Genomic DNA, 57,671 nt, shown 5'->3' with positions numbered 1-57,671 from the left:
TCTCTCCGGCCGTGCGGGACCGTTCGACTGGCCGGTCAACAGCGAGCAGCGCGGCCATTTCGACCGCTTGCTCGCCGCGGCGGGAGAGGTCCCGGTCCTGCGCATCCCGCTCGCCGCTGGCAGGGCCCTGCAGGTGTGTGCCGACGCCGGCCTCGACCCGACGCAGGCGCTGCTGATGAACTTCGATGAGCTCGCTGCGCGTCTCGGTGTCCACATCTTCCAGGCCACGGCCTGCGCCACCGAGATCGCGGTTTGGTGGCAGCGGGTCGGCGGAGAGCTGCGCAAGTTGCTCGGAGCCGCCCGTGTACCCGTCACCGCGTAGGCTCAACGAACGCGTAAACTACTTGGTACGCCTGCGGCGGCTCCTTGCCGTCCAGGCGGCAGCCTTCACGCTGGCCTACTATCGCCGCCACCGCCGGATGCCTCCCGGTTATGTGCTGCGCCTCTTTTCGTCCGCCACCGTCCACCGGATCCGGCTCCGGGCAGAACTGGAAATTTTGCTGGGAATCCCGTCTCTCTACAGGTTTTCCCGCCTCTTGTACGACTGCGTCATTGACCGTTGCCATGGCTCGCGTGACGTTCGGAGCCGGCGCTAGTCGATGAGCGATTAGAAAAGCCATAGATATGGTAAACAAAGGAGTCCGGCCTATCATGATCGACCTCAATAATTGCAGCCCCTATCTGTTGCTCTCGACCAAGGAGGTTGCGGCGGTCCTCGGCCTTAGCAAGGGCGCCGTGCGAAAGTTAGCCCGGAGCGGTCGCCTGCGCACGATCGACGGCTTCCGGGTCTTGTATTTTTCGGCCCAAGCGGTGCGCGAGTTCGCGGCCGGCGCTGGTGTCTGATGCGGTACACGAGCGTCCATTCGATCGGTGAGTTCGAGCTGTGCAAGGCAAGCAACAGCCCGAATTACTACGTCGCGACCTACGTCCGCGAAACGCAGCAGATGGTGTACCGCTCGTTGCGCACGAGCGATCTAGAGAATGCGATCGCCCAAGTGAAAAGCCTTGTCGCCCGCGGTATCGCGGGCGACCCCGGCGACGCGCTGGTTCAAAAGCCGATTCAGACGGTCGCTGAGGTCCTTGAGCTCTACAAGCCGCACGCTGCCGAGCTCAAGTCGGCGGAATTCACCAACATCGCTATTGAACGCATCAATCGCCTCATCGGCACTTCGATCTTGTCGACCATGGTCAAAAGCGATTTCGACGACTTTCGTAAGGCTGCAGAAGCAGAAGGTCTTGCCCTTTCAACGGTGGCTCGGACCCTCACCGTTTTGCGGAGCGCGTGCAAGATAGCGGTCGGAGAGCGCCGGCTGGCCGAAGAGAGCGTTCCGCATATCCCCTATATCATGAGCAAGAATGACGCCCGTTCGGCGCCGGCGAAGGGCCGCGTCATGACGGCGCCTGAGATCGCTGCGGCAATTGATCAATTGGACTATCTGCACCTCCTTGTGGCCAACGTTTTCCTCCTCAATACGGCAAGCCGCATTGGCGCAATCCTCGAAGCGCAAGCTGATCAGATCGATGGCACCTGTAATATTATTCACCTGAATGCGAAGGGCCGTATCCAGACTGACAAGTACCGCCCTGACTTGCCAATCACCAATACGCTCATGCCGTGGACGATCAACTTGCCGCCCGGCCCGTTGGTCGTATGGCGCGGAGTCGCGGTCGAAGAAATCGACACCGGCTTCGGTGCTGCATGCAAGCGTGCAGGTCTCCCTGGCGGCGAAAACACCTACTCAATCAGGCATTCCGTCGCCCGCTATATGCTGCAGAAGGGCGTCGACCGTGCCGAAATCGGGCAGTGGCTGGGCCACATCAAGCCCGCCGACTCGCCCGAAACGACCCTGATCTATTCACCGTACGCGCCCGATTATCTGCGCGCAGCCAAGGCAGCGGTGGAGGATTTCGTGCGCGAGATCGCTTCACGCTGCCGCCGACACGACATCCTGACCCCGCCCTGGCTCAACTGACTGAGGTGCATGATGACCACCCGGACCGAGAAAACCAAAATTTCATACCGCAACCGTGCAAAGCAGATAGCGACGGCGGGCGCCAAGAAAGCAGGACGCCGGCTGTCGCCGAGGGAACTCGCCCAAAGCCTCGTCGACCGCCGCGCCGAGCTTGCCCCGTCGAGCTTCCGCCAAAATCGCGCTGCCCTCCGCTTCATGATGAACGAGGTTGCGGAGGATCAGCCGAGCTTGGTACCGGAAATGCGCGCGGCGATTGCCCTCCTGGAGGATGTCGAATCGCGCGAAAGGTCCGACGATGGACTGTTGCGCACCTCTCAGCAGAAGTTGAAGCGCCTCGACGACGATTTGGATCGCATCTGCCACGGTGCACTGGCCACCACGAGCCCGAATGCTGGTATCCTGGTAGACTGTCTGACCGCTGGATCGCTGACCGGTGCTAGACTGGAGGAGTGGCCAAGCGCCAAACTCCGCCCCTCCAGCGATCCCGACTACGCATGGGAACTGGAGTTCGCGAACGGCAAGTCCGGAAATGGCCGGGCTCACGGCGAAACGCGCGTGTTACGCTGGGCTTGGCTCCCTGAAGAACTTGTCGACCAGACGAAAGCATGGATCTTCGCGGCTCGCGAAGCGGCCTGCAATGGACACTATGAGACTCTCATTTCAACGCTGAGATCGCTGATGCGTCGGGTCACGAAGCAGCTCTTCCCGACGCGGAAGCGCCGCCCCACCCTTTCGTCAGCCCGGCACGCCGCGGCGGCGAGATGGAAAGCGATCTACGTGGCTCCCGCTCGCACGCCGGAGGAGAAGGAGCTCGGACTTGCGATCGTGGCGGCGTTGTTGGGCCACGCCAGCGACGAAACCGCGACCAGACACTACGCACGCCCGCGCGAGGCGGACGGCAGGTTTCCTGTCCCGACGCCCGACCCCACCGAAGTCGCGCGCGTCCGCAAGCGCTACTCGGCACCGAGCAAGAAGCGCGATAGCCTTAAGCCCTAAATAGTAGTCGAGCACACCTGGTAGCGGGGGAGCGCTACCGCCTTTCCCCACACCGACCAGACCTACGATATTTCATCCAATCCAGCGCATGAGCCTATTGGGCCCCGCCCCGCTCTTACCCTCTTGCGAAGGGCAATTCGCAATGGCGCACGGCCCGGATCGGAGAAGCTGCCACCATCTTAACTGGCGCCGAGATAAGCAGCTTCCTTTGTTCCGCGGCGAACGCATAGTTTTTTGCAGTGTTGGTGCAAGCTTATCATTCCTCGCCGCGCAGAAGCCCATTCAATCACCACGGAAGTTTGGCATCAGCATAGCCACCCTGCACTGAATACTGCGACTTCCGCGGCTGACTGGAACATTCTTATCGCGTACGCCGGCATCTGAGATCACTTGTTTTGTGAAAGGATCGGAGACATGAATGCGCATGAAGGGACCGGCAATTGCCGTCCAACATGCAAGCACGCCCGGCACTTGGCGCAATCATACGAACGGCCCACCCAAGCAGCCGATTCAGCGCAGAACAGGCGAGAGTGCTGCTCGCGCACCAAAGGCCGCGCCGAAAAGCCTGCCGATAACCTGTTGCACCAACGGATCGTTCCGCGGCAGGTCGGCAACCGCGTGGGTAAAGGTACGGGTTCGCGCCTTAATCCACTCCGTCCTGTCGCTACCGGCGCGCCGCGCAATTCCGGCGAGGATCAAGCAGGACCAGCTGAACATAGGCCGTTCCAAAGACCCGGCCTTCCGTTCCATATCCGGTCCTCGGGGATCGCATTCCCGAAATCAACTGTACCGCTCGCCGTAAGTCTCTGGCCGGAGCCATCCCATCGCCCTGGATGCTGACGCCGGGCTGCTTGGTATCGACAAGTACGGCGATCCGCTTGCCGCTCTGGTCAGCCGCTACGATCAAGTGATCGGCGTACAGGGTGCCAGTCGCGTAATATTCGTGCCATTGAGCTGTAGTCCGCCTCCGTCCGACGTCACCGCCGTTCGGTAGCAATCGGCGGCTCCGACACCCATCTCGGTGTCGCGACCACGATCGGGGTGTGGTTGGAGGTTATGTAGCCCTTAGCTCTTCCTCTGCGGCCGCAATCTCATCTGCAGCGCAGCCTGTGCCGACATCCCGTCCGTTGTCTCTAATAATTCAGGTTGCCTGGTGGCTGATCTGTCCGCTCCTGTTTCGGCGGGCGCTTTTGGCCTGAAGTCTGGCTCTCTTGCGTCTTCGCAGCATAACTCTCGCATCCGTTCGATATGAGCCAGCGTTGTAAATTCTTTGCTGGCAATCTTGTCGATAACCAACCGGTTGCGATCGCGCTCACGGCGTAGACCGGCAACCGTCATTCCTCCGAAAGGAAATGCGATCTTCACGGCATCAGCAAGGCGAAGCGGCGTGTCAGGCGACATTTCAGGTTGCGCTCGATTCAGCATCGACGCTTTTCGGACCTGTAAACCGTGTGCGGTGTGGCGAGCCCTTGCAAACGACTGCCTCGAAATGAAGCCGTCACAATCGCGCAATCTGCAAGTACCTGGACGGGATCAGCGAGAGTCGCGTTGCCAGTTAGGCGCACTAAGCATCGATTACCTGCTCCGGTGGGAATGGGTCTTTCCCATTCGACTACTCATGGCAGGAGGCTGCAGGCCGCTCGTACGGCGGGACCAGGTTCCGGCACTCGAATTCAGCGCGTCGACATATGGAAGGCTCTGCCGAAAAGAAGCGTCGTTTGCCTGACGAACATATCGTCATTTGGTCGAGCAGGCGGCCCGCCTGTATCGCGATGACGCGGCGGAATGTGTGGTTTCCGCCTCCTCACCGCTCATAAACCAATGCCATCGTTTGTCGCCCAGGCTCGCCCTCAATCTCAGTCTCAGCGTCGTGAGGCGTGCGCCGAAATGCTTTCTTACTTGGTCGCGCCCTCGATGATCCACGCTTCGACCCGAGCTGGCGCGACCGAATATGACCAACACTCGCACCTGCAACGCGCGGTGTGAGGCGTCTACTCGTAAGTTCCATCCAGAATAGACGAGGCTGATCAGAGGAGCAGCCGGTGATTTTCTAGTAGAGTTGAAAGAAAGCAGGCATTGGCCCCAGCGCATTCAACCCTATCCGAGCGGCGATCGAGACACGCACTTCCCACCTATTGCGGATTACAGAGAGGGATTGATACAGCCTTAGTATAAGACCCCTTAATGCGCTAAATATACGCGGCACCGAAGACAAGTTACTTTTGGACCCATCGCGCCCTCCGCCGCTAGGCGTTGTATATGCCTCCTGAACAAGCTCCTTGGCACGCGAGCTGCGAAGAGAGGTGGTCGCCCTTGCGTCGACACGGGCCGCGATGGCGGCGCTATTTTCTTCAATTGATGTAATCCTTGCTGCAACTGTCGTATAGATGTCCAATTTAGTGGTGTAACTTTCGGGAGCGAGGATGATGGCCAACGCGCTCGAGATCTATAAGGCTCATCCGGTACCATCGCGGCTCGGCATGAGAGCGGCACAATATGTACGCATGTCGACACAAAGGCAGCAATACTCGATTCAGAATCAGGCTGCTGTGATTGCGGCATACGCGCACGCCCATAGCCTGACCATTGTACGAACCTATCGCGACGAGGGAGAGAGCGGCCTGCTCATCAAGAACAGGGCCGGCCTTATACAGCTGATCAAGGATGTCCAAACAGGAGAAGCGGATTTCGGTCATATTCTGGTCTATGACGTAAGCCGGTGGGGCCGCTTTCAGGACGTCGATGAGAGCGCGTATTACGAATTTGTATGCAAACAGGCAGGCATTAACATCGTGTATTGTGCTGAGCAGTTTGACAATGACGGCAGCGTGCTCTCCAGCATCATCAAAAACATCAAGCGCGTAATGGCAGCCGAGTACAGTCGTGAGCTTTCGGCAAAGGTTCACGCTGCGCAGTGCCGGTTCGCCCGACTTGGCTTCAAGCTCGGCGGTCGCCCTGGCTATGCTCTCTTGCGAGAACTTGTCGATCAGAGCCAGCGATCGCGAGGCGTGCTGAAGAATGGTGACCAAAAGTACCTCATGACTGACCACGTCCGAGTGCGACCCGGCATTCCCGAGGAAGTCGCCGTGGTGAAGTGGATCTTCGAGCGCTTTCTGCAGGTAAAGTCCGAAGCGACTATCGCCCGGGAGCTAAACCGGCGGCCCATACTCACGAGCACGGGAGTTCGGTGGACGCGCGCAGCGGTTAACACGGTGCTTAGAAACGAGAACTACATTGGGAACCTGACCTTCAACCGCCGATCACGTAAGTTGCGGCAGCACTGCACCTACAATCCTCCCGAGCTTTGGATCACCAGCGAGAGATGTATCGAGCCGATCATCGAACGCGAAGTCTTCCTGAAAGTAGACAAGATCATTGAGGAACGGCGTGTCGATCTAACTGAAGAGGAGATGCTTGCCCGTCTACGCAAAACGCTACTCAAGGAAGGACGCCTGAGCTCTGCCATCATTGCCAGCACGGTCGGCCTTCCCTGCGCTTCCACCTATCAAACTCACTTCGGCAGCATGATGAACGTGTATCGGTTAATCGGCTACACTCCCAAGCGAAACTATGCATTTCTTGAGTCGCGCCCGCGCTGGGCGGAGGAAGAGGCCAAGCTCGGCTCTCACATCGCCATGGCCATCAGGAAAGCTGGTTGCCGCATCACCTCTAGCAACAGGACCGATTACTTGCGCGTGCGTGGATCGGTCAACATCTCAATTCGATCAGCCCTCTGCTGCGGAAGGCAAAATCGAGCAATGTACTGGTCGATCAAACGCAGGGCACGCCTGCCTCAGGGCTGGATTGCCGCCATCAGGCTGTCTGAGCATAACGAGTCAGTGCTCGATTACGTACTGCTGTCGGTCGACGGGAAAGTAAAACGAACCATAAACTTTTCTGAGAGGGCTCGCGTTCGCCGTGGAATCGCTCGCTTCGATACCCCTGACGCTTTGGTTCGAGCTATCGCCAAGCTAGTGACACGAAAAGACCGTTCTGCGCCAGCATCACATGAGAAGCGATCGAGACCAAAGCAGCTCAACACCAAGAACGCCGGCGCGCGCCGCTGATCAGACGCAGGCACAAAACCCCGCAAAGCAGTGCTTCATAATCTTTTGAATCTTGTCCAGATTTCACGCGCCTTCACTCCTGCCGCGGTTCGCTGTTTCGGAGCATGCCGTTCGCTTCTCCGACCATCTTTGCCAAACTACTTTTCGGCAAGCGGGTGCTAGGCGGCCCAGGGAACTTGTGGTCTGGTCAAGTTCGCCAGCCGTCAGCCGAAAGCGGGAGCAGAAGCGACGGCAACGGTAGAGCGAGCGCATCTGTTGCCGGCTGGCGCGGAGCGCCAACTTGTTTCAAGAAGCGCCGCTTACTTCTGACGGCCTTCGGATATCTCTCCAGAACATGCCGACCGCGATTGTCAGAATCCTCGACCGTCAGAACATCGTCAGCGGCGGTGGCGGACGACTGCCCGATGGATATTCCTCCGACGATCGGACGCGTGGCGCATCCGGATCGCGGTGGCTGGGATGTCGCATGGCGTAACGGTTGCCAGTTCTCGAATTGACATAAGTTCCGCCACGGTGTGATGAGCCGGATCCGCCCAAATAGCTGCCCCCATGACCGGTAGTGTGATGTCCGCCTCCGTAGCTGACGCGCCCTCCATGCCCCCGCGCGCGTCTGCTTGCCTGATCGCGCCGAGCAGCAACAGACCGGCAACTATTGCAATCAACCTCATTTTCGCCCGCCCCTTGGAATGCGGACGCGTATGCAAGCGCATCCACTGCGAGATAATAACTTCTGATATGGGCAAAATATGCAGCTTTACATCGGGAACAGCTAGAGCGGAGTCGTTTTCCGGCGAGTAAGGCTCGCGCAGTCGTCCGCGAAACTTCTCGACCTCCAAATGGAGCCGGTGACCTCGTCTGAATGTCAAGCCGATCGAGCAGAAATACCGCAGATGAAGGCCCTCTACGCTGGTTATCCTCATGGCCACGATGCTAACGTAGGCCTGCTACTTACTTGGGGCCAACATTGCCATTGCAGGAAATTTCCCCCCAGTCGACTGCTGCAGCCGATCGGGATCTAATCTTCGTAGTGATCGAGCGTCATCGCGAGCTGTTGGCGCATTACGATGCGGCCCTGTCCGTATCGGCGAAGCTCGATTCGGGGCCCGAGTTTGATGCCGCCGACGAAATTAGCTGTCAAAGGAACCATGCTCTCGCGGAGCATGGGAACGTGCTCATCCGTTCAACGCCAACCACGATCGCGGGCGTGATTGCTCTGACGCGTTACGTCGGCAGCCTACGAGAGTGGGACCTTCCCGACGATGACGCGTGGTATCGGACTTTCTTGGAAGGGCTGGCAGACGCGATCGATGGAATCGCCATGGCGCAGCGGCTTGGGCAAGATGGCGATTAAAATGGCGCTCGCTTTCATCTTCCGCGGCATACTTTTCTGGGTGGCAATCGCTGCGCTTCTCTATTTCATGTGGAAGTTGCCCTTCTGAAGTCTGACGATTGGGGGCTCGCCCGAGCCAGCATCGAGGCAATGAGGAGGGGCGGCTCTTGAACCACGGTACTCGCCGGATCCCTGGAAGATGGATGCGATTTCAGTTTCCTGGCCTTGCCCGAAGCTGATCCGTCTTAGAATCGTCGACCACGAACGCCTTTGCCAGCGCAGCGCGGCAGGCGCGCCTGCTCTACTGCTGCAGAAGGGCATCGCTTGAGAAGGATCAAGAGAACTGGCGAGCAAGTGAGGTAGCTTTGGGCCCAGTGTGCCAAGGGGGCCGTGCCCATAGCCTCACGAAAAGCTGCACGGTCGTTCCGCTATCAGCGCTTAAGTGCGCGAGAAAGCATCCGTTTCCTGGAAATTGGGATACTTCCGGACATTGCGGAACAAACGACCGCACGAGCCGCTGTAGACCAGCCCTACCGCCGGTGCCACGACGTTCCGCGCCATGGCGGCGGCTCGGTCTATTGTCCAGGAGACAGAGACGCTGGGCAAGCCGCCGGCGAAGTGAACTTAGCAATCCGCAATCGCGCATTGCCCAATCGGACCGCTCTGGCGATCTTTACTGGCGCAGAGGCTTGCGAGACGCCATCCTGCTCCCAGCAAGCCACAAGCCGAACATATGGTGCCGACAGGGAATTTACATCGCGGTCCACGCCCATGGGCCGATTGAATTCTTCGAGAGTCTGAATCGCCTGCTTCAGATCGTGACGCGGCTGACGAATCTCCATGAGACGTGACGTGCGATGCCGTGGGCGGTCAGCGATGCTCCCGCGGATTTCGTCGCGATCACATTGTGGAAGGCAAGCGCAAGATGAGCCACCCCCCGTGCCTGATCGCATTCTTCTCCACCGGTCTAGCGGCGAGCAAACTGGCACAGGACCAGGAAATTGCAGCTTTTATCCTACTTCAGGACCGAGACGATAATGTGCATAACTGCCGCCAAGAGCGCCGCTCGACAGAGAGCGATCTTACATCTGCAACTCTCACAGGCTCCAACGGCAATTAGGGAGATTAACTCGGGCCGTCAACTAACTCGCGAGTCTGCCAATGGAACAGTCAGCTTGAGCTTACTAAAGGATGTGGAGAGTTGTCGGTATTCTGACAGAGGCCCAAATCCCATGTCAGGTCGAGTACAGTGGGCATAGTACGCGAACTCTCAAAAAGCCCATTCGGCGTTGTGGCTTGCCCAGCGTCGCCTGGCATGGCCATTGCCTAAAACAAATCTATCAAGAAACAGAACCATAAAGCAGCAAATGCTCACGCTTCACTCGCATCTCACCCTTGAGGAACGGTCAGCTGATTCACAATGCGGACATACCCGCTATGACCATCCGAGGCATGTAGACCAGCAAATACTCTCGAACACGTTGATATGGCACGATGGCGTTCGATGACTCGCGGCAAAGACCACGACTCGTTCAGCGCCTACTGTCGAGGACATGCTGGTCTTTCGATTGGCACGATGCTTGCTGAAGATCATTCGCTCCAAGGGGGTGGGGGAGACCTGCCAGGGCCTGGAAAAGCGAGATCAGCGCAATGACTTTGATCGGTGGCGTCATTCCGAGCGCGGATATTGTGAAACGTGCAGCGCGCATCGGTGCCGAAGTCAAAAATATCAAGCTATCAGGCGATCTACCGGATCACGCGATAGCTGCGATCAACAGCTTATTGCTAGAGCACAAGGTGATCTTCTTCCGCAATCAAGGACATCTCAATGACGCCGAGCAGGAGCGCTTTTCCGCTCGTCTGGGAAAGCTAGTGCCACATCCGATACTCGGCGCTACCAAGGGGGCGTCGCTCCTCGAACTGGACTCCACTCGCGGTGGCGGTCGCGCCGACGTTTGGCATGCGGATGGGACCTTTGCCGACGCCTATCCCAAGATCTTGGTCCTGCGGGCCGTGGTAATGCCAACGTTCGGAGGCGACACCGTGTGGTCTAACACAGCTGCCGCTTATCTTGGTTTGCCGTCGCCACTACAACGGCTCGCCGAGGGCCTATGGGCCGTTCACAGCAACGTTTTCGATTACGCTGGGATCGCGCGTCTCCGCGAGGTCGACAAGAAGCACTTTGACGAGGTGTTCACCAAAGCGGTTTTTGAGACGGAGCATCCCGTCGTACGCGTCCACCCCGAAACAGGCGAGCGGACGCTAGTGCTCGGCGCCTTGGTGAAGCAGTTTGTTGATGTCCCCAAATACGACGGACAAAAGCTGTTCGACCTGTTTCAGTCTCACATCACCGCGCCCGAAAACACTGTGCGCTGGAACTGGTTAGAGGGGGATATTGCGATATGGGATAACCGCGCAACGCAGCATTACGCGGTCAACGATTACGGGGACCAGCATCGCGTCGTACGTCGGGCCACGATCGAGGGTGAGGTGCCCGTCAGCGTCGATGGCCGGAGCAGTGTAACGCGCCTGAAGGTGACCGAATGACTGCGCGACGACGCCCAGCGCTCTCGCGTCTGAAAATCGAGAAAATCTGGCAATCGGAGTTGTTTAGGGTAAACGCGAAAACACACTTTCCGACCCGATATCTCAGCTCTTAAGGCCAACTCGGCAGCGCCTAGCTTGATGCGTGCAAACTATTTAGCGTCGACCGACGGCTTCGAGGAAACTGGAGCATCACTGTCCTTCGCCAGCGGCTTCACGTTTCAGCTTAGAAAATCCTCGATCAGTGGCCATAAAGCGCGCCAACATGGGGGCGATGAGTTTAGTCGGATCGACCACTTGACCACCCTGACGCGTAAGCGCTTCTGCATATGCAATGAGATCACGATGCACCGCCGCAGGCAGCTCCGCACTTACTTTGACCGGCTTGTCGTCCGGAAGCTCTCCTATTTTGAGTTTTGGCATTTTGTTACCCTCTATTTACCGAACGTTTCAAAAAGTCTTTCGGTTTCGGAACGACGGTGCGCAGGAATGCTCTTTAGAAGGAATTCCATCATGCTGGTGTTGTCGCGCTTTTCGCCAGCTGTGTCCCATAAGATGGCTCCCTTGTCGCCCTCGCTAAGGTATGCGCCGCTCGAATATGGACTGCCGCAGTGATGCTTAAGAAGCCCGTTAAAATGCTGCAGGTACTCCCGCGGTTCAGGGTACAGCCACCTCAACAAAGGACACATCGTGAATGCGGTTGTTAGGATCGCAAGGACTCTCGAGTGGTCCTGAAGATCGATAGTCTTGATCGATGGTGCATCCCCATCGCCGGATTGCATAGTGCCTCCTTGCGCTGCCAGTGCCGAACTGTGGCCCTACCGATCTAGCGCTTTGAATGCACCGACCGCGTGGCCAAAAAACCTGCGGTAGCAAAAGCCAGGCCAAAGAATTGTGCGGCTCGTCTTGCTTCTTGGAGTGGAATGTCGTCTTCGCGACAGGACGGGACGCGGTTGATGTCGGGGAGCTAGCGGTTGCGAAAGCGCTAGCCCGAGCTGGCTGATGCGCAACAGCCACCCGAAGGTAAATATCCGCACAACGTTGAGTGAGATGGTTCACTCTTCCGACGCTCGGCATTTACCCCGGGGAGGCTTTCAACGATCCTTCGCTGTCCTGCCGCCCCGGAGCCCCGCGAACTGCCGGTGAGGTGCGGGAGCCGCGCCGCGGGATGATCCTGTTGAGCTGGGCGGATCGCTGGCCGGGCAGAAAAGCCCCCGAAGCCGGCGATCCCTACGAATCTCTCCGAGCCTTCGCGGCCACAGGAACGCTCGGCCCATACCGTGTCAAAAATCTTACGGCAGGCGATTCCCGAAGACGTGAAGCCACCTCGCGGGCGATTGCAGAGGGCGCTTAGCGATTCCACCGGACGTTGGTATGGAATTCGCTGCCTCCGCTCGCATCGCCGCAAGCAATTGCGCCATCGCCACTGATGCCTACGCAAACGCGCGCGATCGCAGTGCTCTGCATCAATTAAAGCGTAAGGTTTCTAACATGAAGGCGCTCGTCAAGGCTAAGTCTGAGCCCGGACTCTGTCTACGCGACGAACCCGTGCCCATGATCGGACCGACTAATCTCTTGATCAGGGTCAAGAAGACCGGGATTTGCGGTACGGATATTCATATTTTCCGCTGGGACGAGTGGGCTCGTAAAACGGTGGCCTGTGCCCATGGTGGTGGGCCACGAGTTCGCGGGCGAAAGAGTTGATCTCGGCTCGGCCGTTCAAGGCCTTGCATGCGGCCAGCGTGTGACGGGAGAAAGCCATGTAATCGCAATGCACGGTCTGGCCTAGGCCACCCGGACCGCATTTCTGAAGGCACGTAAATTGCTGGATAACGAGCAGGAGCTGGCGCAAAGAACGCAGGCCGCAGCGACTATCTCAATTCTAATGAGGCTGATCCGATTTATCTTGTTCCACTTGACTTTGATGCTGCTTGCACCTGAACTTTCAGACGCAACGAGTGCTGCCGCTGGCGCAAGTCCTTCGAGCGTCAAAGCTGTGGCGACATTCAAGCAGAATGGTCCCCGAGAGGTGCCACCAAGCTTCAGGAATGGCGGCCCCTACGACAGCTAAACGACGCTAGCCGCACCCGGTCAACCGGCGGACAACTTCCGGCCGGTCAAGCTGCCTGGCAATTCCGCGGGGCTGGAACCCAGCCTTATATGTATGATCCGCACGCCCCAACGCCCGACAGTCAATATCCTCGATGGCGCTGAGAGGCTTAACGCCCCCTTGTGACGTACGGGATGTGCAATCCTGCCGCCCCGCGTTTTAATCTCCTAGCTGCAGAGACGCCGCGCTCAAGCAATACAGCTATCCTCGGCGGGGTTCTGATTGTCGCCTTTCTGACTGTTCTTGTCGTTATTTTTGTAGAAGTAAACGGCCCAGGTGCGGGCACGTGAGGGAGCAGAGCTGGGTTATATCGCAGTCGCCGTTCAGCTGATCTCCCGCAACTGTTCGCTGGTTTCGATTCAGCGTTCACGCAAGGGACTCACGGGAATTTGTCCGTCCTCCAGGGTGCGGCAAGACCACACTCCTACGCTGCATTACCCGGATGCAGCGTCTGACGAGTGGAGTCTGCTGGGTCGACGGCGAGATTAGGCAGGATGAGACGATGTTTCAGCCGCACTCATCTACGTCCGATCGCGGGTGTATTTCAGCGGCCGATTTTTTCTCATTTGTCTATTAAAGCGTACTCTCCTGTAGAGCTGCGGATTCCGATCGATGTCGCCCAGGATTCCGAGATGATCTCGCCCACCATTCCGATTTGAAGTCGCCCACCCGTTCCGAGATGATGTCGCCCACCATTCCGGGATGATGTCGCCCGGGTGACGAGACCTCTTCTGGCTCCCATAGGGTCAACCTTTCGGTTTTGCGAAGGGGGACCCTGGATGCCGACGGAGAGGCTTGCGATGCGCCGTGTGCGCGATGTGATCAGGATGAAGGCGGCTGGGCTGCCGAGCCGCGAGATTGCTCGGCGGATGGGCGCGGCGCCCTCGACAGTGCGGCTGACCATCCGGCGATTCGAGGCCGCAGGCCTGAGCTGGCCGTTGCCCGACGAACTCACGGACGCGGCCCTGGAGGCCCGCCTGTTCGCCAAGACCGGCAACGGTAACCGGCAGGGTCATCGCCGCATCGCCGAGCCCGACTGGGCGGCGGTGCACCGCGAGCTCAAGCGCAAGCATGTGACGCTGTCGATCCTGTGGGAGGAGTACATCGGCGCCGAGCCCGGCGGATACCGGTACTCGCGCTTCTGCGAGCTTTACCGCGCCTGGGAGGGACGCCTGTCGGTGACGATGCGCCAGGCGCACGCGGCCGGCGACAAGCTGTTCGTCGACTACGCGGGCGACGGCGTGCCGGTGGTGGTCGACCGCCTCACCGGCGAGCGGAGGACGGCGCAGATCTTCGTCGCCGTGCTCGGCGCCTCAAGCTTCACCTACGCGCAGGCGACGTGGACGCAGGGGCTCGCCGACTGGATCAGCGCCCATGTTGGCGCCTTCGCGGCGATCGGCGGCGTCCCGGCGCTCTTGGTGCCTGACAACACCAAAGTCGCAGTCATCAAGGCGAGCCTCTACGACCCGCAGATCAATCGCACCTATGCGGAGATGGCCGCGCATTACGGCACGGCCGTCTTGCCGGCGCGACCTCGCAAGCCGCGCGACAAGGCCAAGGTCGAGCAGGCCGTCCTCGTCATCGAGCGCTGGCTGCTCGGCCGCCTGCGCCACCGCGTCTTCTACAGCCTCGCCGAGGTCAACGCAGCGATCGGCGAGTTGCTCACCAGGCTCAACGAGGAGCGGCCGATCCGGCGGCTCGGCGTGACGCGCCGCCGGCTGCTCGAGGAGATCGACCGGCCGGCGCTCAAGCCGTTGCCGGCGAGCCCCTACGTGCTCGCCGAGTGGCGGATCCGCCGCGTCAGCCTCGACTACCACGTCGAGGTGGAGAAGCATTATTACAGCGTTCCGCATCGCTTCGCGCGTGCCGAGGTCGAGGTGCGGTTCACCGCCCGCACCGTCGAGATCTTCCACAAGGGCGAGCGGATTGCCGCGCATCAGCGCATGAGTGGCAATCACAAGCACACCACCGTGCCGGAGCACATGGCCTCCAGCCATCGGCGCTACGCCGGCTGGACTATCGGGCGTATCCGTCAGGACGCCGCCGCGATCGGGCCGGCAACCAGCGCATTGTGCGACCTCATTCTCGACGAGCGCTCGCACCCCGAACAAGGCTTCCGCGCCTGCCTCGGCATCCTCAGGCTCGCCGCCTCCTATGGGCGCGAACGGCTGGACGCGGCGGCTGCGCGGGCGATCGACATCGGCGCGCGCACCTATGGCTCGGTCAAGTCGATCCTCGCCAACAATCTCGATCGGCGTCCCGCTCACCAGCGCTCCGCGGACGATGCGCCGATCCTGCATGCCAACATCCGCGGACCGCGCTACTACAATTAGGAGACCGTCCCTTGCTCACCCATCCGACCCTCGACCGCCTCAACGCCCTCGGCCTCCACGGCATGGCCAAGGCCTTCGCCGACATTGAAGCCGCCGGTGAGGCTGGCAGCCTCAGTCACGCCGAATGGCTTGCTCTGCTGCTCGAACGTGAAGCCTCGCTGCGGCACGACAAACGGCTCGCCACTCGCCTGCGCTACGCCAAGCTGCGCCAGCAGGCATGCGTCGAGGACATCGACTATCGCACCCCGCGCGGTCTCGACCGCCCGCTGTTCGCCAAGCTTGTCGAGGGCCGTTGGATCGACGACCACGTCAATCTCCTGATCTGCGGCCCGGCAGGCGTCGGCAAGAGTTGGCTCGCCTCGGCGCTCGGCCACAAGGCCTGTCGCGACAATCGCTCCGTGCTCTATCAGCGCGTCCCGCGCCTGTTCGACGATCTGGCGCTCGCCCGCGGCGACGGTCGTCACCCACGCCTGTTGCGCAGCCTTGGCCGTGTCGATCTGCTGATCCTCGATGATTGGGGGCTCGAGCCGCTCGATGCCGGCGCCCGTCACGACCTCCTGCAAATCCTCGAAGATCGCTACGGTCATCGCTCCACCATCGTCACCAGCCAGCTCCCCGTGGACCAGTGGCATCTGCTCATTGGAGATCCCACCTATGCCGACGCCGTGCTCGATCGCCTCGTCCACAATGCCCATCGGCTCGACCTCACCGGTGAGAGCCTGCGCCGAACCCGGCAATCCGCCCGAAAGACCTGAGCGCTGTGGACATGCCGCTGCGCTTGGACAACGCAATCGCGTTGCCCACATGCCCACAGCAACCGCAGAAGAAGAAAAAAGGTTGAAGTCGCGATTCCAGATTGACCGCGCGGCTTGACCGATGCCAGAGAACCAGCCGGCCAGAACGCCTCGCCGCTGGGCGAGATCAAATCGGAAAGGTGGGCGACATCGTCTCGGAATCCACGGGCGACTTCATATCGGTACGCCTGGGCGACTTCGTCGGAATCCGCAGTAGAGCCCGTCAAAACCGAAGACGGCACTGATTGACATTGACGGTGTGGTCGAACCGCTAGTCTTGTGGCACTGCCTGACGGTGGGCCCGTCACATCTTTCTGGGGCGGAGCAATGTAGCGCGCTGTTGATCCCAGCTCGGCTACTTTTAGTGGCGACCCGCTCATTTGGATTCAACTGCACCGCCAAGAGCAAGCTCTGCCATGTTTTTAAGACTTGGCTAGCTTGGTACGATTTTCCTCAAGCTCGACGGCACCCATCAGGACAGCCGCGGAGACGTCGCTCAAGGCGATCAATCAGAAGGACAGGGGCGAGACGACCCTTCAACTCACCGGAGAGATCGCGTTCTACGACGGTCCGGTCCTAGCGCGCGTGCGTCACTCACGCTGCTTGATCGCAAATCGGCTATCCAGCGAAGGTGGCCTCACCGGGGGCCCTCACCGGAGGAGTACTTTCTTACGGCCTTCCCTAAAGTTCTTTGGCCTTTCGCGTGATGCGCTCACCCGTTCGAAGCCGATAAAGGCAAGATCATTGTTGCAGCCTTTGTACGCGCGCATCCCAAGATATGCAGGGGCGGTTCTGCGCGATACCCTCATGCGGCGCTTGAGGGACAATCCTTTACGCTTCGCGAAATAGACTGCGCAGCATTTCTCGCTCTCATGAATCCAGGACCAAAAGTGATTGGCCCCTCTTCGCCGGCAGGGAATTCAGAGCGCCGCGCGGGGCGCGTCCTGCTCTTCGGCTTCGCCCCACTGGACAAATATTCCCCTTTTGCCTTCCTTCTTGAAAAAATCGAGCACATCTTACCTGCGTCGCACCGAAGCAATCGCAATTGCGGCCACAGAGCAGTTGGCAGCAGATCTCATCAGCTCCCCACGGTTCTTAACGAGAGACGCGCCCTTCACATGGCTGCGAGAGGAATGAGGCATAGAACTGTCAACACAAGCTAGATGATCTCGAAGTATCTCCGACGTTCAAAGTCGGTCACTCGATTTTGAACGGCGTCCCATTCCCAACGGCGCGAGCAAGAAAATGCTTCAACAAACCTTTCGCCGAAAACCTCGTTCGCTGCTGCTGACTGTGCAAAACGAGAAGTTGCCTCTGATAGGCCTTGAGGTAGTCTCGCAGTCATTTCCACGCTTGCATCGCCGGCGATCGACGCGGGTAGTGCCACACCTGTCTCGACTCCCAATATTCCGGAACCAATGGCACATGCGAGCGCAAGATAGGGGTTCACGTCTGCGCCAGCCAGCCGATATTCCAGACGATGGACGGATGGCTCTCCCGAGATAGCGCGAACCGCGCAGGAGCGGTTGTCAACTCCCCAGCTTGGACAGATTGGTGCCCAGCAGCCAGGCACAAACCTCTTGTAGCTATTGAAGTTCGGCGCAGCGAGCACACAAAACTCGTTCATGTAGTTTAATTGTCCGGCGATGAATTGCCTCATAAGCTTTGAGAAGTTGCCGACCGCATTGCTGTCGTGAAACGCATTCTGACCATCCGAGGACATCGAAATGTGAATATGGCCGGACTGGCCCGGCCAATCCTCGGAAACCTTGGCCATAAATGTAGCCATCATGCCTCGCCTTTGCGCCCAGGCCTTTATCATCGATTTGAATATGGTTGCTCGATCGGCCGCTTCCAACGCATCACAATGACGAAGTGACGCTTCGACCACGCCCGGTCCGGTTTCGAAGTGCAGTCCGCTGAGAGGTATTCTAGCTTTCTCACAAAGCGCCAAGATCTCATCGAACAGCTCATGTTGAGCAACGGAGCGCATAATCGAGTAGCCGAACGGGCCCCGTGTTAAAGGAACCCATTCGCTGAACGGCTTATCCTCAATTGTATCGGCGTTCTCCTTGAACAACATGAATTCAAACTCGAACCCGACAGCGCATCTGTATCCGAGGTCAGCAGCCCTTCTCAGGACTTTACGCAGAACACCCCGCGGGCAGATGTTCTCATGTGCGCCTGTGAACTCGGCAAGGTAGAGATATTGATTGCCGACGTCAGACACCGAACGGCCGGTGGCAGACAGAATACGCAGATCAGCATCCCCAAATGCTGATAACGGCTGCTGCGTGAAACTGATCGGAATGACCCGATCCGAACAATCCCACGCCAGCACTGCTTCAGAGAACTTGATGACTTTGTCTTGACCAGAGAGATCTTCACCTAAGAGGTGTTTGCCTCGCAGCACACCGTCGAAGTCGCTTACGCCGATCATCGCCGCGCGGGCTGGATTCGCTCCGGTCAAGGTTGCTTCAGTTGCCATCACTGGCTATCCCGCGCCACCAATTCGAACACCTGATCCATTCGCATTGCTCGCAACTTGTGATAGTCATCATTAAGCTGATTCATGTCGCTATTCACGAGATAGACGATGCCTGGTGTCGACGCCAAATCGATGGTCGGAACCAGCTCTTCACCCATTGGAACGAATGCGATGGCATCCGCAAAGCTCGGGAGTTTGCGGATTGCTTGGAGTCCCGGGTAGCCGGCAACGACGCCGCCCCTGTCGGAGATCAGGGAGACACAGAGTGCGTGCGCGTTCCGCTTGTACGGCCCGCGCATCCTCATGTACTCACCAAAGCCCTCGGGATCTGCGTAGCGCCAAGCGGTCAGTGTGATATGGTTATGCCCCAACGCCATCGTTCGTGCTTTTGCCGACATAGTCCCTTGAAGCCTCGCCCCGAAGTCCACCAGAACGGGCCCCCGATGATCGACAATAATCTCGGCATGAGCCGGTCCCTCGAGGATCTGAAGTGCCTGCAACGCACGTTTCAGGTAGTCGGAGAGCTCCTGAACGATTGGTTCGCTGCCGTCCAACAATCTCTCGAGTGAGCAGACCGATGATGCCCCCTCGATAGGAACGGTGTCATAGGTCCAGGCCTCCGTAACGAAGGCATCTCCGTGGATCGAGATGGCGTTTACTGTGTATTGTTGACCGTTTATTTTTTCCTGTCCGAGAGCAAAACGATTCAATGCTCCGACACGGTTCGTCTTCCCGACAATCGCGCTTAGAGCACGCTGAATATCGGAATCTGTCGAGCAAAAGAATACATCCTCGGTGCCCGTACTATTCAGAGGTTTGATCACGATCTCGTCGAAGTTCGCTTCGCGCCTCCAGCTTGCGATCTCTACAGCATTGTCCGACACGACTTGTCTGATCGATCGCACACCGGCATAGGTCAGCGCGCAAGACAATCGCGCTTTGTCACGCCGAGCAGCCGATAGAGCGGTCCCGTTTGAAGGTAAGCCCAGCCGCTCTGACAACGAATCGGCGAGTTCAACTCCAGACTCGCAGCCGGCGATAACGAACTCGACTTCTCTGCCATGGAGCGCCTGAAGATGATATTCAACGATGTCATCATACTCCATGCGCTCGCCGGGGCGAATGACCTCATCGTACAGATCCTCATTGAAATGCGCTTGGAATATAGGTGGAATCTGTGCGGCCGACATCACATGCACGGTCCCAATTCCATAGCGCTTGAATTCTTCGGGAAGGTAGCGACCCGTAGAGTATGCGTCCACGACTACACATTTACGTTCTTTCATGCGGATCTCCGATACTGCAAGTAGATGTTGCTGACAGCGATAGCCGTAATGAGGACATTTCCAACGAACGTATGTGACGAAGGCACGATGCGAGAATCGAAGTACTGGAACAGGAAGGTGACGATGGGGGCGGTGGACAGGACCATGTTGACGGTGAAGGGCTCTACGCGGCGAATGCCCTCCTGAATCAACAGCAAAGGCAAAACGATCGTCGACGGCCCAATTGCTGCGATCGCAAACCAATGCTGCGAGATCTCGGGCACGATAGATGAATGATCGACCAGCCCCAGCAGCAAGAGAATGGTTCCATAAAAGCGATGCGCCAGGACCTGTCGGCCGGAAAACCCACGGTCGAACAGCACCTTGACAAGTATATTTGTGAGGGCGAGCGATAGGCCGGCCACGATGGCCAAGACGATGCCAAAGGACGATCGGGCCCCCCACTCCACGCCCGCATTGCCGCTGGCCGAGATCCAAATCATGTAAGTCCCGATCGTCGCAATCGCGGCGCTCACGACAATATCGGATGTTGGCGGGGCGCCCCTGCGCCTGATCAGGGCGTTTAACCACACTGTTGCGGCGGGCCCCAACGCCACCATGAAAGCGACCACGATCGCAGGTTCAGCGTATTTCAGTCCTATAAATAGTCCGATCCAGCTGATCGCCGTCACGACGTTGAGTGCAACGAAGACAAGGAGCGACCATTTTCCGGCTCTTGCTTCGCCTCCCTCGTGGCGCGCCAAGAAGTTGAACGTCAGACAAACCACAGCGAACGACAGCAGGAGCGCCACGAACACATCGGCTTGCTGAAAATACGATGCCGCATAAACCTCGCCTGCCGCGCTCAGAACGACATAAAGCGCCACAAAGAACACTCCTAGAGCGAAGCCGCTCGTCAATCGTCCACCCTTTTTGTGCCCGCGAAGCCGGGCGGAGCTCTCGGAAGCCCAGGCGCGCGCGTCGGTTTCGGAGGACGGCCCTTTCGGCTCGCGCGAGCCACGTTTCGTTTGCAACATCACGATCTGCCTCTAGCCCTTCTTAGTTCGGCAGTACCCAACACACGCCTCTCCAAATGCTTTGAACAGTTGCTTGCTGAGGAGGTCGGTTGAGACGTGCCATTCGGGGTGCCATTGCACACCGATTTGCAGCGTCGGAGCGCCAATCACTGAAGCTGCCTCGACCAGACCGTCAGGCGCCCACGCCTCGCTCCTCAGCGCTGGGGCAAGCGCCTCGATGCCTTGATTGTGCAGCGAGTTGACTTGCGTTTCGATCATCCGCGCGATTGGAAAGAGTGCGCCATCGGATGATATCCTGACGGGGTGCGCGGCATCGTATTGACGGTCCCTGGGACGATCTGGCTTCTCGGCATGCATGGCGCCGCTTTCTCGGCTCCACTCCGCAAGCGATGGGCGGAGTGTTCCGCCGAAATAGACGTTGAGTTCCTGAAGCCCACGGCAGATACCCAGAATAGGCATTCCGAGGGCGATGGCGCTCTCTATGGCCACGGCAGAGAGCCTGTCCCGGGGACGGTCAAGGATCCCAGGCTCAACATCCTGCCGATCAGGATCCGCAAAGGACGCGGGCGCTGACAGGACTGCGGGGTCCACGTTCGATTCATCGCCTGTCAAGACCAGGCCGTCGAGCCGGCGCATGATGGCCGGGGCGACTTCGTCCCCGGCATCTTCCGCGTCGACGGTCGGCAATACGACGCAAGCCACTCCCGCATGCCGATGGAGTGCCTGCACGTACTTGCGCCGTAACCAGTCGCGATGCACACCATCGACCAGAAGACGGTTCGAAGTGACGCCGACAACGGCTTGGGTGGGCTCGGGCTGTTGCAACCTCACGCCACCTTGCCTCGCGTGCGAACACCGGCAACGGACTGCTCATACAGCCGTCGATTTCGCTCTTTCAACTGAGTTATGACGCTAGGCTGACCTTGAGGTCCCTTGACAAAGAGCCCGCCCCAGGTGGCGGCGACCTTCGCGTAGTTCGGATCCTGCATTCGGATTTTCTGAGCCTTGCGCAACAGCCAAAACGGGATGCCGGGTGAAAGGTGATGCTCAAGGTGGTACTCATCCAGATTCTGTCCCAGGATGGCTCGTTCGAGGAAGCTTCCTTTCCGATTCCTGGTGAGATAGACGTTCTGCGTCTCTGTTTCGCACATGGGTGAGTGCTCAGCGAGTTCGATAAACCAGCCGAGGACCTGAAACGTGGTGAGATAGGGCACGATCCAAAACAGGACGACGATATGGAGCAGACCAAGAGCATATGACCCGGCCAGGATGCTGAACCAGAACAGATAGAAGCCATACCTGTCGACAAGTATGCCTGAGCGGCTCTGATCTTCGGTCTCTTCGATCGAAAATCGATTAGTCCAAAGATACTTCAGATACGCTACTGTCGCGCCGCCGAAGATCGGCTTCCAAATGATGTTGAAAGCGTATCTCTCTGGAGGCTGCACATCGTAGACGCCGCTGGCCAGGAAAAACTTCAGGTCGGGATCCTTGTCCGGGTCGCCGAGATAGGGATGATGCAAGTAGACATGTGAGATCCGGTAGGCCCAGTGGCGTTGGAACAAGGGATAGGAAGCGAACAGAATGCCCAGGACATAATTCCAGGTCGTATTCTTCGCGAGCGTGCGGTGAGCCGCATCGTGAGCGATGGTTGTCAATCCGCGTTGATAGGCACCGATCAGGAGAACGGCCAGCGGGTAGAACCACCACGAGACAGACACGGTCGCAAGCGTGCACGCTGTGATGACAGCGTAATCTTTCGCAATGTAGGCAGCCCCCGTGATGTTGTCCGGCCTTAGCTCCGAAAGCTGCTTATTGATCTCCCGACTGAATTGAACGGCCTCATAGCGTGATGACCTCAGTTTCCAAGCGTCTGCCTGATTCATGAGAGCCTCTTCCTGATCGCCTTGCAGGTTGTCAGATTGCGGAAAGCGCCTTGTCCAGATCGCGCAAGATGTCGTTAACATCTTCGATGCCGACACAAAGCCGGATTGAGCCCCCAAATATGCCGGCGGCTTCGCGCTTTTCCCGCGGGACAGTGGTGTGGGTCGTCGAGACAGGATGAGTCACGAGCGTGCGGGCATCTCCCACATTGGAAACGTGATACATCAAGTCAACGTTCTGGATGAACTTGCGCCCGGCCATTTCGTCTTCCACTTCGAACATGACCATCGCCCCATGTCCGTATGCGGTGTTGAGTGTCTGATCGACGACTTCCCGATCAGCGCCCTCAAAGAGCCCCGGGTAGAAGACGCGACGCACTTTAGGATGCTCCTTTAGAACGCCGGCGACGATCCTGGCATTCGCGCAGTGCTGCTTCATGCGAAGCGGCAGCGTTTCAAGCCCTTGGATCAGTTGAAAGCTCGCAAACGGGGCGATGGCTGCACCCGTATCACGCAACCAGGTCATGCGAGCCTTGAGGAGAAACTCGCTCTTTCCTAGATCATCGACATCGCGCACAGCGTTGTGCCAGACAATTCCGCCATGCGCTTCGTCGGGACCGTTGAACAAGGGAAAGCGGGAGGCTCCCCGATAGCTAAATTTGCCGCTGTCAACGATTAGTCCGCCGAGCGTCGTGCCATGACCGGATATATATTTTGTTGCAGAGTACGTCGTAACTGCAGCGCCCAGGTCTGACGGCCGACATACCAGCGGCGTCGTCGTATTGTCTACGACCAGAGGCACGCCGTACCTTCGGCCGATTTCCGCCAGCTGTTTGACGGGGAGCGGAATCAGACAGGGGTTCGAAATTACCTCTCCGAACAGGCAAATCGTGCGATCATCAATGGCCCGTTCGAACGTCTCAGGCCTCCGGGGATCCGCTGTCCTCACGCTGATTCCCAAACGCTTTAAGGTGTTGTGGAGCAGGTTCCAGGTATTGCCATATAGATACGGAGAGGCAACGATATTGTCCCCTACTTGGCCACTTGAAAGGTTGATGATCGCAAGGAACGTCGCCGCTTGACCTGACGCAACGGCGAGCGAGTCGCTGCCCATGTCGACGGCCGCGTAGCGCTTCTCCAGCGCGCGGGTCGTCGGATTGATAATCCTCGTGTAGGTGAACCCATCCGCCTTGACGTTGTAGACGTCAGCGATGTGATTTAGATCGCCATCGAGTTCATAAGCTGTATTCTGGTAAATCGGCACTGCGACGGCTTTTGTCACCGGGTCGCGTCGATAGCCCGCATGCAGAACAGCAGTCTCGGCGGAAAGCCGCAGCTGCCGCTCCCCAGCTGCTTGAGCCGGCATCTTTACGCGCGCCCCATATGCCTCTTGGCCCGACGCCGGCCTTGCTGACCGAGCCGGACCGGAGCGGAAATATGTACGAAAGGCGCATCCCAATTTCTCAATCCAGCTGGATTGGATTTCCCCAATGCAACCGACCCGAAAGCTCCGCGTCGCAAGATGCAGCTTCGAGTAGACGTAAAGATTGTGGGCCGCCAAGTGGCGATACAGCCCATCGAACCCTGGCTGGTCCACTATTCCGGGCGGCGCACTGAACGCAACACAGACCGGTGACTGCAACTCGGGGGACAACAGCGGAGCCACTATCCCTTCGAGTTCCTTGATGAGGTCGTCTCTGACCTTCTCGTACCTGAAGCGCCTGGCATCGATGCCTTCCTCGTGCAGAATCTTCAAAGCCATTGCCGTTGCCTGAACGACGTGGGTTGGAGGGGTCGACCGCCACTCACCCGTGCGCTCGAGCGAGCGCCATTGATCTCTCACATCGAGCACAAACGATCTCGGTTCTTGAGTCGCATTCTCCAGTAGCTCGCGCGAGGCGGTGACAAACGCTACTCCCGGCGGCCCTTCTATGCACTTGTTGCTCGATGTGACCAGTACGTCAGGTCCACGCTGGCTCAGATCGATATTGAGGGCGCCGAAGGAACTCATCGCATCGATGATGGTCTTTACGCCACGTCGCCTCGCCACCTCCACGATCTCGTGCAGCGGATTGACGATTCCGGTTGTCGTCTCACAATGCACGAAACACAGGTGCGTAACGCCGGGATTTCGGCTCAGATACTCGCCGATCTCTTCCGGATCCAACGGATCGGTCGCGCGCTTGACAAGCTTCAGTGCTTCGACACCCCACAACCGCAAAATTTGTAGAATGCGCTCGCCATAGATGCCGTTTACGCAAACGAGCGGCCTGTGGACTCGGGACACAAATGAAGAGAGGGCCGCCTCCATTGCAAAGGAGCCACCTCCTTGAATAGGCACCACCGAATATTCCTCAGCGTTTCCCAGCAAGTCGAGCATCAGCCGCCTCATGCAGGCGGTCACCTCCTTGAACTCGTCATCGCGAGACGCTAGATCAAGCTGCATCTGGCTCCTGACCGCCAGCGATAACGATAATGGACCAGGCGTCAGCAAAGACCGCTGTCTTGTCAAACCATTCCTCCTAACATTGTATTGGTCGATGACCTGGAGTACGCACACCAGGGAGCGCCGTGGCGCGCGTCCCATTCCTCATCAACAGCTTCGAATGAAGCGACATGTATCGCGGACGCGTTTCGCGTCGGCGCGCCCGAAAAGGCTGTCGGATGACAACCTCCATATCTCATCGCGGATGCGAGAGCGATGTTTCACAAAGCTCCTCATTGACGCCCTTCAGACCTCCCAAATAGCCTTTGGCACTAAGCAGTCGGCGCAACTGGCGCCGACGTACGCTCTCCTCCACTGTCACGTATGTGCAAGCTTGAGCGCGGTCGCCCTCTTGCAGCCATGAAGCGCCAATCGGCCGTCGATTTATGTGTGAGCCTGTCCGGTCAGGCACGCTTTACGCTAGCAAGGCGATGCAGCCAGGAGTCGACGTGCCCGGATTATCAATGCCTGACACACTCGATGATCGTGGTTCGCAGCGGGAGTCTAATGCGTTGCTTTGGACTTGATACATTTGCACTCCGTCGCTAGTTGGAGGATCTGGGACGCTGATGACTGTCCATTTCGGAGATCGTACAACTTGACGTTACGGGCGGTTCAACCCTCTCCGGGCATTTTCTCACGTAAATTTTTCTGACGTACTCCCATTTGGCGGCGACAAGCTGACGTAAGCAGCAGAAGACAGAGGATTCACATCGCGGTTGAATCGTAAGCGGTGTTTTCCTCCCACCTGAGATCAGATCGGGAATGGTCGGCTCGGGATTACACTTTTCATCACCAACGTCGAATTGAGGCGCATGACGTGTGGCAGGGCGAGAAGGCTGTCGTCGTACAGTCTTTGGAATGTAGCTAGGTCCTTGCTGACGACGTGAAGCATGTAATCAGGCTCACCGAAGAGTCGCTGGGCTTGGACTATCTCGGCACCCCGAGCAGCGCCTTCTCGAACGCCAACACGTTTTCTCTGCTCCCCTCGCGAAGAGTCGCATAAACAATAGCCGCAAACCCAAGGCCCAGCTTCGATGGCTCTACGGAGGCTCTGTAATCCGTTATCACTCCGGCTTCTTCCAGCGCTCTCAACCGACGATGGCATGGCGAAAGGCTTAAACCGACGCGCTCCGCTAAGTCGGCAGCAGAAATGCGGCCTTCGCGCTGAAGAATAGCAAGTATCTTGCGGTCAATTGCGTCCATGCGAGAGAATATGCCTCATATCGCTCGTTCATTGCAATAAATTGGGAGCACATTTCGCCAGCGACGCCGTAAAAATCCGCATCTCGCAATCAGAGGTGCATGAGATGGAAATCGGTTTGGTCGCCGCCTTTTGGGCTTTGTCGCTGTCACTTGTCCTGACACCAGGAGCCGATTGGGCTTACGCGATATCGGCAGGCATGAAGGACTCGTGCGATAGTGCCTGCCGTGACTGGAATGTTGCTGGGGTACGTAGCAATCACGACAGTAGTAGCCGGGGGTGGGAGCCATCGTCGCCAGCGTGCCGTCTGTCCTAACTGGGCTTACACTGATCGGCGCGGCCTACTTGTTCTATCTTGGGCTTGCGGTTTCACGGAGCCCGCCCCTTCCGGAAGCAGGCCAACAGCAGACAGGAAGTTGGTATCAGTGGCTGACGCGCGGCTTTGGTATCAGCGGCATCAACCCTAAAGCGCTGCTGCTCTTCCTGGCCATCCTACCGCAGTTCACCAGTCGTCTGTCTACGTGGCCGATATCGGAACAAATCGCCTTGCTGGGCGTAGTTCACATAACCAATTGTGCCGTGATTTACACAGCAGTGTCGGCCACTTCACGTGCTGTCCTTCGAACCAGACCACGCATTGCTCGGCTGGTCGCACAAGCTTCCGGTGTCGCGATGATCACTATCGCAATCGTGCTTATTGTCGAACAGCTATCACAGTTCAGCAGGTGACTGCTCGTTCGATCAGGGCATTCCTGCAAACGTTAGCCATTTGTCCGCCGCGAATAGTTCCACGGCATCAGCACGTCGATATGCATCTGCCTGTGCCCGTTTACGATGGCGGTGAGTGTGGAGGACAGGTAGGCGAACGGATCGACGGCATTGAGTTTGCACGTTTCGATGAGTGAGGCGATCGTCGCCCAGTTCTCCGCTCCTGCATCGTGTCGGGCGAAGAGGGCATTCTTCCGGTTCAACGCAATCGGCCTGATGGTGCGCTCAACCGTATTGTTGTCGATCTCGATCCGGCCGTCAGTCAGGAAGACGCAAAGGCCATCCCAGTATTTGGCGATATAGGCCAACGCACCTCGCCGAGCGGCGACTTGCCCGCGACACGGGCGCGATGATGCGTCAGCCAAACCCTCATGTCCGCGATTAGCGGCGCTGATCGTTCCTGCCGCCCGGCGAGTCGAGCTTGTGCGGAACCGCGCAGTTCTGCCTCGATGATAGAGTTCACCAATCCGCTTCAAGCCTTCGTCGGCAATCGGCGCTGATCCGGTGCGAGTGATCTCGACCAGTTTACGACGAGCATGCGCCCAACAATAGGCAAGTTGGATGTTCGGCCCAACACGATCCGGCGCGATCAGCCGATTATGTCCGGCATAACCATTTACCTGAAGGATGCCCGTAAATCGTCGCAATATCCGCTCGGCTTGTAGCCCGCCGCGACCGGGTGCATAGGTGAAGGCTACCCCCGGCGGCGCACCTCCGTCCCACGGTCGATCATCACGGGCCAGCGCCCAGAAGTATCATGTCTTCGTTTTACGAGAACCTGGATCAAGCACCGGCGCACGGGTCTCGTCCATGAAGAGCTTCGTTGACCGCTTCAGGTCCGCAAGCAAGGCATCGAAAACCGGACGCAGTTCGAAAGCTGCCCGACCAACCCAGTCGGCGAGTGTTGAGCGGTCGAGATCAATCCCCTGGCGGCTCATGATCTGGGCCTGGCGGTAGAGCGGCAGATGATCGGCATACTTGGACACCAGCACATGCGCGATGGTCGCCTCGGTCGGCAGTCCTGCATGGATCAATCGTGCAGGTGCTGGAGCCTGCGCTACGCCGTCGGTACAGGCACGGCAGGCGTATTTTGGACGATGAGTAACGATGACACGGAACTGCGCAGGGATGACATCCAGCCGCTCGGATACGTCCTCCCCTATGCAATGCAGGCCACCGCCACAGTTGCAGATCAAGCTCTCCGGCTGGATGATCTCTTCGACACGAGGAAGGTGGGCGGGAAGAGAGCCACGATTGGCGGCGCGAGATTTGCGGCTCGGTTTGCCCGAGGGGCTATCGGCTTCATCTTCGGCATGGATGGCCGCTATGGCGGTTTCCAGGTCTTCCAATGCGAGATCGAATTGCTCGGGATCAGACTTCTCGGACTTGCGCCCAAAGGCAGCCTGCCTGAAGGCGGCGACCAGCTTCTCTAGCCGTCCGATCCGATCATCCTTGCGGACTTCACGCGCTTGAGCTGCGAGCAGCATCGCCTTCAAGGCAGCAATATCGTCCGGCAATCGGCGGCGTCCAACATGCCGGAAGTTAATCAAACTCTACCTCTGTTCGCCGCCCGGATTTGTCGCCCGAGTCATCGTGCCGCACCTATTCGATTGCGGTCGGTGCTCTTGCCTCAACGGTACGAACCTGACGCCAGTCGAGATCCGCAAACAGCGCCTCGAACTCGGCATGCCCAAGGGTCATCAGACCGTCCCTAATATCTGGCCAAGTGAACGTGTGCTCCTCCAGCCGCTTGTAGGCCATCACCAGACCGCTGCCATCCCAGTAGATCAGCTTCAGGCGGTCCGCTTTGCGGGATCGGAATACGAAGACCGTTCCTGTGAACGGTTCCTTGTGCAGCTCGTTCTTTACCAGCGCCGCTAATCCGTCGTGACCCTTGCGGAAATCGACGGGCTTGGTCGCCACCATGATCCGAACGCGGTTTGATGGAAAGATCATGAGGAACCTGCGCATGCAAGCGCGATAGAGGCGATCCGGGCGGCAGATGCGTCTTCTTCCAGACGGATCGTCACAGAGCCGAAGAGAATCTCGGGGCGGTTGGCTTTCTTGAGCGGCGGCTCCGAAATGGGGGGCTCGACGTTGACCGCTGCGAACTCCGCCGCGTCCTCGGGTGGTGGCAGAACTAGCTTGCCCTGCCGCGCCATCGTCCGCCAGGTGGAAAGGTGGTTCGGATTCAGGCCGTAGCGCTCTGCGACTTGATTCAACAACGCTCCGGGCCGAAGGCTCTCCGAAACGATCTGCGCCTTGATCTCGTCCGGCCAATGCCGATGCGGCTCACGTCCAGTGGCGCGTGTCCATCTTTCAAATCGATCGCTAGGTCGTCAGCATCCATTGTTTGCTACTACACGCCGCTCGCCGCGAGACATCTCACCGAGCGATCATGGCGACGGTGAAGGTACGGTGATTTACGGCGGTTCAAACGCCCGAGCCGGCGAGCCACGCATCACCAGCACAAGTACCTCGCCCATGAGGTACTCTGGTTCGACGATAGTCACTTCCGAGCCGTTCTGCTCGCTTTGACTCCTCCGGGGCCCGCTCGTTGATGTGCACTCGCGTTCTACGCGGTCTACAGTGCGGTCGAGCACGTCGATGGCTGACCAGAGCGGCTCATCGAGAGATCATTCTTTGTCGCTTGGCCAGCGATGAGCTCCGTTTCCTTTTCGGCCGCCTCAATGGCCGCCTTCATGGCAAGCAAGGATGGAAGGCGGACTGGAGCATGACGCAAACACGGGACGGAGCTCCGTAGCGCAGGACGGCTAATGTTCGCGGCAGCGTTGCCTCGCGACGCGAAGGTGACTGGGCGTACGCCGACGGTGTTCGCCTACGAGCGGCGGCCAAAAGGAAGCAAGCTTGCCGGACGTTACTATAGGCCACGACAGGATGGATCGCGACCGATTGCTCGCTTCAGATTGGTCAATATTCCTGGAGTAAGCCCAGGCTCGCCGGATAGCCAGCCCCGTAAAACCGCGGCCCGAGCTTCGTACTGTGTGGGCGATTAAAGCCGGCCGAGTCCCGGCCCCGGCTCGGCTTTAAAGGCAGCTCGGCGTGTCCTTGGCCGCACGCGCAGCAAGAAGCGCCAAGCAAACCCTCAACCTAGTGGAAGTCGGACTTCCTCTCTGGTCTTTCTCAACGCAACGTAGATTCTGATCTGCAGCATGGGACGGCCTCTCTTGAGCGCCACCGCTTCTGACCATGCTCCATCTTTGCTCGCGTACTTGGTTTTGAATTGACCATCCACTTCGAGCACATAACCGAAAGCTGGCAGTACACGAGTGGGCGCGACCATTTTGTTCCTTTCGTTTGACCGCAGGCCCCGCCTGAGCCAGATCGCCTGAGCCGCGCCAGCAGATATTGTGCGAATTGATGACGTGGCGCGAGCACATCTAACCATCAAGAAGTGAGCGCGCTATCAAGACATCCAGTACCGCTTTCGCTGAATGCTCTAGGGTCTGCTCCATGGTCCTGAGATGAATATCCGGTGTTTCTGGTGCTTCGTAGCACGCGTCGATTCCGGTGAAGTTCTTGATGTTGCCTGATTTCGCCTTTGAGTACAGCCCTTTCGGGTCTCGCCGCGCGCATTCCTCGATCGGCGTATCGACAAAGACTTCTATGAACTCTTCCTTGCCAACCAGGATGCGCACCCTATCCCGTTCGGCTCTCGTCGGCGAGATGAACGAGCAGATCACAATCAAGCCGCTGTCCGCCATCAACTTGGCAACTTCACCGACACGCCGAATGTTCTCCACGCGGTCCGCCTCCGAGAAGCCCAGATCGGCGCTTAAGCCATGTCGGAGGTTGTCGCCATCCAGCAGCATTGTATGCCGCGACCTCGCAAACAGCTTTTGATCAACCAAATTCGCAATCGCCGACTTTCCCGCGCCGGACAGGCCGGTGAACCAAATGACGCAAGGCTTCTGATTCTTGAGCGCGGCACGCTCCCTCCTATCCACGGATAGGGCTTGCCTAGCAATATTGGCGGTCTGCCGTAGCGGAAAGGCAATCATGCCGGCCCCGGCCGTACGATTGGTGTAACGATCGATGAAGATGAATGATCCGGTCTTCCGATTGACGTCGTAAGCATCGAATACTGCGGGCATGGTGGTCGCAACATTACAGAAGGCGATCTCGTTCAACGAAACCATCCCGGCGGCCAGATGCTCACAAGTGTTGACGTCGATCCGGTGCCGAATGTCGGTAATGCTGCCGGAAATCGTCTGCGATCCGATCCGCAGGATGTAATTGCGTCCGGGAGCGAGCGGCTCCTCGTCCATCCAAATCACATAAGCAGCGAACAGGTCGGCGACCTTCGGTTGATCGTCCGGTCGGGACAGAATGTCGCCACGGCCGATATCAATTTCGTCTTCCAGTGTAATGGTCACCGCATCCCCGGCTTCGGCGCCGACAAGGTCGCCACCGTGGGTCACGATCCGCTTGACGCGCGTGGTCCGTCCCGACGTGGCGACAATGATCTCATCCCCCGCCGAGATCCTCCCGGAAGCCACCGTCCCGGCATAGCCTCGAAAATCCGGATTTGGCCGGTTCACCCATTGTACCGGAAAGCGGAAAGCCTGGCTTGCGGTGCCGGACTGGATGTCAATGCTCTCCAAATATTCAAGCAGGCAGGGACCACGATACCAGTTGGCACACGCGGAGCGGTCTACGACGTTATCCCCGTAGCGGGCCGAGATCGGGATCGCGACGATCGAGGTGAAGCCGAGACCGGCGGCAAAGGCCATATAGTCGCGCGCGATCCGATCGAAGCACTCCTTGTCGTATGCGACAAGATCGATCTTGTTCACTGCCAGCACGATATGACGAATACCGAGAAGCGCACAGATAAAGGAGTGGCGGCGCGTCTGAACCATCACGCCTTTGCGGGCATCGATCAGGATAATGGCGAGCTGGGCTTGCGAGGCGCCAGTAGCCATATTGCGGGTATACTGCTCGTGGCCGGGAGTGTCGGCCACCATGAAGGAGCGCCGCGGCGTAGTGAAGAAGCGGTAGGCAACATCGATCGTAATGCCCTGCTCCCGTTCGGCCTCGAGGCCGTCCACAAGCAGCGCGAAGTCGATGTTATCCCCGGTGCTACCGTACTTGATGCTGTCGCGTTCCAGCGCCATGATCTGATCGCGGTAGATCATCTTGCTGTCGTGCAGTAATCGGCCGATCAGCGTCGATTTTCCGTCGTCCACCGAGCCACATGTGATGAATCGCAGCTGATCCTTCGTTCGCGCCGGAACCGGTTCCATTGTCGGCTTTGTAAACATCAAAAGTAGCCTTCCCGCTTCTTCTTCTCCATTGAAGCGGCTTCATCGGTGTCAATTAGGCGCCCCTGGCGCTCAGACACCGTCGCGGTCTGCATTTCTGCGACGATATCTTCGATCGTCGTCGCATCGGATTCGATAGCCCCGCTCAAAGGATAACATCCAAGGGTGCGAAAGCGGATCATCCGCATTTCCGGCGTCTCGTCGCAGTTAAGCGGCAATCGCTCGTCGTCAACCATGATCATCGCACCATTTCGATGCACTATCGGTCTTCGTTTTGCGAAGTAGAGCGGAACGACCGGAATTTTCTCGATCATGATGTATTCCCACACCTCGAGCTCGGTCCAGTTTGACATCGCAAACACGCGCATGGTTTCGCCCTCGCGAACCCGTGTGTTGAACAGGCTCCAGAGCTCCGGCCGTTGATTACGGGGGTCCCATACATGTCCGGCCGAACGGAAGGAGAGTATCCGTTCTTTTGCCCGACTCCTTTCCTCATCGCGCCGGGCTCCGCCAAAGGCGGCATCGAATCCGTGGAGGTCGAGCGCCTGTTTCAGCGCGTCCGTTTTCATCACCTGGGTATGGAGGGCGGAGCCGGACTTGATCGGATTGATCCCACGCGCGCTGCCGTCCTTGTTGACATGGACAATCAGGTCGAGGCCGAGCCGGCTGGCTGTCGCGTCTCGGAAGCTGATCATCTCGCGGAACTTCCACGTCGTATCGACGTGAAGCAGCGGGAAAGGTATTTTTGCCGGATAGAACGCCTTGATCGCAAGGTGTAGCAAAACGCTTGAATCTTTTCCGATGGAGTAAAGCATGACGGGCCTTTTGAACTCGGCGACCACATCACGCATGATTTCAATCGACTCAGCTTCGAGACGGTGCAGATGTTTTGGCAGCATATATCTTGTTTTCGGTGCAGGATCTCTGTTCTTCGCCGCTCTATGGCTCCAGCCTAGAGCGGGGAATATCCGCGGCAGAAACGGCCGGCCAAGGCGCATGGCGACAAGCCCCGTTCGACAGCACACTTCGGACGCGGCAGCATATCGCATTCTGCCGCTCGTACGGCCGGCGCGTGCGGCACACCTGATCGGGAGATCAGCGTGCCGGTTAAGGATCTTGGCTAAATCAACCAGCGTCGCTTGATCACAAGCATTCAGAGTCCTGAGGAGATCCTGAGGATCTGCTCAAGCCGCGCGACCTCGCCTCGCAACATCTCGATAGCCACGTCCCGGTTCTCCGAAATGTTCCAAGCATTTTGGACCGATTCTCCAGCATGAGATCTAGACAGTCCCCCCGCCTTGGCACTTCGCAAATCCCACCAGGTTCGGAATATCCGACGATAAAGTTCGGTTACTTCCCGTCCCGTGTCCAGAACTCCGGCTTTCTGGGCATGCAGCAGTTCCTGCTCATATCCGAGTTCTACCAAAAGCTCGGCACCGACCAGATCGGTCACGGTTTGCATCTCTTCGACGCTCAATTGAGATTGCCATGATTTGACAGAGCTTTCGTCGATGGTGTTTCGTTCCAGGATTTTTCGGTCTCCAAAACTGCTGGACTGAAGATAATCTGCTCGTCCCATGCTCGCCGATGCGACGCCTCCTGGATCACAGCCGAGCGCTGTCAGTAGACGCTGGATTTCATCGTCCGGGTGCGCCACGAGCAGTTCGTATTGCACCAAATGAGTCTGCGGGCGAGTACGTTGCGCGGCGAGCCTGGGAAGACCCAAAACCAAATCGGCCAGTGAAGATATTATGCCATCGGGCAGTCGAAGCATGAGATCAGCGAGACTGGATACGCTGACCGGCTGCGCGCTTTCTGCCCGCAGTGGGATGCCCCACGTCGATTTCAGTGAAGCGGCGATCGCGTAGGGATTGCGCATCAGAAGGACATGTGGCGCTTCCGGATAGACGGATTCAACAAAGTCAAGGACGGTCCAGTAGCGTGGCGTCTTATCTATGATGATTCGCTTGCCCGCTTCTGCCAGATATTGATCGTATGCTGCATCTGCAAAAGCGCGGCTAACGATCGTGCGATCTATCCGTCCCAAGAATTCGGAGGTCGCGGCCTCAATTAGTGAGCTGCCGGCCGGATGGCGCCGATCCACGTTGCCAAATGCTTCAAGCGCCAGCATTAACCAGGGTTCAGGCGGCGCCACAATGTCTGGATGGCGCTGCAGCAAATGTGCCAGGAGTGTGGTCCCGGATCGTGGAAGACCAAGGAGAAAGCACACCTCAGGTGAACGACCAAGACGTCCGCTCATCATTCAGACACTCGTTCTCGGCAAGCGCCATCTGTCGGCGCTAGCTCGATTGGGCGAAACAAAGCCGGCCGCCGGATCACATGGGAGCAACCGCTTGCGTACAAGGAGTCGAAAGGACAAGAATTTTGTCTGCCACTCATGACTTGAGACCCGTTCAGTCCGATCGGGCGGGATCACAGAACGATAACTGCAATCGCTTCCCCGATTGCTCGACCGATAAAACGAAATCAAGCAACAGCTCAATTGCACGAAGATTGACTGCGAATATGGGAAGGTTGAAAAGAACTATACGGACGTTTGTTAAAGACCGCGCGCGGCACATGGAAGGTTGATACGTATAGAAGATGCATGCGCTGAGGCATTGAAGAGGTAACTGCGACATGCACCTCGCTGAGGCTCGGCAGACACAAACAATTTCGGCATATGAGCGCAGTGCTGCAAAGAAGCAGACCATATCGCGGACATTCACACATGGCAGGACGCAGGTCTTCTCAGCGCGGGAGCGATCCAGACGCTACCTCCAGGGAGCGCCGCCGTTGGTCGGTCAACACACTGGATCGGCCGTTCATGTGAGAGATCCTTGACAGGGCCATCACCAAGACAATGTCTTCACTGCCGATTTGTCACAACCGTTGAGACCACGCCTAAGAAAGTCCATCAATGATGAGAAGATGCTGGAGCTCCTACCGCGACAGCGAAACACCATCCAAACACTCTTCTCAGCGCGGATCCGCAAAGCTAATTTCCGACAAAATTTCTACGGGTACTGAGGGCGGCCCCCAGGGAGCCGCCCTACCGCGCCAGTACCAGCGCTGCTCAAAACTACCGCTGATGTCCGAGTCCGATTCCAAGATGCAAGGCCTTCTGGCGGAGCGCGCCGACGCTGCGTTTGGTCATCTTTGCTATTTTTATGACCGGGGTTCGGGCCTTCGAATGGACTTTGAGCTCCTTGATATCTGCCCTCGTCCATTCGCGCCGCTTAACGCGTTTCTTGGTTGCTTTCTTCACGATGAATGCTCCTTTTGAGAGGAGCGGCTTGTAGCATAGTTTTCACAGCACGACGACCGCAAAAAACAGACAATATGATAGGAGTTGCGCCAGGGTATAACTTCGTCATGCCTTCCAAACGCGTGGAATGAGTAAGCCAAGCGCGAGATCAGTTTAGTCGACCGTCTCGACCACGCTGATGTGCATGAAGAGGCCAGATTCTCCATCCCTCAGGTTTAAATCAAGCCAGTATCCCTAGCCGCGTTGAACAACTTCGCAATACCCATTACAACGCCACTGTTTCAAATGTGAACTTCGAGATCTAGTTGAGTACATCACGATCAGCAAGGGGTTGAGCGGCTGGCGGTCACCCCGGCAGCAATTTACGTGGGCTCAATCGCTTGCCGTGGGGCGCTTTCTGCCCGCGTTCGTTCCCAGCTGCGAAGTCAAAGGGGCGGTTGCTCGGCTTTCGGCTGTTGCGCGGTCTCTCGCTCAACCTACGCCTGCACACTACGCCGATCTAACTGTTCGAGCGTCTCAAGATATTCCCTTCCCTCCTCGGTGAGCATCCAGCATCCGGCCTCCCGCATCAGCTTTGGCCGAAAATACCGAGTTGGGGCGCGCGGCCTGCGATGCGCTTCATACGAGCCGGCCACTCCGGGCCGCTGCTATACAGATATCCAATGCTGCTTAACGACTTCGATGCTCGCCCGGTCGTGCGGCTGGCCGGCAAGTATCTTCAGTATAGACAGCTGAAAACTCACGCGCACGCCATTGACTCATGCAAGAGCCCGATAACGCCTATTTTGCGGTAAGCTCCAGAGGCGTGCCCCGCTTTCAAAAGAAAGTTTCCTCCTTAAGCCCAATGCGCGACACCCGCCTGCTGTCGCCGCGGTAAGCAACGCTTTCTACGGCATCGGCCACATCCTGCCCGAAGTTTCCGAAGAACGGTTCAGCATCAGATAGCTGCGTTGACTAGGAGTGTGACGAGGTCTCAACTGCCGCTTGGACCGGTACGAGATCAAACGACGTTGGTGGTAACCAAGCTGTTGTACATCTTGACGAATGACGTCGCTCACGGAACGAAACGCCCGCTTCTTTCTCCTCCAATTGCCGTCTAATCCCGCGGGGATTCCAAAGCCTGTCGGGACGACCAAAAGATCGTGTCTTCGGTTCAAATAGATATCGAACATGTGGTGTCTCTTGTCGCACGAGCGTAGATCGACCGTTCATCGGTTTGGTGACATCGAAGCAACAGTCTCCCTTAAAGTCACTGGACGACCAAATGACATTCGAAAGCTCCCGTCCTGATACGTCAAGACCGTCACGGGCACGATGGTCCCGCAAGATGTGGGCGTGTTCACGCCCCAACTTGCGGTCCGCTGAGAGGCGCACTCGACGATCGTCGGACTGAAACGTGGCGAGAGTACATCTAGTTGACTCAGCTGCTTTGCGGCTCTGCGGAGCCTACGCTCCAAGTTTTGGGTTCTGGCAACTAGTTGATGCGGCATAACCTTGACCAGTCCTAGCGAGCACATCCTCCCCAGCTTTCAGGCTCCCAAAGCAATGGGTTTACCAGCCGCCGCCTTGGGAAGCAGACGATTACGTTTATCGCCGATACTAGTTGAAGTAATCCTTCGACCCGTCTTCGCGGGCCGTGTCGAGAGTAAAGCAATGGCGCCCCCGATAAAGATCCACCTATGGCGGTGCCGAGCCGGGACGACCTGAACGCGACTATGTTCCAGGATCCGGGCCAGTTCGGGGCAGGCGTCGTTTACCAAAACGACGTCAGGAGAGACCGAAAGGACGTTGATATCTATGTAAAGACTGGACAACAGCAGATCGTCATCCTCGTAAGCTGGGGAATTACTTTTGAGTGGTTCGGGCGCGACTATCAGTTGCGCATTGCTTCTGGCAAGCAATCGGTCACCTCGCAAGACCGCACGAGCAAAAAGTCATCGGTCGATGCACGGTCGCGTTAAGCTCCCGCAACGTGTTCACACAATTCCTTCGACGTCCTCGTTCAGTTCGTCGAGATAGCGGTTCTTGATCCGGTGGCGGACCCGTGCACCAGCTTGCGTAGCTGCTGCCGCCGACGAGAACGCGGATAATACCACGCCGAGCGAAGCTTAAGATTGATATAAAGGAATAGATCGCAAGAGAGTTCGCGATCGTGAGCCGCATGATTGGTGGCCGCACCCACCACGACTTCCTTCAATCTCGACCACTCGTCGTACCGAATTTAAGGTCACGCTTACCCCATATTGGCCGTGCCTTCAGATTCCATAGACCGACTGCCGATCTGTGCCGATTGTGTAAGTGGAGCGTCTGCCATAGTAAGGCTACCGCACGGAATGGCAGCGGCCGGAAGTAAGCTTGATCCGGAGCGCCGCCGCCAAGGCTCGAAGGCGGACGCCGGCCATTGTAGAAGGCGAGGTATCGTCCGATCGAGACGCGGGCGTCGGACACAGTCTCATAGGCATGCTCGACGAGCACGTTGTCGCGCCGGGCAAGCAAGCCGTCCATTCTGGTGGCGATGCCATGACAGGCGAGCACGCCGGTGAACCTCGCGCCCGTGAACTACGAGCCTTGTTCGGCGCTGAAGAAGTCCCGCTTCCGTGGAACATTCAGGAAGTGCGAAACCCTTGCTTGCTCATGAGAGCTCGTCCTGGCGGGATGCTCGAAAGGCTGATGTGGACGGATTAGCTAATGCAGGTGGGGTTCGAAGCTCCAACACATCGGCGAAGATTGTCCACTCGCGGACACTCTTTTGCTTGCAAAAATCAGTCTCCGCCTGCTGAGCAGCAGCACTCAGGGAGGCGGCATCGACCTTGAATGCTGCCTGGCACGCACGATGCTCGCCGCCAGTATCGTCACAAACGGTCTTAATAAACCGAACATTAAATGAAGGCATGCCCCTCTCTTCCCGTGGTTCGCTTATCCACTATTCTGCCATTCGCACCGAGAGTATTTGATCTGCCTCAAGCAGCACCCCAAGAGGTCTGTCTGCTCCTCCGAAGATAGATCCAGATGTAACAGCGCGGCGCGCGAGCCGCTTGTTGTCGCGAAGAATAGCGACGGCCTGTCTGTCCTACCTGCGGTATCGCACGACCGTTTGAGCCGAGGGGCAGCGCCTCTCAGGAGCCTCATGCCGCCGACCGGCAAAATCAAGTCTTTGATCGAGGATTGTCTCGCAGAGACGATCGAGGGCAACATGCACTTACGCGCAGGAGATCGTGCGGCAATCAGGCAAGGAACCCCGATCTTGCACCCGACGGTCCCCCGCAGCCGGCACAGCAAAGCCGATCATAAGGCTTGTCGCAGCCGACGTTTCGACGAGCCCAGGTTCGGATTTCAGTGCCAAACCCTAAGGGTGGATCAGCCTCGGCAAGGCTACCGACAATGAAAGGCGAACAATCGTTTGACCATCCGCGTGCACGGAGCAATGAGGAAAAATGCTGCCGTAGCCCATGAAGCGTGAGTTGCGCCTCAAATCAACACGCTGGCGTGTTGCAGAGAGCGCCAGGCCCTGGCGGACGCCCGAGTTCGGACATGTCGACTGCCAACGCGAGCGTCTGCGGCACGTAGCGACCGCTCGAGCTCAACCACTCCCGGACGGACCAGCCTTTTGACCCGCATCAATGCTGCGGCGGCTGCGTCCTAATAGAAGTGATCTTCTAGTAAGGTCAGACGCATGGCGGAAAGAACGACTTGAGCCTATGATGCCTTCATGTCCGGCTACCAGCGATCACTTTTTAGGACTCCTTCCGGGCGCAGCCGAGCCGCGGGTCAATGACCTGCACATGATAAGTTGCGCCGCTTGCGATGGCGTCTACTTTATCGACCTGCGGACAAGCCCGATTATGGGCTCGGAGCGAAGCTACGTCCATCCTAATGGTGTCAACCGAATTCTTCGCGCTCTCGCTGGAGCGCGTGCTACGCGCGCGAGAGCGCGGCTGAGGTCGCCTGCACACCCACGCGATGACGCTGCAGAACACGGAGATGTCTCACCAACAAGAGACGTGACATGACAGAAAGCCGGACCATTTACCCCGCTCCGGGCCGGATTGCCGGAGCTGCAGACCAGTTTAGTTCGTGCAGAACAGTTACAAATACCAACAGCCGAGGTATTGAGCTGACCCAGATCGATTTGACGGAAGCTCAGGCCTTGTTTCCCGGCAGAAATCCAAATATTTCGGTTCGCGAGCGGATCGTGTTCCGTACCAACGATGCCACGGCCGATTGCCCTCTGCCGCGGGCTCACGCCATAGAGACCGCGCGCCGTCCGGTCGAGTCGGGCAGAGCCTGTTCGCGCGGAAGCCAAGCGATGTTCGTAATGTTCACAAGGTTGTCTGCATTTGTCAGCTGGCAGCGATGAACTTCGTCCAGGATCCAGTGGCGATTCGATCTGGGAGCGGCTCGAAATCACGCCGCCCTTCGATCAGGATCTGGAGATTGCCGTGATCGAGGGCAATTCAATTCACCGGGTGATCTTTCCTTGTCGCCGGGTGTTCGGCGGATGGATCAACGCGAATACCGGAGAGCACGTCGCCGTGCAGCCGACGCATTGGCGTATCTGGCCCGGATAGCGGCGGCGATCCTGCAAAATAGATTGGCGTGAGTTGAGGCAGGAACTGGCTTCGGCGTCCTCTCGTCGGACACTATGTAGAGTTCATCGCATGAGAGCGCCTGACGGGAAACATGTCCGAGCGGGACCGATTATGGTGGGGGCGTGCGGTGACCGTCCGGCATCACTCCTCGCATTGCTGTCGCAACCGTTCCTAATGTACTCGCGAGCGACACACCTCTGTGTAGATTCTGAATCTCAAACCAACGATCGCTTACCACGTCATAATGAGCTACGATAAACGTGTCGATATGAGTCCATATTTTCGGCGAATGTTCTCACCTTGATGAACCGTCGGCTATTCTCTCTCGGCCAAGTAGCGCGACGCGTCTGCGTCGTTCCTCCGGGTGCACCTCGTTCGGACCACCAAGCCGGGCTAGGCATTTTTGTTGGCCCAAGGCTTGCTCGAGATTGTGGAGAACGCAAATGAGCACAAGCGAATTCGCTTGGTCGAGAACAGACCCGAGCGCGGGATCAATGGTTTTGCGGATCGGATGCTGCACGCAGTTCGCGGGCGGTAACGACCATGTTGGTTAGGGCAGGCCGAACCTCCTCCCAATTGCGAGTTTTTAGGCCGCAGTCCGGATTGACCCAGAGCTGCGATTCCTGCAAACGCGTCCGAGCCAGCACCATCAGCTCCTTCATTTCGCCCACCTCCGGAACGCGTGGAGAGTGGATGTCGTACACGCCCGGTCCGATTTGATTTGGATATTCGTACTTGCTGAATGCGTCCAGTAGCTCCATTTTCGACCGCGACGTTTCGATCGAAATGACATCCGCATCCATTGCAGCGATTGCACCGATGATGTCGTTAAACTCCGAGTAGCACATGTGTGTATGGATTTGCGTTTGATCGGCAACGCCCGATGAGCAAATGCGGAAGCAATCTCCCGCCCAATCGAGATATGCCTTCCACGCCGATCGGCGCAATGGCAATCCTTCCCGGAGTGCAGCTTCGTCGATCTGGATCATGGCTGCACCGGCATTCTCGAGATCGCGGACTTCGTCGCGGATCGCGAGCGCAAGCTGGCGGCAGACCTCGCTTCTAGGAATGTCATCGCGAACAAACGACCAGTTCAGGATCGTGACCGGTCCGGTCAAGATCGCCTTCATTGGCTTGCTAGTTAGTGATTGCGCGTAGCGCCACCAGTCCACAGTGATCGGCTTCGACCGCACTACATCGCCAAACAGGATCGGAGGCCTGACGCAGCGCGAACCATAAGACTGTACCCATCCATTCCTGGTAAATAGGAAGCCGGCGAGTTGCTCGCCAAAGTACTGCACCATGTCATTGCGCTCAAATTCGCCGTGCACGAGGACGTCAAGACCGATGTCCTCCTGCCAACGTACGGCGCGGGCTATCTCTTCCTTGATAAACTCGTCGTATTGTTCGTCGCTCATCGCACCTCGCGCATGCGCCGCACGAGCATTTCGGACTTCTGTGGTCTGCGGAAACGATCCGATTGTCGTGGTGGGAAACGTTGGTAGTCCAAAGCGTTCCCTTTGGATCTCGGAACGACGGACAAATGGGCTGGCGCGCCGGCGCATTGTCTGGTCGATCGCCCTCATCCTCACAGCGACATTGGTATCATGGATCTTGGGCGAAGTCCGCCGGGCAGTCGCAGCGCATTCCGAATCGGCGAGAGCGAGCTCGACATTCTGGTCGCCAGCGAGTGCTCGCGCCAGGATCGCAAGCTCACGCATCTTCTGAACCGAGAAAGCAAGCCAGCTCTTGACGTCGGACGTGAGCCCGGTCTCGAGTTCAACGTCCACTGGCACATGAAGCAGCGAGCAGGATGGGGCGAGCTGTACACGGTGCTTGCCGAGCTTCGCAATCGCGGGCTCCATCCGCTGACGGAGCGACGACAAGTTCGACCGCCATACATTCCGGCCGTCGATGACCCCGAGCGACATGACGAGGTCACTTCGGCCGACAGCGATGACCTGATCCAACAACTCTGGCGCTCGGACCAGATCGAGGTGCAGACCGGAAACCGGGAGGCTCAATGCGGTATCCAGATTGTGGCCTAGCTCGCCGAAATAGCTGGCAACCATGATTTTGATAGCCGGTCCCTCCTTTGCGAACCGGTTATAGGCATGTAGCAATGATTTTCGCGCCGCCTCATCCAGATCAAGGGCCAGGCAGGGCTCGTCAAATTGAACCCAACTTGCCCCTCGTTCGGCCAATTCATGCAGAACCTCGATATAGACCGGTATTAGATCATCGAGTAGGGAGAGGGGCTGGAACGCGCTATCGGCACTCTTGCCGAGCTTTAGGAATGTGATCGGCCCGATCAGGACAGGGCGGGTCTGAAAGCCAAGAGCCTTTGCTTCCTCATACTCTTCAATGGGTTTGCGAGAGCAAAGTCTGAACGCTTGTCCCTTGTAAAACTCGGGAACCATGTAATGGTAGTTGGTGTCAAACCACTTAGTCATTTCCTGCGCGGGTGCGCCAGACCTCCGCGGCCCCAGACCGCAACTCGCATCCTGGTCGTCGCATTGTGATCCGCGAGCCATGGCGAAGTACGTCTTGAGGGAAACGTATTCTCGTTTCGAGGCGTAGATCTCCGGGATAGCACCAACCATGACACTTGTATCGAGCACCTGATCATACAGCGAGAAGTCATTCGACGGAATGATCGTAACGCCGAGAGACTTCTGACGGGCCCAGTTCGCTGCGCGCAGACCGGATGCGTCCTCGAGCAATTGCTGTTCGCTGATCTTTCCCGCCCAGTAGCTTTCAAGAGCGAATTTGAGCTCACGCCTTGGACCGATGCGTGGCGTACCGAGCGTAGCAACCGGAAGAGAGAGAAGAGACATAGTGTAAACCCCTGTTGGGGACAGAGGCCATGGCGGACGCAGGCAGAGGAAGTCGCGCGCGCGACGGCTGCTTGGCGCACCACCGAGACACCCCGCCCGTGGACCAATCTATCGTCGGGGCAGGTCTCCTGGCTCGCTGGTCGTCGCTGCTGTCCGGCCTTCCCGAAGCCGTGCGGGCTTCAGTGACATCGTTGGACAGTAGCTCGCAGCTCACAGTTGCGGGGGCAGCGCCGGCATTTGGACCGGCTTCCCTCTTAGCTCCGGATCAAGCGGGATTCGGAGAACCTCGACGAGTTCGATTATCGGCAGGAGGACTCTTCCGTCAACCTCTCAGATTTTGTGGCACGCTAATCTGAGACATCTAGTAGGCGAATGACCGTGCATCTCTATGATTCTCTAAACAGAGCTGTCGCAATCAGAGATGTCCTTGTCTCAGATGTGGGAGTGAGACTCGGAGCTGCCTTGAGGCGACGCCGCCCGCCCCATCAATGAAAGGGACAAAACCAGCCCGCGCGGCGGCGATTACCGCCGTTTCGAGCAGAATGCATTCGATGCGGCTTCCGACTTCCAGCGGTTCGCCCAGCACATCCGCTGGCCAGCTATTTTCTCGACTAGAGGATCCCCATTGAACACGTCAAGGCAGGCGGCGCAATCTAGCCACATACGCGGCGAGCAGGTTGATTTTCGTGCCAGCCAGACTTCAAAGTTCGTCGATTAAGTCGGCTTCGTATCGCCAGCCATCATGTAGGCCGAACGCCGACGGGCAACTATAGCGAACCACACGGTTCAATGACGGCAAACGCACTCCCGATTCTCATCAGGCACTTGGCATCGAGCTACGGCCGATACACTGAATGGAAACATCGAACCGTGCGCAGGTCGGAAAGTGGACAAGAGGGACATAAAACCCATGCAAATCTCTGCCTGCTGCCTGGCACGAAGAATGCAAGCCCCTCGACATGCCCAGTCTCTTCTGCTTGGGGTTGTCCAGCTCAGCCAATTGACGCTGTCGCTGGCTAGGGAAGTTAGGGGCGCGTGACATAGAGGGGAGCGCCTGCCCGCGTGGGACAGCCGCGGGTGCCCCGTCGCGTCTCCGTAAACTTCTTGCGCTCGCTCATAGCAGGTTCAAGGTTACCGCTTTGAAAGATGTATGGATGAAACGCGATAGGCGGAGGATTATGAAGAGAATGTCGGGAAGACCCGCGCTATGGCTTCGCCTGGGCGGACTTTTAATCTGCCTAGGCTGGCCGGCTGCCATGAGCAACACTATTCGCGCCAGCGACAACCCCCTTGTCGAAAGACTTAAGTCAACTTGGCGAGCGCAAGATGGTGAGACGATAGAACAAATCATCTCGAATGTCTCGAAGGTGGCACAGTTCGTCCCTCAGATGTGGGGGGTCGCTGAACTCGGCGAAAGCGACCATGTTTTCGTTTCGTGGACCAGGCACCGAGACAACAAATCAGACGAACAGTACGCGATCACCTGGAAAGTCGCGCTCGACGGTACGACTGAGCTTGCGTCAACCTATGCGAAGCCGATGGAATTGGGCTGGCGTGCCCTAGCGCTCTCGTTGATCGCCAAAGAAGTCGCAGATGGTGAAAGGGACGCAAACCTTAGCTTTCTGCATGATCCAAGTAACTTCAACTTTGTGACTACGCCGCAAGGCCGGCTCGGCGATCTTCTGCGGCAGGGCCGATGCACTATCATTGAACCTGTTGGGGTAGACTACTTACCCAAGCAGAATGACAAGCCGAACGAGAAAGGCGATCTATGGCGCATTCTGCTCTTGGTGAATTGCGATATCCAAGGACCACGTTATTTTACACACAACGGGGTCATCACTTTTGAGAAGAGCGAAGGCCAAGATTGGGAGCCACAATCCTCTTTTGCCAAGCGCATCGCGAAATTTCCTCCGGGCTCCTGGTTCCAACGAACCGAGCCAAAGGAAGAGCAAGACTCAGGAGAGCGAAGGCCTTAGCAGACGGTCGCGCAGAGCAACACCGCACCGCAGCTGCCGCACGGTCGAACGCCTCGTACTAACTGCAAGAGACACGCGCTCTGCAGTTGCGTTGTTTAACGGCTCCGCAACAGTCCGCCTGCCTTTCTCGCAGCAGTTCGGCCCGTCGTACGGAAGGTCGAGCAGCACGATTGCGTTTTTCCGCCAGGTGTCGAGCTCAGTGGCGCGTACTAGTTTGCGAGATGTGGTTTGCCCGCCTGCACTCCACCCTGTTAGAGTACACCAACTGCGGGGGAACCAGCTCTCATGCATTCTTCACTAGAGCCCTTGGAGATGCCTCCGGCCAAGCCGATTCGGGGTGCGCGCCGCGCATCGTGTAATTGCGCGGCATACGCAGGAGCGTGAGCTTAGCGACTTTGAGCCGGCACTAGGGACCGATGCTGAGACGAAACAGGAAGTTACAGGGTAGCAACCCCGGGCATACCCGCTGAGCGCCTGCCAATTTCCGAGTGCGCAGGGCGGGAAGCTCCGGAGCAGTACGCAAGAACGTCGATTACCGCACTGACTCAGCCGTAGATTTCCTCGCACTCATTCGTCTGCACGTCATAGACCCGGATTTTAAGCATGGGAAACCGCCTTTTTAATTCTGCTCCACCTGCGGTGGCACCGTCTTTGGTTGCGAATTCGGCTCTGAGTTGGCCATCTACTTCAAGCGCGTAAGATGAGACCGGTACTTCCCGAACGACTGCGACCATGTCATTCCCATTATGTAGTGATGTGCTTTAGAATGATGTAGCTTGAGTCGGCTAAACCGCACCAGAGCTATTCACCCGAAGTACGCGATGGGCAAACACGTATTGTGGACTTAAACCTCACACGAATTGCATGGCACTCGCGATTGTCCGAACACGTGGGCAGCTTGCCCACGCCTGGTGCATCCACGGCAAAGCCCGCGGCTCAATATCGCAGCCTTTTCAATTCCTGGAGAAAACGGGCACTGATGCCAGCGCTCCTGGGTAAGTCACTTGAGATCGCGGGGAACCGTCACTACCGAAGAGCGGCGGCCCGTAGCGCCTGAGCCATAAACAGTTCAATTCTTGTACACACGTCTGGGCAGTAGCACTAACGACTATGGTGCCGCGCGGAGGAGCCAAATGCCATAATGCGATTGGTATCAACGATCATCTCGTCTGGCGTAACAAGGAACGGATTTGCGCGGTTTGCTCGAACTAAGAAACCTTCATTTACGCGGCGAGCGTTGAGGCTGAACTCCATCACGTCTTTGTCTAAACCGGTCAGAGCGAGCCAGAGCAGATCCTTTTTGAGCATCTTTTTCGTGACAAGACTTTGGGGCGCATTTCCTCGCCCTCGTCGGAACTGTCCGGTTTGCCGATGGAAGTCGTCACCAACAATGGCAAGGTTGCTCCTCAACGCCTGACTCCGCCGCAAGCACCGACGCCTCATAGCCGCTCAATTTTTGCAAGGAGGGAGCACAGCGTTCCAAGGCTCGGGCTTGTCCAGCATCCCGAGTTCGGCGCCACGCGATGAGAATCTCCTCCTTACGTCCAGAGGGTACAGCACGCTCGCGGTGAGAGAGCCGCCGATGCTCGAAGGATACCGCCGCACGCACACGGGAAGAAATCTCTTGATCCTTACGCAGCGTCAGGTCGTAGGTTCGAACTCACGCGAAGCTCTCATAAGGCACACATCGAAGCCGGCGGAATGGACATCTGCGGTCGAGCAATCGAATGTATCGGCACCGTATCGTGCGCGTGAACATGGACCAGGAGCGAAAGGTTATTGTCGGGATGAAGCACCGCGGAATTATGTTCGCATTGATCGCTCTCATCACATCTCCGGTTTCCGCCGCGACACTCAGCGGTGCTCCGCGCATCCTCGACGGAAATACGATCCAGATCGAGAAAACCACCGTTCGGCTCTCAGGCATCGAAGCTCCTGAGACCGATCAGATTTGCCTCGACGCACAGGGCCAAAAATGGGCCTGCGGCGTAGCTGTTCGCGACGAGCTCATCAAGCATTCGAATGGACGAACGTGGGATTGTCATACCGGAAGAGTCGATGAGTATCGGCGAGCCCTCGGCAGCTGCTTCATCGAAGGCGAGGATATAAACGCCTGGATGGTACGCTCGGGCTTGGCACTATCGGCTTTTGCATCTCACCATACATACGTTGTTTATGAGTTGGTGGCCAGCACAGCCCATGCGGGGCTGTGGTCCGGCGCGTTCATCGCGCCCTGGGACTGGCGTCGCCGCAATAGGAGCACGATTATCGTGGGCGCGACGTCGGTTCCGGTCGACGCTCAGGAAGTCCTGCTTGGATCCGTCTTGCTATTGGAACCGCCGTCCCCCGAGTGCCCGATAAAAGGCACAGTCGAGCGCAGAGGCGAGCGCATTTATTACCTGCCAGGGCAACCCGGTTACGAACAAATCGACATGACGAAGAAGCGCGGCCAACGCTGGCTTTGCAGCGAAGCGGAAGCCGAAGCCACCGGGTGGCGTAAGGCCGTGCCATGAGGCGACACATGCAAGCAGCCCATTCTCAAGACATATACCATTTAGCCAAGCACGTGCGTTCGCGGCGGTCACTGTTGCTGTTTGCTGCTTCGACAGTTTTCCTGCGGTTCGGCAATAAGATTGTCGACGCGAAGGAAGCAAAAGGCCCGCCCAAGCCAAACAACGTACTCTCGCCAGATGCTGCCCTGAATCGGCTGCTGAACGGGAACGATCGTTATGTCCAGGGCGCACCACGAATCGACGATTTCAGGCGCGAGCGGCTGGTCTTGGTTGAGGGACAAAATCCATATGCGGCGGTTCTGAGCTGCGCCGACTCCCGTGTGGTCCCCGAACTTGTCTTCGACAGCGGACTAGGTGATCTGTTTGTCTGCCGCGTCGCCGGCAACTTCGCTAACGATGATACGCTCGCCAGTATGGAATACGCGGTTGCCATACTCAACACGCCGCTGATCCTCGTACTTGGCCACGATCATTGCGGTGCGATAGACGCCACGATCAAGTCGCTCCATGAAGATAAGCGGCCGCCGGGGCACATTTCATCCCTGGTCGCTGCACTTTCTCCTGCAGTGAAAGCAACTGGCGACCAAGCCGGCGACGCGTTCGCCCAAGCAACCCGACAAAATGTGATTGACAACGTCAACAAATTTAAATCGACGGGCCCGATTCTGAACGCCGCAGTCGAGCAGAACCGCCTGAAGGTCGTCGGGGGCGTGTATCGGATCGGCACCGGCAAGGTCGAGATTGTCAGCTGATGCCAGCACTTTCACACTCCGGCAAATCGTCTGCCGCCTAATACAGCGCATCTGTTCCGCGCAGTTTTGTTGGTCCATCGTCTACAACAAACACACCGGATACTATCCGCTCCACAATTGTCCTCGCTTCAGGACTCCTTAGATATGCGCGGCCTCTTAATTCTTCTCTTGTTATACGCACTCATGTTGGCAACGCGTGGCCAGCATCCAGAAACCCACATAGCGCGTCCGGCAGCATTCATTCCTCCTGGTTGAGCCGCCAACCCAATGGAGGTGGTTCAGGCAGCAGATCGCAATGCGAAGAATTGCAAGCTCTGCACTCCAGAGCACGCGACGATCCCGAGAGCTTCTCAGCTCTGAGCGGGCAAGGCATCCGCGGTCCTGCTTTTGTAACCGAGCTCAGCCAGGGCCGAGGATCAACAGAACAATCAGCATGACTCTTCGGCCTAGGGCTGAAGGCGACATGCTACCCGCATCAGTACCGGACGGCCTTCCTGCACCAGCCATTTGGGAGACCGCGACCGTCGGAAAGCCAGCGTCGCATCAATCATTCGTTAGATCGTCTCGTTCGCGTCCTCGATGACGAGCTCCACACGAGAAGAAACTCGAAGCTCACAAAGTGGCGTCCCCTGTACACGGAGGCTGGTCGGTTCTAAGCCGCGGCGAGACTTAGAGAATGTTTCTAGTTCTACCTGCACAGGTTACGTCGGTGCGTCAGCCATGTTTCAACCGCGCGCACCGCCTCTACAGGCCTGAAATCAGCTGGCAACCGCTTCCGAAATCAGGCTCTTGCACGGAGTCGCTTAGTGGGAACAGAGCACTAGCTTCAGATCGTGTGGCGCCTGGTCTGTCGTAACGCGCGTGGTGCGCCCATAGTTGTCGCGCAAATTTGGTAAGCTCGGCCAAGATCGGAAGCATTGGTAGATCGCCGAAGAAAAAGACGCTAGCGGCCGTAAGAGGGTCGGCCACTCAGGAATGTGCACGAACTTCTCGCGTCCGGCCCGACAGAACGTGGAACAGGCTCCTCTGTTGCTGGCAGCCCGGAAAGCCTCCGAAAACGTGTTCGTAACGCTTCGTCGCGGGCATGAGCGGGGCACTCTTGCAGTCACCTCGAGCCAGAGTTGATCGCTCAATCACAGCGTCTGGAGCCGCCGTGCGTTTCTTGAACACCTGGGGTCCGGAGGTCCGCTTCGAAGCAAGCGCTCACCAGCAGTCGCACGAGCAGCAATTTGGGCTGTTGGTCGCGTCAGGAGACCGGAGCGGCCCTTAAACTTAAGCAGGAACGTTGAGCCCGGTCCGTGGCGGTCGAGTCCGCCTCTGTGGTTTTCTATGCGGCTTGTTGAGTTAATGACATCTTGTGCATGAAAGCAAACACGGAGACACGCGCATTGTGCTGGCATGGCACGGGGGAGTGATCTCCGCGCGATTCAGACAAGCCCGGCAACCATGCTTGATGGCACGTCAATTGCTGGGAAGACGGGCAACAGGCCGCAGGCTTGGGCGCTCTCCCAAGCACAACTCAAGAATTCCAAACTTGGTTCGAGCCTGCCTGTCCCAAGTGTGACCACACGTTCATGTGGAGAAGACATGCACCGCAGTCCCCGATCAGCCGCCAGAGACCCAGTGCGGTAAGGCGGATCGATGCCGCCGCAGCGTATCGGCTGCTTTGCCGGCCAGCCTGAATGCCAGCGAGAACAGCTATATCTCCGTCAGGCCTCAGGCCGCTTAACTTGGGAAGCTACCCTATTCAATCTCGTGCATTCGATGTCAACTGCGACAGCTTCGAGAATGCCGTCCTGCGGGTGCCAAATCACCTGGCCTCGCCATGCGCGCAGTCCATCCGAATGACATGCGGGGATGATCGGCTCAAGACACGGAGGATGATCTATGAACGCTCCACCAGAAAAGATAAGTTCCGGAACCCACGCCGCGGCTGCGACCTGGGCTAATCTGTCGCCACTACTCGTCGAGATCCGTGCGCGTCGCGACGAGTTTAGCCGCACGCAGAAGATTCCGAAAGAAATCATCGACGGCTTCAGACGAGTCGGCGTCTATCGGGCTATGGCTGCCAAGCGATTCGGCGGTGAGGAGCGAACGCCCGCCGATTTTTGTCGGCTGGTCGAGCGCATTTCCGAAACCGACGGCTCCGCCGGTTGGGTCGCCAGCTTCGGGGATGGAGCTCGCTACCTCGCTGCTCTTCCGGACGACACGCTTCGCAAAGTGTACGCCAATGGACCTGACGTGGTGTTGGCGGGTGCGCTTTTCCCGCTCCAACCCGCTAAGCGATGCGCCGACGGATTTATCGTGAACGGCGTGTGGCCATTCGCTAGCGGCTCACCAGAGGCGGATTTGATAGGAGTTGGTATCACGTTGGAAGACGATCCGAGCGGTGACCTCCCGCGTGTAGCGGTGATGCCGGCCGAGAAGGTGACAATTCGGCCCAATTGGGACGTCATCGGACTGCAAGGCACCGGAAGCCACGATGTCGTCGTCAGCGACGTCATTGTGCCAGAGGAATGGACCTTGATCCGCGGCGGTCCGCCGACACTTGATGGGCCGATCTATCGTTATCCTGCCGTCGCCTTCGCCGCGCAGGCGCATGCGATTGTCGGCATCGGGATTGCGCGCTCCGCAATAGACGACGTGATCGCCATGGCCGAAACCCGTGCCTCGATCACTGGAGCGCCCGTGAGGGCTGAGCGCGGCTATGTCCAGCTTGAAATCGCCAAAGCCGAAGCCATGCTACGTTCCGCTCGTTCCTTCTTTTACGAAGCCACGGAGGAGCTGTGGAAGGAAGCGCTCAAGGGTGAGGTAAATCTTGGCACCACGACGCTAATGCGGCTCGCCGCGACGAACGCAGCGCGGCAGGGGGCTGAGGTGTGCAGGATTGCGAGCGGTCTTGCTGGAACTGAGGCGCTCTATAGCACCAGCAATCTAGCACGGGCCATGTGCGACAGCTTCGTGGTTGCCCAGCACGCAGCTTTAAACGAGGGAACGCTCCAGAGCGCTGGCCGCGCCCTGCTCGGAAGTGCAATACAACCGGGCTTCCCATAAAGTGGGGCACGCACGGGCAAGCCACACCCCACGCCAACGGATTACCGCACTTGCGTGATGATGTGGTCTGCCGCTGAGGACATGGCCCCTTGTTTCAATGTGAACAAAGACACCGCTTGGCTCTCCCCCTTTGACCCCGCTCCATATCCCGGACTACCCATTCGTTGTCCAAACATACGAGCCCTCATAAGCCTCTTGGCCCCTGTCCGATCATTGACGTTGCCGGGCAGGATACACCTGAACTTTCTGCGCAACGGCTCGCCGTTCAACTCACGAACTCTCCAAACCACCCGCGCAAGCGGGCTCGACTCTCGCACTGGTTGCTTACTTGCCGCTTGCGGCGCACGGTGCGGAAGAAGCTCTCCGTGGCGCACTATCCTAGCACTCACCCTTGCGGCTCATCGATGCGGCACGCCAGCGCTGGCAACGGCCGTGCGACCTTAATCTAAAGCGTACTGTACACCCCCGAAATTCGATCAATCCGCTCTTGCCCGCTGCTGGCGACTCGGCACCGACGGCGCGGAAGAGACGCTCGGCCCGCATAAGGTCGCGTTCGCCCGGCCGGCTATCTTGCGGCTGAAGAGATCCCTGGCGCCCTCCAATACAGCCAGCCCTATGCCGTTTGGATGGAGTGATATCGGCAAGCCGGACCCGGTTTTCTGCGCCGGTGAAGCCGTGCGATCAGATTCGGCGTGACCGGCGTTAGATCCTGGCGAGTGTCGGTGGTAGAGGCCATGAGCGCGCGAGCGCCGTTCTGCTACATCGGCCGTTCGATCGCCACGGTAGCCCCACGGCCCTGCCTTCCTCAGGACCGCGTGGACCCGAGGACTGCGATGGCGCTGGCCGCTCCCGATGGATCGGCCGTGCACGCCGGCCCAATGGCAACCGCAGCCGCACTGGCTGTCCGGCTCGCGATAGCCGCTCGCCTTGATGATCACCGTTGTGCAGCTGTGGCGAGCATAGAGGCCGCTGGCTAGGCCATGAATGAGACGCTCGATATGAGTAGCCGCTAGGCACGCGTATTTTTGAGCAATACATCACCTTCCACTGCGCGCGGATAGTGAGCCGCCACTTCAAATGATGGCAACAAGTTAAGAATGGCTTGCAGGGACAACTGCCCTTCATAGAGCTCGCGGTCACTATATTCGGTGTAGATGAAGCGCGTGTTGCTCAAGGTCCGCATACCGCCGGCGATAACGTCGGCCTCGGCTCCCTGAACGTCCATCCAGATAAAATCGACTCCGTCCAGCTTGGCTTCGCTGCACCAGTCGTCCAGCCGCCGTGTCTCAACCGAGACAGGGTGATCAAAGCGGACCCAATCGTACTCGGTAAGATGGTTCTTTGGACGGCGTATTGAACCGGATAGGTCCCAATCTTTCGCATCGCCATCTGCATTGCTTGGATGGAAGTCGATCGTTCCGTTTCGATCACTGATGGCGATTTCAAACAGCTTCACCCTATTGAGGGATGAGCCAAGCTTCTTCTTGAAGCGCGCGATCGCTCGAGGGTCCGGCTCAAAGCAGTAGAGCTGGGGTTGCGGGCACAGTTCTAGGAACTTTTGCGTATCAGCCCCGTCATTGCAGCCGATATCCAGGATGACTGGGTTCGGCTTCTGAAGAAGTGAGACGATGTGCTGATGTACTTCTACGGACGACACAGCTGCTTTTCCATGGTGCGCGGAGATCTGGTGAAATTTCGACTTCAAATCCGCCTTCACACGCCGGAAGCCGCCGCACAACGTATATCAAGGTATAAGATTCATTTATCCGCCAGTCCTCTTGATCCACGACAGCTGTTTGGATGCCATCGGCATCAACCGGAGAGGCTATCCCTCGCGATGCAGTTCTCGAACCTATTGTTGGAAAGTGCGGCCTCAGTGAGCCAGATCGTCCTCTTAGCTCTTTCGAGTTGCCGAAAGAGCGCCCTCGTTTGAGCGTCACCTGTCAGATATGGATACCAATTGCGCAGAATGTGCTCGGCCGACTGATGGCCGCCATCTCAGATTCGCTGCCAGTAGCTCCCGGCGGTCTTTCCCTCGGGCTCGTGGGCGAGGAACGAAGTCGGCGAAAGCCCCGACGCACGCATCGCTCGGCGCAATCAAGCTTTCGTGGCGCGTGCAACTTTCTTCAAGTGCTGTCGGCGGACGAATGACCAGGGTCAATTCGGTAGGCTTTGAGCGCCCTGCCACGGTTGGACACGGGCAATCCGATACAATTCGATGGTGACCTGCCTTGGAGCACGCCACCTCTTACAAGAACAGCACCCGATTTTCTCGAGATCGTTGCATACATATTCGCATGCACGAGTACGGAAAATTTTGCGAGCCGCTCTTCGATAAAGCTTGTAGACCGCACGCTTCGCCGGCCACACTACTTGATTGTACCGTCAGGTAATCATGTGCAATCCCGACGTCGTCGAAACCCGAGGCCTCTCGATCAGTGCAACCGCCGCCTGAGCAACGTTGAAGTGTCCCGGGGCTCTCTGCGGGTGTTTCGAAGGAGCGCAATGTCATTTTCACAACAGCCGGGCGGGCTGTGCACCTCAGCGGGTTTGCTTCCGGACAAACACACACGCTGCCCGGGCAATGCTTTTGCAGAACTAGAAGGATAGATCGCTCAGCGCATTTCTGGCCTGACTCTTGCTACAGTCTACTTGTCACATTGTGCCTAACTTCAACTGTTCAAACGCTCAGGAGACCTCTATGACTTTCCGTCCGCTTCACGACCGCGTCGTGGTCAAGCGCATCGACGCCGAAGAGAAGACCGCTGGCGGCATCATCATTCCCGACACTGCCAAGGAAAAGCCCTCCCAGGGCGAAGTCATTGCAGTTGGGCCGGGCGGCCGCGAGAGGCCGGCAAGCTAATTCCGATCGACATCGAAGTCGGTGAGCGGGTGCTGTTTGGCAAATGGTCCGGCACCGAGGTCAAGATCGATGGGCAAGACCTGTTGATCATGAAGGAGAGCGACATTATGGGCGTTCTCACCGATGTGTTCTCCAAGAAGAAAGTCGCCTAATCCTGGGCTCGCACAGCTCACCCTCCTGAGGAGAGCCCACCGGGGCGCTGAAGGATGAATTAAACGGAACTGAGGGAATTCTCTATGTCAGTCAAAGACGTGAAGTTCGGAGTAGATGCGAGAGATCGTATGCTGCGCGGCGTCGACATTCTCGCCAACGCCGTACAGGTTACGCTTGGTCCAAAGGGCCGCAACGTCGTGCTCGACAAGTCGTTTGGCGCGCCACGTATTACCAAGGACGGCGTTGCCGTTGCCAAGGACATCGAACTCGACGACAAGTTCGAGAACATGGGCGCCCAGATGGTGCGCGAAGTGGCTTCGAAAGCTGCGGATGCTGCCGGCGACGGCACCACCACCGCGACCGTCCTGGCCGCCGCAATCGTGCGTGAAGGCGCCAAGTCGGTCGCCGCCGGCATGAACCCGATGGACCTCAAGCGCGGTATCGACCTCGCGGTCGAAGCCGTCGTGGCCGACCTCGAGAAGAACTCGAAGAAGGTCACCTCGAACGACGAGATCGCCCAGGTCGGCACCATCTCGGCCAACGGCGATGCCGAGATCGGCAAGTTCCTCGCCGACGCCATGAAGAAGGTCGGCAACGAGGGCGTCATCACCGTCGAGGAAGCCAAGTCGCTCGAGACCGAGCTCGATGTGGTCGAGGGCATGCAGTTCGACCGCGGCTACATCTCGCCCTACTTCGTCACCAACGCCGACAAGATGCGCGTTGAGATGGACGACGCCTACATCCTCATCAACGAGAAGAAGCTCTCCTCGCTGAACGAGCTGCTGCCGCTGCTCGAGGCCGTGGTGCAGACCGGCAAGCCGCTGGTCATCGTCGCCGAGGACGTCGAGGGCGAAGCGCTCGCGACCCTGGTCGTGAACCGTCTGCGCGGCGGCCTGAAGGTCGCGGCCGTCAAGGCTCCGGGCTTCGGCGATCGCCGCAAGGCCATGCTGCAGGACATCGCGATCCTGACCGGCGGCCAGGCGATCTCGGAAGACCTCGGCATCAAGCTCGAGAACGTCACGCTCAACATGCTCGGTCGCGCCAAGAAGTTGATGATCGACAAGGAGAACACCACGATCGTCAACGGCGCCGGCCAGAAGGCCGACATCGAGGCGCGCGTGGCCCAGATCAAGGCGCAGATCGAGGAGACCACCTCGGACTACGACCGTGAGAAGCTCCAGGAGCGTCTCGCCAAGCTCGCGGGGGGCGTCGCGGTGATCCGCGTCGGCGGCGCGACCGAGGTCGAGGTGAAGGAGCGCAAGGATCGCATTGATGACGCGATGCATGCGACCCGCGCCGCGGTCGAGGAAGGCATCGTTCCGGGCGGCGGCGTCGCCTTGCTCCGTGCCTCCGAGCAGCTCAAGGGCCTGCGCACCAAGAACGACGACCAGAAGACCGGCGTCGAGATCGTGCGCAAAGCACTGTCTTGGCCGGCCCGCCAGATCGCGATCAATGCCGGCGAAGACGGTTCGATCGTGGTCGGCAAGGTGCTCGATAACGAGCAGTACTCTTTTGGCTTCGATGCGCAGACAGGCGAGTACGGCAACCTCCTCTCCAAAGGCATCATTGACCCGGCCAAGGTCGTGCGCATCGCGGTCCAGAACGCCTCCTCGGTGGCCGGGCTGCTGATCACAACGGAAGCGATGGTTGCCGAGCTGCCCAAGAAGGGCGGCGCTGGCCCCGCGATGCCTCCGGGCGGCGGCATGGGCGGCATGGACTTCTGATCCACCTTCTCAAGTTCTCGATGACATGCGAAACCCTGGCAATATTGTCAGGTTTTTTTTGCATCGAGCGGCAGGTAGCCCGTTGCCAGCCCCCGAAGGTCCGGCCCATCGGCCTATCCAATGTGCGCAGCGGCAGGACCCCGACTCAAATTTCATGTGCTTCGCGACGACAGTACCGCGTCCGGTACGACGATGGAGCCGGCTATTTTGACTCACGAAGCTGCGTCTGCTCATCCAAATGTTCGGACCCTTGCCGTGCGGTAGACCCGGCGCCGCCTGCCCGCTTTCGACCTCCTTGCCCACTTTCTTTACCTGTCGCGTAACTGGAAGCGACGAAATGCCTTTCGTGACGTTTGCGCACTTACATCTTTTGGCCTAAGGGCTTGTTTGAACCCGGAGAACATTCTCAAAAATCACAAGTATTTTGCGGAAAGTGCGCCGATTATTCTGCGCCTCATTTGGTCCTCGCGGACGGGGCTCCCCTCAACTCCCCTGCTGCGGAGCTCGGGGCAGGACATGCTTTAGAATGATCGCACACTAAAGTCCCAAGGCTTGCTTTGCGTCCAATCTATAGGGAATCCGATGGGAACGGTGGGGTGCTTTCCAAAAGAACTCGCCGGCGGGGCGGCCGCAAGACACTCCGGCCCTCGGCAATGTGCCTATACTGCGCCTGCATCCACACTATACCAATGTCTGGCCAAGGTAGCCGCTCGGATGAATTGGCACGAAACGCGGTCAGGATCATTGTGGTCTTATGGCCATGCACACCCAAGCTTACGCCCAATTCGCCGAGACGCAGGAACGCTTAGCTGAAGGGCATGCAACTGCACGATACTCCAGTTTCATCGCTGAGCTCAGTCAGCTGAATTTCGCAGACGCGGATGACCGCCGAGCTTTCCCTCCGACCCTACACAGCATCTTGGCAAGGCATGGACTGTTCGGGCTCACCGCACCAAGAGAGCACGGCGGGTTAGCTCTCTCTTTGCAAGAGGCCATCGACCTCACCTCCGCCACGGCATCGTTCGATGTCTCCGCTGCGTCGACCCTCGTTATCCATAACTTCTTAGCTTTGCCCTGCATCGAAGCGGCACCGCACATACCCGCACAAGCCCATATCATTCGGGGTGCAACAAGCGGCGATCTCTGCGCTTTCGCTTTGACGGAGCCTGGAGCTGGTTCTGCCCCGAGACATATAAAGTCTGCGGCTTTCATGCACGAAGATAAAGTGCGTATCTCTGGCCGCAAAATCTGGATCGGCCTTGCTGACTGGGCTCGCTGGATCGTTTGCTTTGCGCGCGCGTCGGGACCCGATGCGAAAGGTCGGCTGGTTGGTGTACTCGTTGACAGACAGGCTCCAGGCCTAAAGGTCACGCACGA

The 57,671-nt window shown here is 58.1% G+C and carries 41 protein-coding genes, 6 pseudogenes and 1 riboswitch (2 of these 48 only partly in view); of the genes and pseudogenes, 21 read left to right on the top strand and 26 right to left on the bottom strand.

Annotation, left to right across the window (positions count from 1 at the left end; all coding sequences use genetic code 11):
- The 4 genes from AB7M16_RS25885 to AB7M16_RS25870 all read left to right on the top strand — a co-directional run.
- Nucleotides 1-322: the end of a hypothetical protein gene (locus AB7M16_RS25885; RefSeq protein ID WP_124163900.1), read on the top strand. 497 nt of this gene lie to the left of the window's left edge; only the last 322 of its 819 coding nucleotides appear in the window; its start codon lies beyond the left edge, outside the window; the stop codon is at nucleotides 320-322.
- 329 nt (nucleotides 323-651) lie between these two features.
- Nucleotides 652-843: a helix-turn-helix domain-containing protein gene (locus AB7M16_RS25880; RefSeq protein WP_158626806.1), complete on the top strand. Its 192-nt coding sequence runs from the start codon at nucleotides 652-654 to the stop codon at nucleotides 841-843.
- Entirely contained in the window at nucleotides 843-1,973 is a 1,131-nt protein-coding gene (locus AB7M16_RS25875) for a tyrosine-type recombinase/integrase (RefSeq protein WP_124163898.1), read from the top strand. The genes AB7M16_RS25880 and AB7M16_RS25875 overlap by 1 nt, the downstream gene beginning before the upstream one ends.
- Before the next feature lie 9 nt (nucleotides 1,974-1,982).
- Nucleotides 1,983-2,969, top strand: a complete 987-nt coding sequence (locus tag AB7M16_RS25870; RefSeq protein WP_124163897.1) for a hypothetical protein — start codon at nucleotides 1,983-1,985, stop codon at nucleotides 2,967-2,969.
- A 510-nt stretch (nucleotides 2,970-3,479) separates the two neighbouring features.
- Here AB7M16_RS25870 and AB7M16_RS25865 read toward each other — a convergent pair.
- Nucleotides 3,480-3,719, bottom strand: coding sequence for a hypothetical protein (locus AB7M16_RS25865; RefSeq protein ID WP_453945458.1), 240 nt, complete (start codon nucleotides 3,717-3,719; stop codon nucleotides 3,480-3,482).
- A 315-nt stretch (nucleotides 3,720-4,034) separates the two neighbouring features.
- Nucleotides 4,035-4,394 carry an excisionase gene (locus AB7M16_RS25860; protein WP_124163896.1) on the bottom strand — a complete coding sequence of 120 codons (360 nt, stop codon included), beginning with the start codon at nucleotides 4,392-4,394 and terminating at the stop codon, nucleotides 4,035-4,037.
- A gap of 998 nt (nucleotides 4,395-5,392) precedes the next feature.
- Between AB7M16_RS25860 and AB7M16_RS25855 the strand changes: the two genes are divergently transcribed.
- On the top strand, nucleotides 5,393-7,036 hold the full coding sequence (locus AB7M16_RS25855; RefSeq protein ID WP_453945457.1) for a recombinase family protein: 1,644 nt from the start codon (nucleotides 5,393-5,395) through the stop codon (nucleotides 7,034-7,036).
- A gap of 377 nt (nucleotides 7,037-7,413) precedes the next feature.
- Here the strand turns inward: AB7M16_RS25855 and AB7M16_RS25850 are convergent, their stop codons facing one another.
- Nucleotides 7,414-7,956, bottom strand: a complete 543-nt coding sequence (locus AB7M16_RS25850; RefSeq protein ID WP_453945456.1) for a hypothetical protein — start codon at nucleotides 7,954-7,956, stop codon at nucleotides 7,414-7,416.
- Between the two features lie 44 nt (nucleotides 7,957-8,000).
- Here AB7M16_RS25850 and AB7M16_RS25845 point away from each other — a divergent pair, with 44 nt between their 5' ends.
- A complete protein-coding gene (locus AB7M16_RS25845; RefSeq protein WP_124163893.1) occupies nucleotides 8,001-8,387 on the top strand; it encodes a hypothetical protein in 387 nt (128 codons plus the stop codon).
- Between the two features lie 1,620 nt (nucleotides 8,388-10,007).
- Nucleotides 10,008-10,913 carry a TauD/TfdA dioxygenase family protein gene (locus AB7M16_RS25840; RefSeq protein ID WP_124163892.1) on the top strand — a complete coding sequence of 302 codons (906 nt, stop codon included), beginning with the start codon at nucleotides 10,008-10,010 and terminating at the stop codon, nucleotides 10,911-10,913.
- A gap of 189 nt (nucleotides 10,914-11,102) precedes the next feature.
- Here AB7M16_RS25840 and AB7M16_RS25835 read toward each other — a convergent pair whose 3' ends face one another.
- A complete protein-coding gene (locus AB7M16_RS25835; protein WP_036030461.1) occupies nucleotides 11,103-11,333 on the bottom strand; it encodes a DUF2274 domain-containing protein in 231 nt (76 codons plus the stop codon).
- Between the two features lie 11 nt (nucleotides 11,334-11,344).
- The gene (locus tag AB7M16_RS25830) at nucleotides 11,345-11,692 is read right to left on the bottom strand and encodes a hypothetical protein (RefSeq protein WP_124163891.1); all 348 of its coding nucleotides are present in this window, start codon (nucleotides 11,690-11,692) and stop codon (nucleotides 11,345-11,347) included.
- Nucleotides 11,693-12,401: 709 nt separating this feature from the next.
- Here AB7M16_RS25830 and AB7M16_RS25825 point away from each other — a divergent pair.
- The 4 genes and pseudogenes from AB7M16_RS25825 to istB form a co-directional block, all read left to right on the top strand.
- A pseudogene (locus AB7M16_RS25825) lies at nucleotides 12,402-12,687 on the top strand (alcohol dehydrogenase catalytic domain-containing protein); the annotation flags it as partial.
- A gap of 730 nt (nucleotides 12,688-13,417) precedes the next feature.
- Nucleotides 13,418-13,597: pseudogene (locus AB7M16_RS25820) on the top strand (hypothetical protein); the annotation flags it as partial.
- Between the two features lie 223 nt (nucleotides 13,598-13,820).
- The gene (istA, locus tag AB7M16_RS25815) at nucleotides 13,821-15,353 is read left to right on the top strand and encodes an IS21 family transposase (protein ID WP_453947266.1); all 1,533 of its coding nucleotides are present in this window, start codon (nucleotides 13,821-13,823) and stop codon (nucleotides 15,351-15,353) included.
- Nucleotides 15,354-15,364: 11 nt separating this feature from the next.
- Nucleotides 15,365-16,108, top strand: coding sequence for an IS21-like element helper ATPase IstB (gene istB / locus AB7M16_RS25810; protein ID WP_074448703.1), 744 nt, complete (start codon nucleotides 15,365-15,367; stop codon nucleotides 16,106-16,108).
- Nucleotides 16,109-17,306: 1,198 nt separating this feature from the next.
- Here istB and AB7M16_RS25805 read toward each other — a convergent pair.
- The 8 genes from AB7M16_RS25805 to AB7M16_RS25770 form a co-directional block, all read right to left on the bottom strand.
- On the bottom strand, nucleotides 17,307-18,635 hold the full coding sequence (locus AB7M16_RS25805) for a glutamine synthetase family protein (RefSeq protein ID WP_124163815.1): 1,329 nt from the start codon (nucleotides 18,633-18,635) through the stop codon (nucleotides 17,307-17,309).
- A complete protein-coding gene (locus AB7M16_RS25800) occupies nucleotides 18,635-19,921 on the bottom strand; it encodes an ATP-grasp domain-containing protein (RefSeq protein WP_124163816.1) in 1,287 nt (428 codons plus the stop codon). Before AB7M16_RS25800 ends, AB7M16_RS25805 begins: the two co-directional genes overlap by 1 nt.
- Nucleotides 19,918-20,937, bottom strand: a complete 1,020-nt coding sequence (locus tag AB7M16_RS25795; protein WP_453945455.1) for an EamA family transporter — start codon at nucleotides 20,935-20,937, stop codon at nucleotides 19,918-19,920. The genes AB7M16_RS25800 and AB7M16_RS25795 overlap by 4 nt, the downstream gene beginning before the upstream one ends.
- 12 nt (nucleotides 20,938-20,949) lie before the next feature.
- On the bottom strand, nucleotides 20,950-21,768 hold the full coding sequence (locus tag AB7M16_RS25790; RefSeq protein WP_124163817.1) for a gamma-glutamyl-gamma-aminobutyrate hydrolase family protein: 819 nt from the start codon (nucleotides 21,766-21,768) through the stop codon (nucleotides 20,950-20,952).
- Nucleotides 21,765-22,823 (bottom strand): dhydrorhizobitoxine desaturase, encoded by a 1,059-nt coding sequence (gene rtxC / locus AB7M16_RS25785; RefSeq protein ID WP_124163818.1) that lies wholly within the window; start codon nucleotides 22,821-22,823, stop codon nucleotides 21,765-21,767. Before rtxC ends, AB7M16_RS25790 begins: the two co-directional genes overlap by 4 nt.
- A 31-nt stretch (nucleotides 22,824-22,854) precedes the next feature.
- Complete coding sequence (locus AB7M16_RS25780) at nucleotides 22,855-25,266, bottom strand: 2-aminoethylphosphonate--pyruvate transaminase (protein WP_453945454.1); 2,412 nt, start codon at nucleotides 25,264-25,266, stop codon at nucleotides 22,855-22,857.
- Nucleotides 25,267-26,059: 793 nt separating this feature from the next.
- The gene (locus tag AB7M16_RS25775; RefSeq protein WP_370137935.1) at nucleotides 26,060-26,200 is read right to left on the bottom strand and encodes an Lrp/AsnC ligand binding domain-containing protein; all 141 of its coding nucleotides are present in this window, start codon (nucleotides 26,198-26,200) and stop codon (nucleotides 26,060-26,062) included.
- Between the two features lie 35 nt (nucleotides 26,201-26,235).
- Nucleotides 26,236-26,511, bottom strand: a complete 276-nt coding sequence (locus AB7M16_RS25770) for an Lrp/AsnC family transcriptional regulator (protein WP_245333203.1) — start codon at nucleotides 26,509-26,511, stop codon at nucleotides 26,236-26,238.
- A gap of 277 nt (nucleotides 26,512-26,788) precedes the next feature.
- Between AB7M16_RS25770 and AB7M16_RS25765 the strand changes: the two genes are divergently transcribed.
- A complete protein-coding gene (locus AB7M16_RS25765) occupies nucleotides 26,789-27,238 on the top strand; it encodes a LysE family translocator (RefSeq protein WP_199752467.1) in 450 nt (149 codons plus the stop codon).
- 32 nt (nucleotides 27,239-27,270) lie between these two features.
- Here AB7M16_RS25765 and AB7M16_RS25760 read toward each other — a convergent pair whose 3' ends face one another.
- From AB7M16_RS25760 to AB7M16_RS25725, 8 genes and pseudogenes are all read right to left on the bottom strand, one after another.
- Nucleotides 27,271-27,366, bottom strand: coding sequence for a hypothetical protein (locus AB7M16_RS25760; protein ID WP_260376181.1), 96 nt, complete (start codon nucleotides 27,364-27,366; stop codon nucleotides 27,271-27,273).
- Nucleotides 27,367-27,405: 39 nt separating this feature from the next.
- Nucleotides 27,406-28,764 (bottom strand): annotated as a pseudogene (tnpC, locus tag AB7M16_RS25755) (IS66 family transposase); the annotation flags it as partial.
- A gap of 115 nt (nucleotides 28,765-28,879) precedes the next feature.
- Nucleotides 28,880-29,233: an IS66 family insertion sequence element accessory protein TnpB gene (gene tnpB, locus AB7M16_RS25750; protein WP_453945453.1), complete on the bottom strand. Its 354-nt coding sequence runs from the start codon at nucleotides 29,231-29,233 to the stop codon at nucleotides 28,880-28,882.
- Nucleotides 29,230-29,550 (bottom strand): annotated as a pseudogene (locus AB7M16_RS25745) (transposase); the annotation flags it as partial. The pseudogene AB7M16_RS25745 and the gene tnpB, both read right to left, overlap by 4 nt.
- 1,128 nt (nucleotides 29,551-30,678) lie before the next feature.
- On the bottom strand, nucleotides 30,679-32,562 hold the full coding sequence (cysN, locus tag AB7M16_RS25740) for a sulfate adenylyltransferase subunit CysN (protein ID WP_124163820.1): 1,884 nt from the start codon (nucleotides 32,560-32,562) through the stop codon (nucleotides 30,679-30,681).
- Complete coding sequence (gene cysD / locus AB7M16_RS25735; RefSeq protein WP_453945452.1) at nucleotides 32,562-33,611, bottom strand: sulfate adenylyltransferase subunit CysD; 1,050 nt, start codon at nucleotides 33,609-33,611, stop codon at nucleotides 32,562-32,564. Before cysD ends, cysN begins: the two co-directional genes overlap by 1 nt.
- Before the next feature lie 104 nt (nucleotides 33,612-33,715).
- Complete coding sequence (gene noeE, locus AB7M16_RS25730) at nucleotides 33,716-34,825, bottom strand: nodulation protein NoeE (protein WP_283806602.1); 1,110 nt, start codon at nucleotides 34,823-34,825, stop codon at nucleotides 33,716-33,718.
- Nucleotides 34,826-35,644: 819 nt separating this feature from the next.
- Complete coding sequence (locus tag AB7M16_RS25725; protein WP_074448398.1) at nucleotides 35,645-35,830, bottom strand: hypothetical protein; 186 nt, start codon at nucleotides 35,828-35,830, stop codon at nucleotides 35,645-35,647.
- A gap of 1,679 nt (nucleotides 35,831-37,509) precedes the next feature.
- On the opposite strand from AB7M16_RS25725, the gene AB7M16_RS25720 reads away from it, so the two are divergent.
- Nucleotides 37,510-37,791: a hypothetical protein gene (locus tag AB7M16_RS25720; RefSeq protein WP_453945451.1), complete on the top strand. Its 282-nt coding sequence runs from the start codon at nucleotides 37,510-37,512 to the stop codon at nucleotides 37,789-37,791.
- 358 nt (nucleotides 37,792-38,149) lie between these two features.
- Here the strand turns inward: AB7M16_RS25720 and AB7M16_RS25715 are convergent.
- Both AB7M16_RS25715 and AB7M16_RS25710 read right to left on the bottom strand, forming a co-directional pair.
- Nucleotides 38,150-38,425: pseudogene (locus tag AB7M16_RS25715) on the bottom strand (IS3 family transposase); the annotation flags it as partial.
- A 37-nt stretch (nucleotides 38,426-38,462) separates the two neighbouring features.
- Nucleotides 38,463-38,723: a hypothetical protein gene (locus tag AB7M16_RS25710; protein ID WP_453945450.1), complete on the bottom strand. Its 261-nt coding sequence runs from the start codon at nucleotides 38,721-38,723 to the stop codon at nucleotides 38,463-38,465.
- Between the two features lie 1,444 nt (nucleotides 38,724-40,167).
- On the opposite strand from AB7M16_RS25710, the gene AB7M16_RS25705 reads away from it, so the two are divergent.
- Entirely contained in the window at nucleotides 40,168-40,398 is a 231-nt protein-coding gene (locus tag AB7M16_RS25705) for a hypothetical protein (RefSeq protein ID WP_453945448.1), read from the top strand.
- Between the two features lie 512 nt (nucleotides 40,399-40,910).
- On the opposite strand, the gene metE is transcribed toward AB7M16_RS25705, so the two are convergent.
- Nucleotides 40,911-43,256 (bottom strand): 5-methyltetrahydropteroyltriglutamate--homocysteine S-methyltransferase, encoded by a 2,346-nt coding sequence (gene metE / locus AB7M16_RS25700; RefSeq protein ID WP_124163823.1) that lies wholly within the window; start codon nucleotides 43,254-43,256, stop codon nucleotides 40,911-40,913.
- Between the two features lie 101 nt (nucleotides 43,257-43,357).
- Nucleotides 43,358-43,560: riboswitch (cobalamin riboswitch) on the bottom strand.
- A gap of 952 nt (nucleotides 43,561-44,512) precedes the next feature.
- Between metE and AB7M16_RS25695 the strand changes: the two genes are divergently transcribed.
- A complete protein-coding gene (locus AB7M16_RS25695; RefSeq protein ID WP_245333206.1) occupies nucleotides 44,513-45,235 on the top strand; it encodes a nodulate formation efficiency C protein in 723 nt (240 codons plus the stop codon).
- A gap of 1,101 nt (nucleotides 45,236-46,336) precedes the next feature.
- Here the strand turns inward: AB7M16_RS25695 and AB7M16_RS25690 are convergent.
- On the bottom strand, nucleotides 46,337-46,645 hold the full coding sequence (locus AB7M16_RS25690) for a hypothetical protein (RefSeq protein WP_453945447.1): 309 nt from the start codon (nucleotides 46,643-46,645) through the stop codon (nucleotides 46,337-46,339).
- A gap of 317 nt (nucleotides 46,646-46,962) precedes the next feature.
- Between AB7M16_RS25690 and AB7M16_RS25685 the strand changes: the two genes are divergently transcribed.
- The 3 genes from AB7M16_RS25685 (at nucleotide 46,963) to AB7M16_RS25675 (ending at nucleotide 51,554) form a co-directional block, all read left to right on the top strand.
- On the top strand, nucleotides 46,963-47,748 hold the full coding sequence (locus AB7M16_RS25685) for a thermonuclease family protein (RefSeq protein WP_245333207.1): 786 nt from the start codon (nucleotides 46,963-46,965) through the stop codon (nucleotides 47,746-47,748).
- A gap of 8 nt (nucleotides 47,749-47,756) precedes the next feature.
- The gene (locus AB7M16_RS25680; RefSeq protein WP_245333208.1) at nucleotides 47,757-48,500 is read left to right on the top strand and encodes a carbonic anhydrase; all 744 of its coding nucleotides are present in this window, start codon (nucleotides 47,757-47,759) and stop codon (nucleotides 48,498-48,500) included.
- Nucleotides 48,501-50,387: 1,887 nt separating this feature from the next.
- A complete protein-coding gene (locus tag AB7M16_RS25675) occupies nucleotides 50,388-51,554 on the top strand; it encodes an acyl-CoA dehydrogenase family protein (protein ID WP_370137926.1) in 1,167 nt (388 codons plus the stop codon).
- A 1,009-nt stretch (nucleotides 51,555-52,563) separates the two neighbouring features.
- On the opposite strand, the gene AB7M16_RS25670 is transcribed toward AB7M16_RS25675, so the two are convergent.
- The gene (locus AB7M16_RS25670) at nucleotides 52,564-53,211 is read right to left on the bottom strand and encodes an FkbM family methyltransferase (RefSeq protein ID WP_124163670.1); all 648 of its coding nucleotides are present in this window, start codon (nucleotides 53,209-53,211) and stop codon (nucleotides 52,564-52,566) included.
- A gap of 1,044 nt (nucleotides 53,212-54,255) precedes the next feature.
- Here AB7M16_RS25670 and AB7M16_RS25665 point away from each other — a divergent pair.
- The 3 genes and pseudogenes from AB7M16_RS25665 to AB7M16_RS25655 all read left to right on the top strand — a co-directional run.
- Nucleotides 54,256-54,569: pseudogene (locus AB7M16_RS25665) on the top strand (co-chaperone GroES).
- A gap of 84 nt (nucleotides 54,570-54,653) precedes the next feature.
- Nucleotides 54,654-56,294, top strand: a complete 1,641-nt coding sequence (groL, locus tag AB7M16_RS25660; RefSeq protein ID WP_124163641.1) for a chaperonin GroEL — start codon at nucleotides 54,654-54,656, stop codon at nucleotides 56,292-56,294.
- A 754-nt stretch (nucleotides 56,295-57,048) separates the two neighbouring features.
- Nucleotides 57,049-57,671, top strand: the 5' end (the start) of a protein-coding gene (locus AB7M16_RS25655) for an acyl-CoA dehydrogenase family protein (protein WP_158626804.1). It continues 928 nt past the right edge of the window; 623 of the gene's 1,551 nt are visible here — the first part of the coding sequence; the start codon lies at nucleotides 57,049-57,051; its stop codon lies off the right edge, out of view.

This window comes from Bradyrhizobium sp. USDA 372 (assembly GCF_053629095.1).
The sequence above is the reverse complement of the archived record's forward strand: the minus strand, read 5'-3'. Positions and strand labels throughout refer to the sequence as shown.

Excerpts from the sequence above, each read along its gene's own strand:
- AB7M16_RS25880 (WP_158626806.1), top strand. The coding sequence starts at position 652 with ATGATCGACCTCAATAATTGCAGCCCCTATCTGTTGCTCTCGACCAAG.
- AB7M16_RS25875 (WP_124163898.1), top strand. The coding sequence starts at position 843 with ATGCGGTACACGAGCGTCCATTCGATCGGTGAGTTCGAGCTGTGCAAG.
- AB7M16_RS25870 (WP_124163897.1), top strand. The coding sequence starts at position 1,983 with ATGATGACCACCCGGACCGAGAAAACCAAAATTTCATACCGCAACCGT.
- AB7M16_RS25865 (WP_453945458.1), bottom strand. The coding sequence starts at position 3,719 with ATGGAACGGAAGGCCGGGTCTTTGGAACGGCCTATGTTCAGCTGGTCC.
- AB7M16_RS25860 (WP_124163896.1), bottom strand. The coding sequence starts at position 4,394 with ATGCTGAATCGAGCGCAACCTGAAATGTCGCCTGACACGCCGCTTCGC.
- AB7M16_RS25855 (WP_453945457.1), top strand. The coding sequence starts at position 5,393 with ATGATGGCCAACGCGCTCGAGATCTATAAGGCTCATCCGGTACCATCG.
- AB7M16_RS25850 (WP_453945456.1), bottom strand. The coding sequence starts at position 7,956 with ATGAGGATAACCAGCGTAGAGGGCCTTCATCTGCGGTATTTCTGCTCG.
- AB7M16_RS25835 (WP_036030461.1), bottom strand. The coding sequence starts at position 11,333 with ATGCCAAAACTCAAAATAGGAGAGCTTCCGGACGACAAGCCGGTCAAA.
- AB7M16_RS25830 (WP_124163891.1), bottom strand. The coding sequence starts at position 11,692 with ATGCAATCCGGCGATGGGGATGCACCATCGATCAAGACTATCGATCTT.
- istA (WP_453947266.1), top strand. The coding sequence starts at position 13,821 with ATGCGCCGTGTGCGCGATGTGATCAGGATGAAGGCGGCTGGGCTGCCG.
- AB7M16_RS25805 (WP_124163815.1), bottom strand. The coding sequence starts at position 18,635 with ATGGCAACTGAAGCAACCTTGACCGGAGCGAATCCAGCCCGCGCGGCG.
- AB7M16_RS25800 (WP_124163816.1), bottom strand. The coding sequence starts at position 19,921 with ATGAAAGAACGTAAATGTGTAGTCGTGGACGCATACTCTACGGGTCGC.
- AB7M16_RS25795 (WP_453945455.1), bottom strand. The coding sequence starts at position 20,937 with ATGTTGCAAACGAAACGTGGCTCGCGCGAGCCGAAAGGGCCGTCCTCC.
- rtxC (WP_124163818.1), bottom strand. The coding sequence starts at position 22,823 with ATGAATCAGGCAGACGCTTGGAAACTGAGGTCATCACGCTATGAGGCC.
- AB7M16_RS25780 (WP_453945454.1), bottom strand. The coding sequence starts at position 25,266 with ATGCAGCTTGATCTAGCGTCTCGCGATGACGAGTTCAAGGAGGTGACC.
- AB7M16_RS25775 (WP_370137935.1), bottom strand. The coding sequence starts at position 26,200 with ATGCTTCACGTCGTCAGCAAGGACCTAGCTACATTCCAAAGACTGTAC.
- AB7M16_RS25770 (WP_245333203.1), bottom strand. The coding sequence starts at position 26,511 with ATGGACGCAATTGACCGCAAGATACTTGCTATTCTTCAGCGCGAAGGC.
- tnpB (WP_453945453.1), bottom strand. The coding sequence starts at position 29,233 with ATGATCTTTCCATCAAACCGCGTTCGGATCATGGTGGCGACCAAGCCC.
- cysN (WP_124163820.1), bottom strand. The coding sequence starts at position 32,562 with ATGTTTACAAAGCCGACAATGGAACCGGTTCCGGCGCGAACGAAGGAT.
- cysD (WP_453945452.1), bottom strand. The coding sequence starts at position 33,611 with ATGCGATATGCTGCCGCGTCCGAAGTGTGCTGTCGAACGGGGCTTGTC.
- noeE (WP_283806602.1), bottom strand. The coding sequence starts at position 34,825 with ATGATGAGCGGACGTCTTGGTCGTTCACCTGAGGTGTGCTTTCTCCTT.
- AB7M16_RS25720 (WP_453945451.1), top strand. The coding sequence starts at position 37,510 with ATGGCGGTGCCGAGCCGGGACGACCTGAACGCGACTATGTTCCAGGAT.
- AB7M16_RS25710 (WP_453945450.1), bottom strand. The coding sequence starts at position 38,723 with ATGCCTTCATTTAATGTTCGGTTTATTAAGACCGTTTGTGACGATACT.
- metE (WP_124163823.1), bottom strand. The coding sequence starts at position 43,256 with ATGTCTCTTCTCTCTCTTCCGGTTGCTACGCTCGGTACGCCACGCATC.
- AB7M16_RS25695 (WP_245333206.1), top strand. The coding sequence starts at position 44,513 with ATGAGCAACACTATTCGCGCCAGCGACAACCCCCTTGTCGAAAGACTT.
- AB7M16_RS25685 (WP_245333207.1), top strand. The coding sequence starts at position 46,963 with ATGTATCGGCACCGTATCGTGCGCGTGAACATGGACCAGGAGCGAAAG.
- AB7M16_RS25680 (WP_245333208.1), top strand. The coding sequence starts at position 47,757 with ATGCAAGCAGCCCATTCTCAAGACATATACCATTTAGCCAAGCACGTG.
- AB7M16_RS25675 (WP_370137926.1), top strand. The coding sequence starts at position 50,388 with ATGAACGCTCCACCAGAAAAGATAAGTTCCGGAACCCACGCCGCGGCT.
- groL (WP_124163641.1), top strand. The coding sequence starts at position 54,654 with ATGTCAGTCAAAGACGTGAAGTTCGGAGTAGATGCGAGAGATCGTATG.